This window comes from Holdemania filiformis (genome assembly GCF_003459085.1).
GTDB classification, from domain to species: domain Bacteria; phylum Bacillota_I; class Bacilli_A; order Erysipelotrichales; family Erysipelotrichaceae; genus Holdemania; species Holdemania filiformis.
This window is the reverse complement of record NZ_QRUP01000019.1, coordinates 1-57,671: the sequence shown is the minus strand read 5'-3', so window position 1 is coordinate 57,671 and position 57,671 is coordinate 1. Positions and strand designations below refer to the sequence as shown.

At 38.4% G+C, this 57,671-nt stretch carries 41 protein-coding genes (1 of these 41 running past the window's edge); 33 read left to right on the top strand and 8 right to left on the bottom strand.

Features of this window, described 5'->3' with window-relative positions; translation table 11 throughout:
• Positions 1 to 1,574, top strand: partial view of a peptidoglycan-binding domain-containing protein gene (locus DWY25_RS13685; RefSeq protein ID WP_220412956.1) — the 3' portion only. Its footprint begins 346 nt before the window's first position; 1,574 of the gene's 1,920 nt are visible here — the last part of the coding sequence; the start codon falls outside the window, past its left edge; its stop codon occupies positions 1,572 to 1,574.
• A gap of 198 nt (positions 1,575 to 1,772) precedes the next feature.
• On the opposite strand, the gene DWY25_RS13680 is transcribed toward DWY25_RS13685, so the two are convergent.
• Positions 1,773 to 2,045 (bottom strand): acylphosphatase, encoded by a 273-nt coding sequence (locus tag DWY25_RS13680; RefSeq protein ID WP_039864864.1) that lies wholly within the window; start codon positions 2,043 to 2,045, stop codon positions 1,773 to 1,775.
• A gap of 475 nt (positions 2,046 to 2,520) precedes the next feature.
• On the opposite strand from DWY25_RS13680, the gene DWY25_RS13675 reads away from it, so the two are divergent.
• The 8 genes from DWY25_RS13675 (at position 2,521) to DWY25_RS13640 (ending at position 15,050) form a co-directional block, all read left to right on the top strand.
• Positions 2,521 to 5,133 carry a calcium-translocating P-type ATPase, PMCA-type gene (locus DWY25_RS13675; protein WP_117895702.1) on the top strand — a complete coding sequence of 871 codons (2,613 nt, stop codon included), beginning with the start codon at positions 2,521 to 2,523 and terminating at the stop codon, positions 5,131 to 5,133.
• Between the two features lie 538 nt (positions 5,134 to 5,671).
• A complete protein-coding gene (locus DWY25_RS13670) occupies positions 5,672 to 6,700 on the top strand; it encodes an SbcC/MukB-like Walker B domain-containing protein (protein ID WP_220412955.1) in 1,029 nt (342 codons plus the stop codon).
• Entirely contained in the window at positions 6,697 to 7,947 is a 1,251-nt protein-coding gene (locus DWY25_RS13665) for a TIGR02679 domain-containing protein (RefSeq protein ID WP_117895700.1), read from the top strand. The genes DWY25_RS13670 and DWY25_RS13665 overlap by 4 nt, the downstream gene beginning before the upstream one ends.
• Before the next feature lie 220 nt (positions 7,948 to 8,167).
• The gene (gene serC / locus DWY25_RS13660; RefSeq protein ID WP_117895699.1) at positions 8,168 to 9,250 is read left to right on the top strand and encodes a 3-phosphoserine/phosphohydroxythreonine transaminase; all 1,083 of its coding nucleotides are present in this window, start codon (positions 8,168 to 8,170) and stop codon (positions 9,248 to 9,250) included.
• The gene (locus DWY25_RS13655; RefSeq protein ID WP_117895698.1) at positions 9,244 to 10,407 is read left to right on the top strand and encodes a phosphoglycerate dehydrogenase; all 1,164 of its coding nucleotides are present in this window, start codon (positions 9,244 to 9,246) and stop codon (positions 10,405 to 10,407) included. The genes serC and DWY25_RS13655 overlap by 7 nt, the downstream gene beginning before the upstream one ends.
• A 426-nt stretch (positions 10,408 to 10,833) precedes the next feature.
• Positions 10,834 to 11,868 carry a phenylalanine--tRNA ligase subunit alpha gene (gene pheS / locus DWY25_RS13650; RefSeq protein WP_117895697.1) on the top strand — a complete coding sequence of 345 codons (1,035 nt, stop codon included), beginning with the start codon at positions 10,834 to 10,836 and terminating at the stop codon, positions 11,866 to 11,868.
• A 23-nt stretch (positions 11,869 to 11,891) separates the two neighbouring features.
• Complete coding sequence (pheT, locus tag DWY25_RS13645; RefSeq protein ID WP_117895696.1) at positions 11,892 to 14,285, top strand: phenylalanine--tRNA ligase subunit beta; 2,394 nt, start codon at positions 11,892 to 11,894, stop codon at positions 14,283 to 14,285.
• Positions 14,286 to 14,507: 222 nt separating this feature from the next.
• Positions 14,508 to 15,050 carry a hypothetical protein gene (locus DWY25_RS13640; RefSeq protein ID WP_006059759.1) on the top strand — a complete coding sequence of 181 codons (543 nt, stop codon included), beginning with the start codon at positions 14,508 to 14,510 and terminating at the stop codon, positions 15,048 to 15,050.
• Positions 15,051 to 15,241: 191 nt separating this feature from the next.
• On the opposite strand, the gene DWY25_RS13635 is transcribed toward DWY25_RS13640, so the two are convergent.
• Positions 15,242 to 17,428, bottom strand: coding sequence for a glycoside hydrolase family 9 protein (locus DWY25_RS13635; protein ID WP_117895695.1), 2,187 nt, complete (start codon positions 17,426 to 17,428; stop codon positions 15,242 to 15,244).
• Positions 17,429 to 17,670: 242 nt separating this feature from the next.
• Between DWY25_RS13635 and DWY25_RS13630 the strand changes: the two genes are divergently transcribed.
• From DWY25_RS13630 to DWY25_RS13600, 7 genes are all read left to right on the top strand, one after another.
• Positions 17,671 to 18,717: a polysaccharide biosynthesis protein gene (locus DWY25_RS13630; RefSeq protein WP_117895694.1), complete on the top strand. Its 1,047-nt coding sequence runs from the start codon at positions 17,671 to 17,673 to the stop codon at positions 18,715 to 18,717.
• A gap of 222 nt (positions 18,718 to 18,939) precedes the next feature.
• Positions 18,940 to 20,343, top strand: coding sequence for a glycosyltransferase family protein (locus tag DWY25_RS13625; protein WP_117895693.1), 1,404 nt, complete (start codon positions 18,940 to 18,942; stop codon positions 20,341 to 20,343).
• 1,266 nt (positions 20,344 to 21,609) lie between these two features.
• Entirely contained in the window at positions 21,610 to 22,614 is a 1,005-nt protein-coding gene (locus DWY25_RS13620) for a glycosyltransferase family 2 protein (protein WP_117895692.1), read from the top strand.
• Entirely contained in the window at positions 22,611 to 24,056 is a 1,446-nt protein-coding gene (locus tag DWY25_RS13615) for a lipopolysaccharide biosynthesis protein (protein WP_117895691.1), read from the top strand. The genes DWY25_RS13620 and DWY25_RS13615 overlap by 4 nt, the downstream gene beginning before the upstream one ends.
• A gap of 263 nt (positions 24,057 to 24,319) precedes the next feature.
• On the top strand, positions 24,320 to 24,985 hold the full coding sequence (locus tag DWY25_RS13610) for a glycosyltransferase family 2 protein (RefSeq protein ID WP_117895690.1): 666 nt from the start codon (positions 24,320 to 24,322) through the stop codon (positions 24,983 to 24,985).
• A 17-nt stretch (positions 24,986 to 25,002) separates the two neighbouring features.
• Positions 25,003 to 25,347 carry a DUF2304 domain-containing protein gene (locus DWY25_RS13605; protein WP_117895689.1) on the top strand — a complete coding sequence of 115 codons (345 nt, stop codon included), beginning with the start codon at positions 25,003 to 25,005 and terminating at the stop codon, positions 25,345 to 25,347.
• A complete protein-coding gene (locus DWY25_RS13600) occupies positions 25,334 to 26,593 on the top strand; it encodes a glycosyltransferase family protein (RefSeq protein WP_117895688.1) in 1,260 nt (419 codons plus the stop codon). The genes DWY25_RS13605 and DWY25_RS13600 overlap by 14 nt, the downstream gene beginning before the upstream one ends.
• Before the next feature lie 3 nt (positions 26,594 to 26,596).
• Here DWY25_RS13600 and DWY25_RS13595 read toward each other — a convergent pair whose 3' ends face one another.
• Genes DWY25_RS13595 through DWY25_RS13585 form a run of 3 tightly spaced genes read right to left on the bottom strand, consistent with a single transcriptional unit; the run spans position 26,597 to position 31,458 of the window.
• A complete protein-coding gene (locus DWY25_RS13595; RefSeq protein ID WP_117895687.1) occupies positions 26,597 to 28,033 on the bottom strand; it encodes a hypothetical protein in 1,437 nt (478 codons plus the stop codon).
• An 18-nt stretch (positions 28,034 to 28,051) separates the two neighbouring features.
• Complete coding sequence (locus DWY25_RS13590) at positions 28,052 to 29,437, bottom strand: MBOAT family O-acyltransferase (protein ID WP_117895686.1); 1,386 nt, start codon at positions 29,435 to 29,437, stop codon at positions 28,052 to 28,054.
• A gap of 17 nt (positions 29,438 to 29,454) precedes the next feature.
• Complete coding sequence (locus tag DWY25_RS13585) at positions 29,455 to 31,458, bottom strand: hypothetical protein (protein ID WP_117895685.1); 2,004 nt, start codon at positions 31,456 to 31,458, stop codon at positions 29,455 to 29,457.
• Between the two features lie 172 nt (positions 31,459 to 31,630).
• Here DWY25_RS13585 and DWY25_RS13580 point away from each other — a divergent pair, with 172 nt between their 5' ends.
• The 7 genes from DWY25_RS13580 (at position 31,631) to DWY25_RS13550 (ending at position 40,471) form a co-directional block, all read left to right on the top strand.
• Positions 31,631 to 33,562: a phospholipid carrier-dependent glycosyltransferase gene (locus tag DWY25_RS13580; protein ID WP_117895684.1), complete on the top strand. Its 1,932-nt coding sequence runs from the start codon at positions 31,631 to 31,633 to the stop codon at positions 33,560 to 33,562.
• Positions 33,563 to 33,576: 14 nt separating this feature from the next.
• The gene (locus DWY25_RS13575; protein ID WP_117895683.1) at positions 33,577 to 35,295 is read left to right on the top strand and encodes a hypothetical protein; all 1,719 of its coding nucleotides are present in this window, start codon (positions 33,577 to 33,579) and stop codon (positions 35,293 to 35,295) included.
• A gap of 33 nt (positions 35,296 to 35,328) precedes the next feature.
• On the top strand, positions 35,329 to 35,781 hold the full coding sequence (locus DWY25_RS13570; protein ID WP_006059738.1) for a DUF2383 domain-containing protein: 453 nt from the start codon (positions 35,329 to 35,331) through the stop codon (positions 35,779 to 35,781).
• Between the two features lie 137 nt (positions 35,782 to 35,918).
• Positions 35,919 to 36,329, top strand: coding sequence for a GtrA family protein (locus DWY25_RS13565; protein WP_006059737.1), 411 nt, complete (start codon positions 35,919 to 35,921; stop codon positions 36,327 to 36,329).
• An 89-nt stretch (positions 36,330 to 36,418) separates the two neighbouring features.
• Positions 36,419 to 38,491, top strand: a complete 2,073-nt coding sequence (locus DWY25_RS13560; protein WP_117895682.1) for a DUF6077 domain-containing protein — start codon at positions 36,419 to 36,421, stop codon at positions 38,489 to 38,491.
• Positions 38,492 to 38,531: 40 nt separating this feature from the next.
• Positions 38,532 to 39,473, top strand: coding sequence for a glycosyltransferase family 2 protein (locus DWY25_RS13555; protein ID WP_117895681.1), 942 nt, complete (start codon positions 38,532 to 38,534; stop codon positions 39,471 to 39,473).
• Positions 39,474 to 39,475: 2 nt separating this feature from the next.
• Complete coding sequence (locus DWY25_RS13550; protein WP_117895680.1) at positions 39,476 to 40,471, top strand: glycerophosphodiester phosphodiesterase family protein; 996 nt, start codon at positions 39,476 to 39,478, stop codon at positions 40,469 to 40,471.
• A gap of 172 nt (positions 40,472 to 40,643) precedes the next feature.
• Here the strand turns inward: DWY25_RS13550 and DWY25_RS13545 are convergent, their stop codons facing one another.
• From DWY25_RS13545 to DWY25_RS13540, 3 genes are all read right to left on the bottom strand, one after another.
• Positions 40,644 to 42,515, bottom strand: a complete 1,872-nt coding sequence (locus DWY25_RS13545) for an LTA synthase family protein (RefSeq protein WP_117895679.1) — start codon at positions 42,513 to 42,515, stop codon at positions 40,644 to 40,646.
• Positions 42,516 to 42,923: 408 nt separating this feature from the next.
• Entirely contained in the window at positions 42,924 to 43,211 is a 288-nt protein-coding gene (locus DWY25_RS17975; RefSeq protein WP_244925984.1) for a hypothetical protein, read from the bottom strand.
• Positions 43,132 to 44,151 carry an IS110 family transposase gene (locus DWY25_RS13540; RefSeq protein ID WP_244925983.1) on the bottom strand — a complete coding sequence of 340 codons (1,020 nt, stop codon included), beginning with the start codon at positions 44,149 to 44,151 and terminating at the stop codon, positions 43,132 to 43,134. The genes DWY25_RS17975 and DWY25_RS13540 overlap by 80 nt, the downstream gene beginning before the upstream one ends.
• A 389-nt stretch (positions 44,152 to 44,540) precedes the next feature.
• Between DWY25_RS13540 and DWY25_RS13535 the strand changes: the two genes are divergently transcribed.
• The 10 genes from DWY25_RS13535 to rfbH all read left to right on the top strand — a co-directional run bounded on the left by DWY25_RS13535 (position 44,541) and on the right by rfbH (position 57,631).
• On the top strand, positions 44,541 to 46,841 hold the full coding sequence (locus tag DWY25_RS13535; protein ID WP_117895678.1) for a YfhO family protein: 2,301 nt from the start codon (positions 44,541 to 44,543) through the stop codon (positions 46,839 to 46,841).
• Positions 46,842 to 46,887: 46 nt separating this feature from the next.
• Positions 46,888 to 47,823, top strand: coding sequence for a glycosyltransferase family 2 protein (locus DWY25_RS13530; RefSeq protein WP_117895677.1), 936 nt, complete (start codon positions 46,888 to 46,890; stop codon positions 47,821 to 47,823).
• Positions 47,823 to 48,233, top strand: a complete 411-nt coding sequence (locus tag DWY25_RS13525; RefSeq protein WP_117895676.1) for a sugar 3,4-ketoisomerase — start codon at positions 47,823 to 47,825, stop codon at positions 48,231 to 48,233. The genes DWY25_RS13530 and DWY25_RS13525 overlap by 1 nt, the downstream gene beginning before the upstream one ends.
• On the top strand, positions 48,230 to 49,324 hold the full coding sequence (locus DWY25_RS13520; protein WP_117895675.1) for a DegT/DnrJ/EryC1/StrS family aminotransferase: 1,095 nt from the start codon (positions 48,230 to 48,232) through the stop codon (positions 49,322 to 49,324). The genes DWY25_RS13525 and DWY25_RS13520 overlap by 4 nt, the downstream gene beginning before the upstream one ends.
• A 33-nt stretch (positions 49,325 to 49,357) precedes the next feature.
• Positions 49,358 to 51,094 (top strand): glycosyltransferase family protein, encoded by a 1,737-nt coding sequence (locus DWY25_RS13515; protein ID WP_117895674.1) that lies wholly within the window; start codon positions 49,358 to 49,360, stop codon positions 51,092 to 51,094.
• Positions 51,088 to 53,166, top strand: a complete 2,079-nt coding sequence (locus DWY25_RS13510) for a hypothetical protein (RefSeq protein WP_117895673.1) — start codon at positions 51,088 to 51,090, stop codon at positions 53,164 to 53,166. The genes DWY25_RS13515 and DWY25_RS13510 overlap by 7 nt, the downstream gene beginning before the upstream one ends.
• A 133-nt stretch (positions 53,167 to 53,299) precedes the next feature.
• Complete coding sequence (locus DWY25_RS13505) at positions 53,300 to 54,475, top strand: acyltransferase family protein (RefSeq protein WP_117895672.1); 1,176 nt, start codon at positions 53,300 to 53,302, stop codon at positions 54,473 to 54,475.
• Entirely contained in the window at positions 54,472 to 55,245 is a 774-nt protein-coding gene (gene rfbF, locus DWY25_RS13500; protein ID WP_117895671.1) for a glucose-1-phosphate cytidylyltransferase, read from the top strand. Before DWY25_RS13505 ends, rfbF begins: the two co-directional genes overlap by 4 nt.
• Positions 55,227 to 56,291 (top strand): CDP-glucose 4,6-dehydratase, encoded by a 1,065-nt coding sequence (gene rfbG, locus DWY25_RS13495; RefSeq protein ID WP_117895670.1) that lies wholly within the window; start codon positions 55,227 to 55,229, stop codon positions 56,289 to 56,291. The genes rfbF and rfbG overlap by 19 nt, the downstream gene beginning before the upstream one ends.
• Before the next feature lie 2 nt (positions 56,292 to 56,293).
• Positions 56,294 to 57,631, top strand: a complete 1,338-nt coding sequence (rfbH, locus tag DWY25_RS13490) for a lipopolysaccharide biosynthesis protein RfbH (RefSeq protein ID WP_117895669.1) — start codon at positions 56,294 to 56,296, stop codon at positions 57,629 to 57,631.
• Positions 57,632 to 57,671 lie beyond the last annotated feature (40 nt).

Here is a 57,671-nt window from a genome sequence, read left to right as displayed (position 1 = left end):
TCATCGAAATTCCCGAACATGCCCTGACCCGCTCCATGGCTCGTTCCTGCGGCTGTTCGCGCGGCGGCTGCTGCGGTTTTAACGAGAGCGTCGGCGCAGGCGACGCCGAGGAATCGATCGCGCCGTACATTCTGGATTATCCGATTATTCCCAAATATGTGACCGTGCATCTGGGCCGGCCGACTGCCAGCGCCCAAAATGTGACGGTGACCTTCAAGGACTACATTAAGAATGTAGCGTCCAGCGAAATTTATCCGACCTGGCCGGAACAGAGTCTGCGTGCGAATATTTACTGTCAGATCTCGCTGTGCTTGAATCGTGTTTATACTGAATGGTACCGCAGCCGCGGTTATTCGTTCGATATCACCAACAGCACGGCGTTCGATCAGTATTTCGTATACGGCCGGGATATTTTCACCAGCATCAGCAAGGTCGTCGACGATATTTTCAACGAATATATCCGCAAGGTGAACACGGTGAATCCATATTACGCGGAATATTGCGACGGCCGGCAGGTATGGTGCAAAGGCTTAAAGCAATGGGGCACTGTCGATCAGGCAAACAAGGGCCTCAACGCTTTTGAAATTCTGCAATATTATTATGGAAATGATATTGAATTGATCGATACCAATCGAATCGAGGGGGTCAGCGGTTCCTTCCCGGGACTGAATCTGCAGCGCGGCGTGCGCAGCGACAGCGTGGCGATCATCCAGAATCAGCTGAACCGGATTGCCGTAAACTATCCGAATATTCCGCCAACCTATCCGATCGACGGTATTTTCGGAGAAGGTACGGAGAACGCGGTCAAGGCGTTCCAGCGGCAGTTTTCCTTAACCGCGGACGGCATTGTCGGTAAAGGAACCTGGTATAAGATTTCCTATATTTACGTCGCGGTGAAAAAGCTGGCCGAGCTCAGCTCCGAAGGCGTCGAGGACCGGCTGCCGGGCGTCTATCCGGGCCGCGCGCTGCGTCAGGGCGACCGCAACGTCTATGTGCAGGAAATCCAGTTTTACCTGCAGAAGATCGCGTTGTTTACCTCGCGTGTGCCGACGGTGAAAATCGACAGCAGCTTCGGCGCTTCGACCCGCAATGCGGTTGTGGCCTTCCAGAAGCTAGCCGGTCTGACGGCCGATGGGATCGTAGGGCGGCAGACCTGGGATATCCTGGTGCGGGCCTATCGGGAAACCCAGTCGATCGTTCCGCCGATTTCCCAGAAGATCCCGGCTTATCCGGGAACGTCGCTGCGCTTAGGCAGCCGCGGCGAGAATGTCAGCATCATGCAGATGGCGCTGAACGTCATCAACCAGGGCTGGGGCAATTCCAATCAGCTGGTCGTCGACGGGATCTTCGGTGCGGCGACGGAAGCGGCAGTACGTGCTTTCCAGACCCGTGTGGGCCTGACGGCCGACGGGATCATCGGGCGGAACACCTGGGGCGCAATTTCCGAGCAGTACAGCGTTGCGACCAACAACGCGGTAGCCTTGTCGGAACAGAACTTCGAGCTGTACCGGTTCTTATATGAGAACTATACAAGCTTGATGTATGCGATCGACAATCATCAGGCTAATCTGTAAAGTATCAATCAACGAAGCAAAAAAGTCCGCGAATTACGGACTTTTTTCATCATTTAGTCAGAGCGTCAGACGCTGATGAATTTCAGAAATCAAAAAGCAGAAAGCGAAGTTTTCCAGAGTATAACAGCCCGATGAATTAAAAGAGAATGAAAGGCAGGAAACAATAAAAACGACAATGTTGTCCTGCGGAAGACCGCGTTAATATTTAACGGAAAACCGCTTTTCCCTTAATTGAACAGAGATCGGCTTGGAACTGAGGTTCTCGACCTGGATAAACCGGTCGCCCTTGCGGATCCGGCTCAGCAGTTGATGCAAAGCCGCGGTTTCGCCCTGCAGCTCCATTTCCACCATCCCGTTTTCCATGTTGCGGATCCAGCCCGTAATTTGTAATGAATTAGCCAGCGACTGGACAAACCATCGAAAGCCCACACCTTGAACCTGTCCCTGAACTACGGCATAAATTCTTTCCATGATTTTTTCACCCTTTCCGCTTTGATGAATACGTTTCATCCTCGTTTGACCCTATTGTACCGCGAAGAGGGAAAGCCTGTCCAGTGAAGAACGGTGTTAAAAATGATTTTCAGCAGATGATAAATTCCATCTTTTCGGTTACAATAAAAACAAGGGATTGAGAGATAGAATCAAACAAGTGAAATCCCCCGGTTCGAGAATAGCGGATGAAATTAGAAGGAATCTGCTACACTTGAGTCCAATTGTCTAAAACTGGAAGTGGAAATCTTGACAGTTCTTCAACTGAATGATATATTACGCTTGCCATTGGATCAATGGGGAGTAGCTGCGCAGCGATGCGTGCTGTATTCGTCATCACGATCTGTTCTTACAGATCCGGATGCAGCAATCAGAAATGATGGGCAAGACCGTTATCTTCAGGTTTTGAAGGTAGGCTTGCCTTTTTTTGTGAAGGCAGCGAAGGAGGAAGATGTAGATGAAAACCAGTCAAACCGCGCAGGAAGTTATTGAAGAACTCGGCACGGATCTGAGCGCCGGGCTCACTGAGCAACAAGTAAAGGAACGGACAGAACGTTATGGGTATAACGAACTGCAGGAAGTCAAGAAGGATTCCCTGCTGAAGCGTTTCTTACTGCAGTTTACCGATCCGCTGATCATCGTTTTAATTTTGGCGGCGCTGATATCCATTATCGTGGATCCGGGTGAGTGGATCGACAGCCTGATCATCGTGATCGTCGTGCTGTTCAACGCGATTTTGGGCGTCGTGCAGGAAAACAACGCGGAGAAATCGCTGGAAGCGCTGAAGAAGATGAGCGCGCCGCAGGCGAAGGTTATCCGCGGGGGACAGAAAAAAGTGATTCCGTCCCGGGAGCTGACCGTCGGGGACGTTGTGCTGCTGGAAGCGGGCGATTTTATTCCCAGTGACGGCCGGATTGCAGAATCCTTTAATTTGCAGATCGACGAATCGGCGCTGACCGGCGAATCGGTGCCGGTCAATAAGACCAGCGAAGCGCTGGGGCAGGACGATGTGCCGTTAGGCGACCGCAAGAATATGGCGTTCTCCAGCACAGTAGTTACGTATGGCCGGGGAACGATGGTCGTGACAGCGATCGGCATGGAAAACGAAGTCGGCAAGATCGCCGGCATGTTGATGAACAGCGGCAAGGAAACCACGCCGCTGCAGAACAAGCTGGCGCAGATTTCCAAAACGATCGGCATGCTTTGCTTAGTGATCTGCGCCGTCGTCTTTGGTATGGAAATGTTCAGCGGTATGGGAATTCTGGAAGCGTTCAAGACCGCGGTCGCGCTGGCCGTGGCGGCGATTCCGGAGGGACTGGCCACCGTCGTGACGATCGTTTTGGCGCTGGGCGTCAACAAGATGGTCAAATGCAACGCGATTGTCCGGAAACTGCCGGCGGTTGAAACGCTGGGTTCGGCGAGCATCGTCTGCTCGGATAAAACCGGCACGCTGACGCAGAACAAGATGACAGTCGTGAAGACCTATCTGCCGGAAGCGGGCATTCAGGATTTTAAAGCGGAAACTGCCGGGACTGACGTAAAAGAATTAATGCGCTGGTTCACGCTGTGCTCGGACGGTGAAGTGATTCCGGAAGCGGGAAAACTGAAAATGATCGGCGATCCGACGGAAACCGCGCTGGTGGAAGCCAGCTATAAAATGGGCGAAACCAAGCCGGAGCTGGCGAAGACGTATGTCCGCAGCGAGGAGCTGGCCTTTGATTCTTCCCGGAAGATGATGACCGTGTTCTATCAGACGGACGACGGCATTCTGTCGATCACCAAAGGCGGACCGGATATCGTGTTAGGCCGGTGTGAAAATTTCACGGGCAAAGCGGCGGCCGAGGAAGCCAACGAGACGATGGCAAAAGACGCGCTGCGGGTACTGGCGGTCGCGGTGCGGCGCTGGGATGCGATTCCGGAGAATCTGGACAGTGAGAATGTTGAGAATCATCTGACGTTTGTCGGCTTGTGCGGCATGATCGACCCGCCGCGCGACGAAGTCCGCGATGCGATTGCGCAGGCGAAGCATGGCGGCATCCGGACGATCATGATCACCGGCGACCATGTTGTCACGGCGACGGCGATCGCGAAGAATTTAGGAATTCTCGAGCCGGGTCAGAAAGCGATTTCCGGCCCTGAACTGAGCGCGATGAGCGATGAAGAACTGGAAGCTCAGATCGAACAGATTTCCGTGTATGCCCGGGTAGCCCCGGAGCATAAGGTGCGGATTGTCAAGGCATGGCAGGATAAAGGGCATGTCGTTGCGATGACCGGCGACGGCGTCAACGATTCGCCGGCGTTAAAAGCGGCGGATATCGGCTGTGCGATGGGCATTACCGGTACGGATGTCGCCAAGGGCGCGGCGGACATGGTGCTGACCGACGACAACTTCGCGACGATCATCCACGCCGTGCGTCAGGGCCGCGGAATTTACGATAATATCCGGAAGGACGTTCAATTCCTGTTGTCGAGCAACATCGGCGAAGTGCTGACAATCTTCGGTGCTTCCTGTATTTCTCTGATTCCGGGATGGAATCTGGGCGTTCCGCTGATGCCGGTGCATCTGTTATGGATCAACTTGATCACCGATTCCCTGCCGGCCTTTGCGATCGGCATGGAAGAACCGGAACCGGATATCATGAACCGCAAGCCGCGCAGCAAGGATGAAAGCTTCTTCGCGCACGGCCTGGGCTGGACGATTGCCTGGCAGGGCGTGATGATCGGCACCTTGACCTTGATTTCCTATATTTTAGGCAACCGGGACGCGCATGAGATCGGCATGACGATGGCGTTTGTGACGCTGGCGTTGTCGCAGCTGTTCCATTCGTTTAACGTCAAGAGCGAACACAGTATCTTCTCCAAGCAGATCTTCTCCAACAAGTATTTGTGGGGCGCCTTTGCGGTCGGCGTCGGTTTGCAGCTGTTAGTGATGTATGTGCCGTTCTTGGCGAGTGCCTTCTCAATGGCGGCGTTGGATCCAAGTCATTTGATGATTGCGGTCGGTCTGGCGTTTGTGCCGGTGATCGTCGTCGAGATCACAAAGCTGGCGCACCGGATGTCCCAGCGGTAATCGGGGCTCAGAAACAGGCGTGTTTCCATAGCCTGTCCGAAATAAAAATAAGATCAGAGAAAAGCAAACCAATGAGGCGGGCTTCTTCTCTGATTTTTTTTCGCGGAAATGAATTGAATTTAGCAGGGGGCTATCCATAACAACAGAACAAAGGATTAACACCATGACAGAGAAAATCCTTTGTTCCGATTTGGAAACAAAGCGATATTCTTGCGGAAAGCGGCTTAAATTAATCGTTTATTCGAATTGTTTATAAATAAGAAAGGAAAAGATCGGCAGGGAAAGCTTTAGAGGAAGAATTTAATTTCCTCACCGATCTTTTACATTTAATCTTGGGAAAGAATAGGTAAAATAAAGGAGAAAAAAAAGATTAGAAATGAGGGATTGCATGCAGATCTCGGAAGTACTGACTAAAAAAATAATGGAGACTAGTTATCTGACGGCGATCTATGCGGATTGATATCGGGTGATTCTGCGCTATTTTTATGAGGAATATGAAAAAATCCATTATTGGCTGAATAAAGAAGATGTCTTTGACATGATGCTGAAAATCGGCTTGTTTTCGGATTCTACATTAAATCAATGTCAGCTGGATCTGCAGGCGCAGTTTCAGAATCATCGGCTTGTGCTGCAGGATTATTTGCCAAGCTATCGGTCGGTTCTGCCGGAGGAACTGGCCGATATCCCTGGTCGGTTAGAGCTGTTAGCACGAATTCAGGGCCGGCGGGCCGGTTTTCAGGCGCTGGTCAATTATATCGGCGGCGCGATTGCCGAGCTCCAGCAGCTGATTCAGGAACAAGAACGGACACTGTTTGAGGATATCATGATCAATTCCATTACCAAGACGATCCGGCGGCATATCCGGACCAGCTGCGAATGGGTTCAGCGGATGAATACGGCGATGAGTGCAATGAATACCAGCTCAGCGCTGCGGCTGTCGCTGCAGTGGAAAGGCCGGAAAGCTGAAAATGATCAGGAACTGGACAGCCGCGAGCTGATTACCTTACTGGAAACCGACGCGCAGATCATGAAGCCGCAGGATCAGCAGAGACTGGCCGGACATTTCCGCAACCGGCTGGCCATGGCCCGCAAAGAAGCGGAAAAAGAAGAAAATCAACAAAGCTTCCATCAGATCATGCAGGAAGTGATGGATTACCGGCGTTGGTTTGAATTCACTATTTTGTATCAAAGCGGCGATGAGAAGAAAAAGGAATTGACTAATTCGGCTTTCTACTCCTTCAGCGGCGGAGAAAAGGCGATCGCGATGTATGTTCCGCTCTTTTCCGCGGTTTCCGCGAAGTATTCAATGGCCCGCCCGGACGCGCCGCAGATTATCGCTTTGGATGAAGCGTTTGCCGGTGTGGATGAAAATAACATCGACGGGTTATTTAAGTTAATTGAAAACTTCCGCTTCGATTACATCATGAATTCTCAGGTGTTGTGGGGTGATTATCCATCGGTGAAACATTTGCGGATCGCGGAGCTCTATCGCCCGGACGGTGTGCATTATGTCACGGTCATGGACTACCAGTGGAATGGCAGTGTGAAAAGTTGGATTCCGGAATGAAGGCGGAACAGGAATTTGCCGCATATCTGAAAAGCAAGGCGGCCTTCATACCTTTGCTGGAAGCATTGAAAACACGGTGGAACCACAGCGGAACCTGGCGCGGCAAGCTGGTTCTGCACGAATGTGATCCATCTTTGCAGGAAGCCTTAGCGGAGCTTTTGGGCGGTTCTTTTTGGGGACAGTCCACGATCACGCTCACTTATGGCCAATGGAAAAAGGCGTTAAGCCGGACCCGGTTTGACGGTTGTGATCTGCAGGAAGTGCTGAGTCTTGTCTTTGATGAACCGCTGGAGGGACAAAATATTCAGAAACAGAAACGCAGAGTGCAGGAACAAGCGCATTTCGATGAGATGACACGGCAGCTGGCCGGAACACCGGCAGGCCGGTGGCTGGAAGAAATCCGGCAGGCTCGCGGGAGTCTTTACACCCGCTGCTGCGCTGAATCGGAAGCGGTATTGCGGCAGTGGGCGGAGGCGATGAATCAGCTGCCGATGCGCACTCAGGAAGTTTCACTGATTGCGGTTTACGCCGCGCGCGTGCTGCATGATCCGCATGCGCTGGATACCGGTCCTGTCCGGCGGCTGTTAATCCAGTCGCTGCGCTGGGAGCTGTCGGACGATTCGCCGGATGAGGAAAAAGTCCGGGAGGAAAGCGAGCTTTTAGAACAAGCGGGTCTGCTGCGGGATCAAGTCTCCAACCGCTGCTTAGTCTATAATCTGAACGGAATTGGAAATCGCGGCGAAGTGCATCCGGGATGGCAGGGGTTTGCCGAACAAGCTGAACCGTTCAGCGTGACGCTGAGCAATGTCTTGAATGTAGAGCGGATCGAAAGTGCAGCCCAGTTTGTGATCATTGAAAACCCTTCGATTTTTGAACGGCTGAGCACTGAACTCAGGCATCAGAAACGGTCTGACATCAGTCTGATGTGCAGTGAAGGGCAACCGAATCAATGCGTCTGGCAGCTGTTAAGGCGAATGGATAAAACGAACATGCAGATGTGGTGCTGCGGCGATTTCGATCCGGAAGGATTGCAGATGGCGCAGCGGATGCTGCGGCGTTGCCCGGGTCTGAAACTATGGCATTATGAGGTTCAGGATTACGTCAAGGCGCTGAGTAATAAATCGTTCAACGCTCGCCGGCGCCGGATTTTGGAAAGCTCGGCTGCGGGGAACTGGCGGCGATCCAACGCCGGATGCTGCAGGATCAGCGGTGCGGCTACCAGGAAAAACTACTGGAGGACTATTTAAAATTTGATTTTCAATGAAGACAGGGCAGATCCATCAAAGGATCAAGGGCGCTGTCTTTTCCTTGTTTCTGAACTCAGTTTTTCATATTCTAATGAATAATTACGTATTTACATTTTGTTACATGAAAATATGCAAAATAAATGTAATTGTATTGAAAATTTGATTGTGAGCATACACCAGTAGTGCTAGAATGGGGATATTAGAAAAGAGGATGACGACGATGACACGAGTTTTCAATTTCAGCGCTGGTCCCAGCCAGCTGCCAACCGAGGTTTTACAGAAATGTGCTGCCGAACTGATGGAGTACGGAATTTCCGGACAATCCGTCATGGAGATGAGTCATCGATCCTCATCCTTCCTTGAAATTATTGAAACGACGGAGCGGCGGCTGCGTTCGTTGCTGCAGATTCCGGAGTCTTATCAAGTGCTGTTTCTGCAGGGCGGGGCTTCGCTGCAGTTTACGATGGTGCCAATGAATTTGTTGAAGCCGGGCGGGAAAGCGGGCGTGATTCATACCGGAGCCTGGACGAAAAAAGCGATTGCGGAATGCCGCAAGATCGGCGGCTGTGAGATCTTAGCCAGCAGCGAGGCGGAACACTTCACGGAAATTCTGAAGGGCGTGACGACTCCGCAGGATCTGGATTATGTGCATATTTGTGAAAACAATACGATCTACGGGACAAAATATAAGGAACTGCCGGAGTGCGGGAACGTGCCGCTGGTCGCGGATTGTTCCAGCTGCATTTTAAGCGAACCGATGGAAATTTCCCGTTATGGTCTGATCTTTGCGGGAGCGCAGAAGAACATGGGAATCGCGGGTCTGACGGTTGTGATCGTGCGGGAAGATCTGATTCAGGAGCGTCCGGAGATTCCATCGATGCTGAGCTATGCCGTGCAGGCAAAAAACAAGTCGATGTTCAATACACCGCCGACCTTTGCGATTTATCTGCTGGGACTGGTGCTGGAGTGGGTCGAAAACCGCTATCATGATTTAGCGGCGCTGAAGACGCACAATCAACAGAAAGCGGCGCTGCTTTATAATCAGATCGATCAATCCCGGCTGTTTACCAATCCGGTCCGTCCGGAAGATCGTTCGATCATGAACGTGCCGTTTGTCACCGGCGACGCTGCGTTGGATGCGAAATTCATCGCCGCGGCGGAGGCGGAAGGACTGGTCAATTTAAAAGGCCATCGCTCGGTCGGCGGCATGCGCGCTTCAATTTACAACGCGATGCCGTTGGAAGGGGTTCAAAAGCTGGTCGATCTGATGCGGCGCTTTGAGGAGGAGAACCGGATATGTTAAACATACGTTGTCTGAATAAAATTGCGGAGGCGGGATTGGCGCAGTTTCCGCAAGCCTCCTATCAGTTTACAGAACAAGCCGGTGCGGAAGACGCGATTTTAGTGCGCAGCGCGGATTTAAAAGAAATGGATTTCGGAGCCGGTCTGAAAGCGATCGCCCGGGCCGGAGCGGGAACGAACAACATTCCGACTGCGCGGTGCAGCGAGGCGGGAATCGTCGTGTTCAATACGCCGGGCGCGAATGCCAATGCCGTTAAAGAGCTGGTCTTGGCGGGGTTGTTGATGTCCAGCCGGCCGGTCGTTCCAGCAATTGCCTGGATCGAATCGTTAGGCAGCGCGGCGGATTTAGCGCAGCGGGTTGAGCAAGAGAAAAGCCGGTTTGTCGGAACGGAACTGAAGGGGAAAACGCTGGGCGTGATCGGTTTGGGCGCGATCGGGATTCTGGTCGCCAATCTGGCGGTGGAGCTGGATATGCAGGTCGTTGGCTATGATCCTTATATTTCAGTAGACGCGGCCTGGAAGCTTTCCCGTCAGGTGCGGCATGCGGAAAGTCTGGAAGCGGTGCTGAAGACGGCAGACTATGTGACGATTCATGTGCCGCTGACGCCGCAGACAAAGAATTTAATCGCTGCCAGCCAGTTAAAATTGATGAAGACCGGAGCGGTGCTGCTCAACTTTGCGCGCGGCGGTCTGGTTCAGGAAGACGCCGTGCTGGCGGCGCTGGCAGCCAGGCAGATCCGCGGTTACGTTACGGATTTCCCAAGTCCGGCTTTGGCTGGAAAGAGGGGTGTAACTTTAATTCCGCATTTAGGCGCTTCAACGGAGGAAGCGGAGGAAAACTGCGCGGTGATGGCGGCACAGGAATTGATCGATTATCTGGAGAACGGAAACATCCGGAATGCTGTGAATCTGCCTGACGTCGTCATGGAGCGCAGCGGCCAGGCCCGGCTCTGCTGCTTCCACCGGAATGTGCCGAATATGCTGGCCCACATCTCCGGCATGATCTCGAAGCAGGGGATCAATATTGAAAATCTGCTCAACCGCTCGCAAGGAGAGTTTGCCTATACGTTAGTGGATGTGGATACTCCGGCGGTCGAGGAAATCGCCGCCACGCTGCGTCAGCAGCCTGAGATCTTGCGCGTGCGGGTTATAGTTTAAAATTGCTTGGGAAGGAACAGGTCATCTTCTGCGAGGGTGTCCCTCGGTAGATTTTCACTCCTTTTCCATGAAAAAATCATTCAATTTGAATCAAAGCTTGCAAAAAAATTTTCAGATGGCTATAATAACTACTAGAAAGCGGTTTAACTAAAGGATTAGTAACAGAAGAACCTGGGAAAAGAGAGGGACGGTGACCCGCTGAGAGCCGTTCTGCCCGGCAGGTTTCTGCGAATTCACCTTTATAGTGGGAGTAATGATCCCCGTCTTCCTCACGTTACAGGGAAAATTAAGGTGTATCTTTGCGCCGGCGGACGCGTTGGTGTCGGCAGGCAGGGCGAGGATAAATCAGGATGGTACCGCGAGCCGTCGTTCCTGAATCAGGAACGACGTTTTTTATTTTTGTAAAGGAACAAAGGAGAACCGATTATGGAAAAAGTTCAGCAAGTCCAGGCTCAGGCGCTGGAAGAAATCAAAGCCTGCGAAGATTTGCAGCAGCTGCAGCAGATCCGGATAACGACGCTGGGGAAGAAAGGCCCAATTCAGTCGCTGATGACGATGATGAAGGACCTTTCCCCGGAAGAAAAACCGGCTTTCGGTCAGGAAGTCAACGAATGCAAGAAAGCCGTCGCCGCCGCGATTGAGGCAAAAATGGCAGTGCTTGAAAAAGCGGCGATGAACCGCAAGCTCGAAGAAGAAAAAATCGACATCACGCTGCCGGGCGTGCCGTTTCGCACCGGGACGCTGCATCCGCTGACACTGATCAGCCAGGAAATCGAAGATCTGTTCATCGGCATGGGCTACACCGTTGCCGAAGGTCCGGAAGTCGAACTCGACTTCTACAACTTCGAACGCGCCAACATTCCGGCTGATCACCCGGCCCGCGATATGCAGGATACGTTCTACATCAATCCGAAGGAGCTGTTGCGTACACACACCACGGCGATTCAGATGCGTGAGCTGGAAAAGGCCCAGGGCCAGCTGCCGATCAAGGTCATCTGCCCGGGTAAAGTCTATCGCCGCGATAATGACGACGCGACCCATTCCCATCAGTTCATGCAGGCGGAAGGCCTGGTCGTCGGCGAGAATATCACGCTGACCGACCTGAAGGGCACGCTGCAGTTCATGGCCGACCGGATGTTCGGCGAGGGCCGTCAGATCCGTTTCCGTCCGTCATATTTCCAGTTCACCGAACCAAGCGTCGAGGTTGACGTCAGCTGCCATATCTGCGGCGGTAAGGGCTGCCCGGTCTGCAAAGGTACCGGCTGGATCGAAGTGCTCGGCGCCGGGATGGTGCATCCGAACGTGCTGGAGATGGCGGGCTTTGACTCGACGAAATGCTCCGGCTTCGCCTTCGGCGTCGGCATCGAGCGTGTCGCAATGCTGAAATACGGCGTTGACGATATCCGTAATTTCTATATTAACGATACCCGGTTTCTCAAAATGTTCGATCGTTTTGACTAATCGCTGAAGGAGGAAAAAAGAAGATGAGAATGAGTATGAACTGGCTGAAGGAGTACGTCAATCTGGACGGCGTCACCCCGGAAGTCTTAGCTGAGAAATTAACGATTGCCGGACTGGAAGTCGAAGGCATCGAAAAGATGGCCGAAGGCACGAATCTGGTCATCGGTCAGGTTCTGACCTGTGAGAACCACCCCGACAGCGATCATCTGCACGTCACGACGGTCAATGTCGGCGATGAAGTGCTGAATATCGTCTGCGGCGCGCCGAATGTCCGGGCGGGACAGAAAGTCATCGTATCCAAGGTCGGGGCCGTGCTGGCCGGCGGCTTTGAAATTAAACCTGCCAAGGTGCGCGGCATGGAATCCAACGGCATGATCTGCAGCCTGTCGGAGCTGGGCGTGGATAAAAAAGCCCAGACGGAAGAACAGCTGAACGGCATTTACGTTTTTGACGACGAGGCGCCGGTGGGTGAAACCCGGGTTCTGGAATACCTGGGATTGGACGATACGATCCTGGATATTGGTTTGACGCCAAACCGGGCAGACTGCAACGCGATGTGGAATCTGGCGAAGGAAGTCGGCGCGGTGCTGCACCGCAAGGTGACCTGGCCAGACTGCAAGTCCGCCAGTCAGATCGGTACGCCGAATACCTTCAAAGTTGCCAGCAAGACGGAAAAATGTCCGACATTCCTGGGCAAGGTTGTCAATCACGTGAAGGTGGGCCCTTCGCCGAAATGGCTGTCCAACTATCTGCATGCCTACGGCATCAAATCGATCAACAACGTGGTCGATATCTCCAACTTCGTCATGGTCGAAACCGGACAGCCGCTGCACTACTATGATTTAAGCAAGCTGCCGCATCACGAAATCACCGTTGTGGACGACGTTGAAATGACGATGCAGGCGCTGGATGGACAAGACTATGAAATTAAAAAGGGCGATCTGTTGATCACGACCGGCGGCGAACCGACGGGAATCGCCGGGATCATGGGCGGCGAGGAAAGCAAGATCGACGAATCGACGACCAGTATTTTCATTGAAGCCGCTGGTTTCAACGCCGTATCGATCCGCAACACTTCGCGCCGGCTGGGTTTGAGCACGGAAGCCGCAATGCACTTCACCAAAGGCGTGGAGCCGATGGCGCCGATCAAAGCGGTTGATCGTTCTGTTCAGCTGTTAAAAGAACTGGCCGAAGCCGATGGCTTTGAAGAAAACGTTCTGGTGGGAACGATTGAGGATCCGGTGAAAACCGTAAGTGAAACGCTGACTCACTGTAATACGTTGTTAGGCACAGAATTCACGATGGATCAGGTGCTGGGCGTTTTGAAGGATCTGGATCTCAATCCGGTTCAGGACGGCGACTGTTTTACCTGCACGATCCCGTCTTACCGCACGGATTTAAACATCCGCGAAGACATCGATGAAGAAATTATCCGCCTGTTAGGCTATGAAGATCTGAAAACCACGCTGCCGACAATGGAAGCGACGGCGGGGCAGCTGACGGACCGGCAGACGATGCGCCGCAATCTGCGCAGCTCACTGAACGGATTAGGTCTTTCCGAAGTCATCACTTATACGCTGGTGTCGCAGAAAGCGGTCGACAACGCGCTGATGCCGCTGGGCGAGGCGGTCGCACTGGCTGCGCCGATGAGCGAGGAACGCAAATATGTCCGCACCTCGCTGATTATGAGCCTGCTGGAATGTCTGGCTTACAATCAGAATCATAAGAATGAAAACGTGAATCTGTTTGAAATCTCCAACGTTTATGCGGTCAATACCCAGCAGGAACGCCTAGCGATCGTGATGTCGGATTCGTTGCAGAGTTCCAAGTTGAACCGGATCGACATCCGCAGCGATTTCTTCGCGGCCAAGGGCGTCTTGACAGAAACGCTGCGCAAACTGGGCTTTGCGGCGGAACGGTTAAGCTTTAAGGAAAATGATCAGGATGTGGAACATTTCCATCCTTACCGCAGTGCCTGCGTGATGCTGGGGAATCAGCTGCTGGGCGTCCTGGGCGAAATCCATCCGGTCCTGGCGAAGGAGCTGGGGATCGGCAAGGCGGTCTATGGGGAATTTAACCTGGAGCTGTTGCTGGCCAGCAAGGCCAGCAAGGTCAAATTCACCGCGATCAATCGGTTCCCGGCCGTTCACCGCGATATCGCTTTAGTTGTAAACGAAGAAGTGAAGGCGGAGCAGCTGATGAAGGCGATCAAGGCGGCAGGCAAGCGCATGGTCAAGCAGGTCGAGGTTTTCGACGTCTATCAGGGTGAACATGTTGAAAGCGGCAAGAAATCGGTAGCCCTGTCGATCACCTATCAATCGGAAGATCACACACTGACTGATCAGGAAATTCAGGATGTGCATCAGACGGTTCTGACTCGTCTGGAAAAGGACTGTCAGGCGGTGCTGCGCGGTTAATCCGCAATTGAATTCTCAGACAAGGCCCGGTGAAAACCGGGTCTTTATTCTGCAACAAGAAGCAGAATTGGCAGACGGGAAATCCCTGATGAAGGCTAAGTTAATCATTTCCTTGATTTTTCGATATATTTTTTTCAAACGCTGAAATCCCCTCTTGTCTTTGATTCAAAAGTGCGGTAATATGAAGAAGTTCACGTTTTTGGTGAAAGAGAGGGAAGTTGTGTGATTGAATTTAACAATGAAGAGATGCAAGGTGAAAGACGTGAGACCTATGTTATCCAGGCTGATCGCTTCGGTGAGGACAGTGCGTTAAACGGTGTCCGGGAGAAGCTTCGGCCCTTATTAAAAAGAGGATTTGCTGGATTCGCAGAAAAGCGGATGGCGCAGTGCGGGACGCTGAATCCTTATTTGTACCGGGCTTCTTTGGCCAGGGCAACCGCGATTCTGGGCGGTCATCTGGTGTGGAATCAAGGCGAAGACTGGCTCGTCAGCGAAGAAAGCGAGATTTTGTTGAAAGAAACTTCACTGGAGGGTACGGCCTGGCTGGTTGCTTTGGTATATTATATGACGATGTTCGAGACCGGAGCGAAGTTAATCATTGAGGCTCCGGAACAGGGCTTGAATCGCAATCAGCAGAAGATGCTGAGTGAAATGATGGTGCTGTATGAAGCCGTGGACGGCATTGTCGCGATCACGAAATCGGATTCGCCGTATTTTCAGATCAATCAGGTGGAAACCTTGCCGCAGGCAGATCATCGGGATTGACTCACACAGGATGTAAAGACAAGAACGTGGCTCAGTGATGAGCCTAATAAAAAAGATCAGAGTCCAGGGATGGCTGGATATTCTGATCTTTTTTTCGTTATCGTCCGGGATTGGACAAGTTCGCCTTGGTTCGTGTTCAGCTAAGCTGGACCGTGAACGAGAGGGAAGAAAGTCATTTTTGGAAAGGCTGGTTAGTTGGCGTTTTCTACGGCGCTGATCAGAGCCACCAGCGGGGAATTCCAATAAATCGCTACTTCGTTGGTTGAATAGCTTTCCGCATCGTCGACATAACACTTTGCGGGAGCGGTATCGCCGTTGAACATCGATTGGGTCACCGGATCCTCGAGCGCGGAATCCGGACCGCCTACCAGCGCGCCGGGCAGCAGAGCGTTTGCCGCTGAGGCAGGACGGTGATGGAGGTGCTGAGGTGAATGGATTCCGGAATTGGTTACAAAGGAGAGATTCAGGCTGTTGCGCCCCAACAGATAATGAAGATGATCTGCCGCGCTGTTGACATAGTTGACGTTGGCGCGGATATCGTTGGCCAGGGCCAGAATTAAACCGTTGTTGGCGATATCGGCATTGCTGCCCCAGGCGTATGCGGAATACAGGGAAACAAAATAGCCGTCGTTGGACGTGGCGTTGAGGACCTGTTCGGCATCGGTGATCAATTTGGACAGCAGTTGTTGATAGAATGCGGAATCGGCGTTTTGAACGTCGGAAAGTTTTAACATCAGGTAGGTGCCGTAAGATCCCATCGTTTTCCACTGCACGCCGGTCAGCTGATCGGCGCTGGCCTGGAATATCGTTTTTACGGAATCGAGATATTTTTGTTCGCCGGTCGCGGCGTAGAGAGCGGCCGAGGCGAGATAGCGCTCATCGGTATCGTTGTCGTCGCTGTATTGGCCGGCGGAAAAGCCTTCCGGATTGGTGTAGACAGAGAGGGTGGCTGACTGCAGATAGTCCCAAGACAGCTTCGCGGCGTCCAGGCATCGCCGGGCGAACTCAGGATCGATATCTTGATAAATAGAATAGGCCAAGGCCATCGCGCCGACAAAATCGCCGGTTGAGGTTGTCATTTCCTGCATGATATAGAGCGGAGCCTGGTCTTGATCCGGCATGATGAAATCCGGGAATTGTGCAGTGACGACTTTGTCATAAACGCCGCCCCAGCCGTTCTGCATCTTTAACAGCCATTCTAACTCGACGCGGGCTTCATCAAGAATATCCGCGACGCCGTTGCCGCTTTCCGGAATGCCGATCGCGTCGGTGAACAAATGCGGGTTCATTTGGTAGGCGAGCATCAGATCGATGACCGTTTTTGTCCCCGTCGGCACATAGCGGCCGTAATCGCCGGCGTCATGCCAGCCGCCGCTGACATCCAGCTGCTGATCAGTGCCGTAGATCGTAGCGATCTGGGTGTGGCATTGTTCATGGGCGAAGGCCCCGGCCCAGTCGGCGGTTAACGTCTGACCGCAGCGCTGCAATGAGAGCATTTTGACGGTCTGATCCAGCAGGTTGTGGTACAGGTCTTCCTGAATTTCAAATTCGTAGGAGGTTCCGTTAAGTTGGGATTGAAGGCGGTAGCGGCCAGGGGTTGTGAAATCACTGAAATCGCCGTAGAAGGTTGTTTCCTTCGTGCTTTCGTTGTACAGCTTCCGCAGAATCGGGGCGGTGTAGACGACGGTGTTGGTGTTGGCGTCGATCACCTGGAAGCAGTCGCCCTGATCGAACGGGAAAACCACTTTTTTCTGAGCGTTGGGCAGGTAGCCGGTCTGGTTGATTTTGATATTCGGCTCTGTCGGGCCGTCAGAGGCTTCCTGAAGGATTAAATTGGAGATGGTGACTTCGTGGTAGTCGTAGGTAGTTTCGGGCGTTGGCGCGCCTGTATTGAAGGCGAGACGGCCGTTCCAGGAGGTGTTGCCCTGAATTTTGATGTCGAATTCATAATGCGTGCCGTTTTCGGTGGCGGTCAGCATCTGCGTGAATTCAATTGCGCTGTCGTCGACGTTCATGATGAACACCTCGACCGGGCGTTCGATCGTAGCGCTGAGATCAAAGCTGAGGTGGTAGGTGACGCCGTGAATTAGCGGCAGGCCTTCGTGATAGGTCTGGACGCCGAAAATCTCGGTGCCGGGGGAGTTCATAATAATTTTAATGTTGGAAAAGGTGCTTTCGAGAATGCCGTAGCCGTCGGTGGACGTTAAGGCCCAGGTTGTTTCAAATTCCGGCTGGGCGATGGGGGCTTGTGTGACGGGTAAATCCACGACGCTGATGACCGGATTGGAGCTCGGTTCGGGCGTCGGTTTATTTTCAGCCTTGGAGCAGGCTGTCGTTAAGCATAGCAAGGCCAGCATGGAAATCAGAATTTTTTTCATTGAATCCCTCCTTCGATGAATAGTACTATGATACAACAAATAAAAAAAGAAAGGGATGGAAAATTCTGAACGACTGAAAATTGTAAGAAACTGAGTTATTTATGATCGTATATCATTAAGTTTTTCAAGAAAGATTATGGTGTCATTATATTAAGATATGGGTAATATATTAATCTATTTTCAGCTTGCCAAAATTACATTCAACGAGATATAATTTCAAAAGGTAAAAGGAGAATTAATTTATGACTGTATTTAAAGATAAGGTTTTAATGATCACAGGTGGCACTGGATCATTTGGTAACACAGTGTTGAAGCATTTTCTTGATTCTGATATTGGCGAAATACGTATCTTCTCAAGAGATGAAAAAAAACAAGATGATATGCGACACGATTTACAATCAAAGTTTCCAGAATATGCTGGAAAAGTCAGTTTTTATATTGGTGATGTGAGAAATTTTCAAAGTGTTAAAGATGCAATACATGGAGTTGATTTCATCTTTCATGCGGCAGCTTTGAAACAAGTTCCTTCTTGTGAGTTTTATCCTATGGAAGCTGTCCGTACCAATATCATTGGTACAGATAATGTTTTGCATGCTGCTATTGAAGAAAAAGTAAAGAGAGTGGTGTGTCTTTCTACTGATAAAGCAGCTTATCCCATTAATGCCATGGGTATTTCTAAAGCAATGATGGAACATATTATTTTTGCTAACGCTAGAGTGGCTTCACAAAGGGGTGATACAGTTATTTGCTGTACAAGATATGGAAATGTTATGTGTTCAAGAGGAAGCGTTATTCCTTTGTTTATCGATCAAATAAAAGCAGGAAATCCTATCACGATCACTAACCCTCAAATGACAAGGTTTTTGATGAATTTAGACGAAGCTGTAGAACTTGTAAAGTTTGCCTTTGAGCATGCTAATCCTGGTGATTTATTTATCCAAAAAGCGGATGCTTCAACTATTGGTGATCTAGCCAAAGCCATACAACTATTGTTTGGTGATACCGGGACCAATATTATAGGAACTAGGCATGGTGAGAAGTTATATGAGACACTTATGACTCGAGAAGAACGATTGAGAAGTGAGGATATGGGAAAATATTTTAGGGTAGCAGCTGATAGTAGAGATTTAAATTACGATAAATTTATTATAGCTGGAGAAGTCCATTCAATGGCAGACGAGGCCTATACTTCTCATAATACCAATCGCTTAAGTGTAGAAGAAACAAGGAAAAAAGTTTTAACCACTGATTTTGTTAGGGATACGCTAAAAATATGGGGAAAACAATAAACACCTTTATTTAAAATGTAAAAAATCTGTAGTGAATATAAGAAAGATCAATAGTAATATATTTTAATGCTATAAATATTTATTAATAAACTTATTTTAATAATTAACTAGTATCAAAAAATGTGTTGCATAAAATTACACGGGTGTTTTGTATTGTCATAAGGAGGTGTGATTATATCCTGCTTGAGAAAATTTTAAATAAAAGAGTTGGAGGTAAACACAGTGTCAGAAATAAAAAAGAAATATTTTCCTAAAATACTAATAATAAGTCACAATGCTTTAAGTAAAACACAAAATAATGGGAAGACAATAGAAACACTTTTTAAGGAGTGGCCAAAAGAAAAAATTTTCCATTTGTTTTTAGATAGAGATAATGATGATAGTGCGTTTTGTAGTAGAAGTTTTTGCGTAAATGATTATGATGCTTTAGATAATTTCTTTCGTTTAAAGAAGAAAAGATATGCATGTGAATTGAGAATAGAAGATAATTTTATTCAACCAGATAAAGATTATTATAAAATAATTCAAAAGTTGATTAATCATAATTATAAAAATGACAGTAAAAAAAGCGGAAAAACTATAGAAAACTTAAAGCAGAAAGTGATTCAAAGAAAACCGTTTTTCTCATGGCTGAGGCAATCTCTCTGGAATGGAAAGAAATGGTTCATGAATGATATTTTGTTGTGGGTCAAAGATATTAAGCCGGATTTGATATTTTTTCAAGGTAGTGGCTTTCATTATTCATACGATATAGTTGAGCAAATTCTTGATGATACTGATTTACCGATTATATTACAACTAACGGATGATTATACGCAACCTCCTTATAAATATTCCTTAATTGATCATTATATTACAAATAGATACATAAAGATTTTCCGAAGAGTAATAAAAAGAGCAAGTGGGATCGTAGTAATTAGTGAGAAAATGAAAGAAGAATATTTAAGAAAATTCGGCGGTCAAAATTATTTCATAATGTCAAACGCACTCGATCGGAATTTTCAAGACAAAGAACTAAACGTAAATGGAGAAATAAATATTTTATATGCTGGGAATCTGGGGTTGGGTAGGTATGAGGAACTGATTAAATTTGAACAATTATTGTCAGGTTTGATTAGAAAAAAAGGTTATAAAATTGTTCTGAAAGTTTGTAGTTCTACAATACTTTCTGAGGGAAAATTGGATTATTTTCATGATAGTAAAATAATTGAATGGAAAGGTTTTTTAAGTTCAAAAGAAGTGGAGCAATTAATAGAAGATTGTGATTTTTTATTGCATGTTGAGTCAACAGATGAAATAAATAAGCGTATCACACGATTAAGTATTTCAACTAAGATCGGAGAATATCTAGGGGCAAGAAGATGTATAATAGCGTTAGGGCCTCAAGATATAGCTTCAATAGAATATATTCGAAATAAAAAACTCGGATTAGTGTTGTCAACTAATGATACTGAAAAAAGTATTTGTTTATTGGATCAGGTTATAATAGATATGTGTTTTAGAAATGTATTCATAAAAAATGCAACGGTTGAATTTAATACTAGATATAATCAAGAGTATATTTCTAATTCAATTTATGAAATTGTAAGTCAAATTACTGAAAAAAAAGAGGAATCATCCAACTAACAAATTGAAGAGACTGTAAAAAGTGAGATTTGTTATTAACTAAAATTGAATATATTATGTAATATTCATATGTCTAAGGATAAAGTGTAATATAGAGAATGTGTTTTTTTAACTGAGCAAGATAAACTATTAATTAGGTAAAAATAGTTTCAGAAAATTTTCTGCTTTTGCTACTAACTATTTTATGGCGAGTATGTTTGATGTGAAGAAAATCGGTCTAGTAATTAGGATTAGTACTTGATATAAGTAAGTTTAGCTATTCTATATTATTCTAGTGAAGTATTTTTGCTTCGTATTAAGTGGGACTTTAAGAGGGCAACTACGACTATATTATTTAATAATTGAAATAAGAAAGATTTATTTAGAAAATTTCAAAAAATGGAATAGATGAAGTTCGTGTAGACTTTTCGATTTTAAGTACACTAATTATGAACTATTACAACTTATATATAATGAAGCACATCATAGCTTGGAAGTCTTTTATCGAATAAAAATTAAAAAGAAATTGCATAATGAACAATTTGGACAGTCGGAATGCCGAAAAAATCAAATTGATTAAAAAGACATTATTTGTTAAGCTAAGTGACTGTTGAAGCCATCTAGAATAAATGTATTTATCTTCCTTCAATTTACAATGAGTGGTAGGATAGTTTTAATTAATTCATAAAATATGAATTAGTTTGAAGTTATAAAATAATAATTCTTCTTTTATTTTTGGATGATAAGATATTGCTGCCTTGGTTATGTTGATAATCGTAATATAGTGCATGGAAACACACACTGAAAGGTGAATAGTTGCTGAAACAGTTTCCTCATTGTCATTCCAGTCTTTTCATGGGACGACCGTGATACTGGTTTATCTTATTAAAATCGAATGGCGCAATGCGAGTTGAGTGATTGTTTTTTTAACAAACTTATACACTGTATAGTTTATAGTTCCTAGGATTAATACATTGCACCATTATTGCTATACTTATACGGCTTGAACAACTAGTGATTCAAATTATGATAGGGTATCTTGATTTCCAATCATCCTCAATATAAGGAAGAGTAGTGTGTTGTTGATTTTATGATAACAAATCTATTATAATCTTTGATCATGTAATTATTTGATTGTGTCACGAGACGCTGTTATAATGAATTCGATCACAAATGAATAGAGAATTTTATTATTATTGTACTTAACTTGGCTGGCATATTAACTGAAGGTTAGTGGATGTTTCTAAATTTAATAACTTATAAAAAGAAGAATAGCAGGTGAAAAAGATGTATAAAAAAAACGAGAAGTTATTGACAATCATTATCCCATGTTTTAATGCAGAAAAGTATTTTGAGCGATGTGCATTAAGCCTTGAGAAAGTTAATTCAGATAACGTCTTGATTCTATTTATAAATGATGGGTCAACAGATACTACGCAAGAATTAATTAAGTGTTGGATAAAAAAACATACTAATGGATATTTGATAAATAAGGAGAATGGTGGATATAGCTCAGCAATTAATACCGGCCTAGATAATTGCAATAGTGAATATGTAATGTTTTTAGGTGTTGATGATGAGCTTGATAGTGAAGGAATTAATAATATTTGTATTCATCTTAAAAAAAATAAACCTGACATTTTAGCTTTTTCTACAAAAAAAATTTATGATGATTCAAATAAAAATATGATGAAATTTGAAATTGATTCAATTACAAATTTTAAAAATCCGGGAATATATATATATGATATTTATACATTATATAAGAAATTGGGGAAAGATGCATTAATTCTATTTGTGAGAGACACATCTAGATGTTTTAAAATGGATACTATAGGTAAAACTAGATATTTTGGGAAAACGGGAATTTCTGCTGATGGTTGCTTTTCAAGCATAGTTGCATGTAAATCTAAATCCTTTGAATTTATGAATGATGTTTGTTATTTTTGGCATTTACATGAAGATTCATTATCAGGAAGAAAAAAAACTATAGAAAAAATAGAAGAAGAATTATGTGTATGGACTGAGTTTTTTACATGGATTACGACATCTTCACAGACAAAAAATATTCCGGATCCAATTATTGATTATTTGTTTATTTATAAAGAACTTATAGATGTTTTATATAGGGAAGGTAGAACAGAATTCGCAACGAAACATGAAATACACTTAAAAAAATTTATGATAAAAATTCTAAACAACCATACGATATCGGCAAAATCGCGTGTAAAAATAAAGTACCCTGGGATATATAAAGTATATATGAATGCAAGGGGGATAATAATTGGATGAAAAAGAAATTGATCAACAAACTGAAAAATATGAGTGAAGGTGCAAAATCAGCTTTAGCTTATACTATAGCTACATTATTTTCGGGAGCTCTTAGTATAATCACGGCTCCGATTTTCGCAAGAATTATGACAACATCGCAGATAGGAATAGTCAATTTGTTTAATAGTTGGTATACATTGATCAGTGCTTTTGCAACATTATCATTGACTTCTGGAGGATATGTTGTAGCTCTAAATACATTTTCAGATAATAGAGATGAATATCAATCTTCGGTATTATCATTAACATCGTTAATTGCGTTGCTTTTAGCAGTTTTATATTTAATTTCTCCTGGATTTTGGTCAAACTTGACAGGCTTATCGCAACCACTTTTAATATTAATGCTGTTTGGCTTTTTATTTGCACCAGCAACAGATTTTTGGTTTGCTCGGCAGAAATTTGAATATAAGTATAAAAAACCAGTAGCTATAATTATGATCTCAGCAATAATATCATCTATTATTTCGGTAATAGTTGTATTAATTATGAATAAAAGTAGTGCGAATTCAGTTGTGAATGGGAGATTGTATGCTAATTATTTAATTATTTTTGGTATTGCAGCCATTCTATGGTTTAGTACTTTCATTAAGGGAAAAGTCTTTTTTAATGCAAGATATTGGCGATTTTCACTGAGCTTAAGTATTCCGCTTGTAGGTTATTCTATCGCAGCGCAGCTTCTCAGTGTGTCCGATCGAGTTATGATAAGTAAAATGGTTGATGATAGTGCAGTAGGAATATACGGTACATTATATACTATTAGTTCGCTTTCTTTAATAGTTTGGCAAGCAATTCATGCATCATATGTTCCGTTTTTATTCAATAGTATTGGGAAGAAAGGAACAAAAGTCAAAAAAATTACTAATTCACTTGTTGTTATATATGCTTTTATCGCACTTGTACTTACTTTTTTTGCACCAGAAATAGTACATATTCTTGCAACAGCAGAGTATTACGAAGCAATATATATAATGCCGCCTATCGCAGCTGGCATATTTTTGACTTGTATTACGAATATATATTCTGATATACCTGTTTATTTTCGGAAAACTAAGTATGTTATGTATCCGGCAGCTATTGCTGCAGTATTAAACATTTTTTTAAATTATATATTTATCCCTGTATACGGTTATATGGTTGCGGCATATACAACCCTGTTCTCATACATTATTTGGGCTGTACTTCAATCTTATTGGTGTAAAAAAGTATGCGAAATGAGCGATATCAAATCAAATACATTATTTGATAATAAATATCTTTCTATTATATCATTTATTACAATCATGTTTTGTTTAACCGGTATACTATTATATAGAAACACTATATTACGATATTTGGTAATAATAATTACGAGTGTAATTGGCATTGTATTTGTATATAAACAAAAGGGAACAAAAAAATTATGAAGACATTATTATTTATATTATCATAATGATTGTATTTAAAATTAATTGGTAAATTTATAATAAAATTGATATTTAGATATTTATTAATCTAATATTTGCACTTTTTTGTAGCCATTTTTCTATTTGTATGATATAACAACTTTGTTGATCAATTGCAAAACTATTAGAATATAGCTTATCAAGAATTAATAATTGTTTATAAGCTGTGAATTATTTTGTAATTATTTCCTTGCAAGCATTTTTAAATACAGAAAGGATAAAATATGCGAACTCTAATCATTATCCCGGCTTATAATGAAGCTGAGAATGTTCCTGAATTGATAAAAAATATACAAAAATTAAATTATGATTATTTAGTAATTAATGATTGTAGTCAAGATGAATCAGCAAAAATTTATAATTGTTTAAAGATCAATCACTTGGACTTAAGCATAAACTTAGGTTTAGCTGCAGTTACTCAAGTTGGGTTTAAGTACGCGATAGAGTATGATTACGATAGTGTTATTGTTGTTGATGGTGATGGTCAACATCCTCCAAAATATATCCAGACTTTATTAGATAAATTAAATGAAGGGTATGATTATGTTTTGGGATCAAGATTTAAAGATATAGGTAAACCTTGGTCATTACGGATGTTAGGTAGCAGAATTCTATCTTTTATCATTTATTTAAAAACAGGACGAATGATTACTGATCCAACGAGCGGAATGCGTGCAATGGGGAAAGAAGTTATACGTGAATTTTCTGAAAATTTGAATTTTATCGCTGAACCAGACGCTTTAACTTACATACTAAGACGAAGATATAAAGTAGAAGAAGTCCAAGTAAATATGGATAATCGAGAAAATGGTGAAAGTTATTTCTCAAATCCGCTGCGTTCTATAAAATTTATGTTCAATTCGATTATTAGCATCTTGTTTCTTCAATAGCAAGGAAGGGGGATATTATGAATCTAGGATTGCAATTATCTTTACTATCAGGTGCGGGAATTACATTAATTTTTATAATTTTTGTCTCTAATCATATCAAAATGAATATTAGATATACTGTTGTCTGGATTACTTGGGCAGGGATTATCTTGATACTCAGCATATTTCCGATATTAATTGATAAAATCGCTAAAGTTCTTAGTATTTCTACACCAGTAAATGCGATATTTTTAGTTTTCATATTTTTGTCTTATCTCATGAATTATTATCTTTTTTTTAAAGTTTCTCAGCAAAATGAACAAATAAAATCATTAACATATGAACTTGCGAAATTAAGGAAAGAAAATGATGAAAAAGAATAAAATGTTAGTCATTCCGGGTGGCTTTGTTCCCTATAATGATACGGTTACTTTAATTTGCTATAAGCATTTGCGCAACTTAGATTGTATGATGGATGTAGTTGCATTAAAAGGAAAAGAAGATCAAAGTTTGACGAAAGAATTGGAAAAAGATTTAAATTGGAAAAAATTCAATATCGAATATATTTGCAATTATGAGCAGGCTGTTGCGACCGCAGAAAAGAAAAATATTTTAGAAGGCATTTATAATATTTTAAGATATTGTTTTTTTTGTGTAAAAAAATTAAAACAATATTCGTATGATTTTGTATATTCTTCCTCGATTCCTGCTTTTACACATTTAGCGGCCTATTTTGTAAAAAAGAAAAGAAAACAGATTAAATGGATTGCATCCTTTTCAGACCCATTATATAAATCGCCGTATAAATACGATCATGAAAGTTTTAAAGAGTACTCGTTAATCAATAAAATAGGGTTTTTAGTTTACATACTCATTTATATGAATGGTCTTTATGAAAAACTAGCTATCAATAATGCAGATCAATTAATTTTCATATGTGAAGAACAGCGAGACTTCATGCTTTCGCATTATAAAAATACTGAGGAATTAAAAAAGAAATCTATTATAATTCCTTTAAATTATATAAAAGGTTGGAATATTTATGATGATTTGATTAAAGCTTCAAAATTGAGTGAACCAAAGTATAAAGGTAAATTAAAATTTGCACATTTTGGAAGAATATATGGACTTAGAAAAATTGATAAATTTTTAGTTGCGTTGAGCCAATTAAATAAAGAAATACCAGATTTTAAAGATAGGATAGAGCTTTGTTTTTATGGTGAATTGATAGATAGATATAAAAAACAAATTGAAAATCTGGAATTGTCATCAATAGTCAAAGTTTATGATAAAATACCCTATGCTGATGCTATGAATGAAATGATTGCGTCAGATGGACTATTATTGTTTGATACGATCTTAGAAACTGAGTCGCTGCAGCCGTATCTTCCATCTAAAAGCTTAGAGTATATACTTTTAAAGAAACCGTTGTTTATTTTGGCAGAACATAATAGCCCAACTTATAGAATTTTTACTAGCTTAAATTATACATGTACAACATATGATGTCGCATCAATTAAAAAGAATTTTGAAGCTTTGTTAAAACGCAATCATCAAGATTTAACGTATGACATAACCAAATTTGAGAATGAAAACTGTGTTAAAGAACTTGTTGATTATGTAGCATAAGGTTTATCTATTTTCCAACCAAAAAACCATAGAATAATCAATATACAATGAATCAAGTACTCTTCCTTGTGTATCAATTATAACAATTTTAAGTCCTGGATCTTCTGAGGTTTCTTGTTTCCCGTTTATGATGATATTATTATTTTCAAATTTTATCCTTGCATTCTTTAAAGTATAATCTTTTACTAACTTGTTACCCTCTTCATAAAATAATACTTGATCATTTTGGGTTATCATAATAAAATCTTTATCTTTATCATTGATAAAATCAAATTGAATACCAGCGTTGTTTAACATTTGATTTTCGTATTCTCCAATAAAAGAACGTCCATCGGTTCCATTATAGCTAATTGCAAATGTAAAACCTGATTCTTGAATATAATCAAAGTAATTGTAAATATCATCAACGCTCTGTAATAACTTCTCCATCGTATCATTGTAGAGTTGATCTAAAGCTGTTTCATACGATTCAATTTTTTTCGGCTTTGAAGTGCTTAAGTGATAATCTTGTTCTAAGACTTCAATCAACTTATTCATGAGTTTAGTAGAACCGCGGATATTAGTGTGCCAAATATCGCCGTCCTGATCAAAATGAAAGTTCATTTCTTCATAGAGATCGTTAAAATCGATGAATTGAATTTCTTTGCTTAGCGCATATTGCTTTACATATTGAAGCATATTGTATTCGTGCTGGGTGACATAGTAAGGAGTTTTGACTAATAAGAGCGGTAAATGCTTTTTCCTGCATAGATCAATAATTTTATCAAGATATTGCAGATTGGTCTCATCGGGTTTTACTATTTCTGTTTGATAATAGGTATCTCGTTCTATTTTTTTATCAGATTCAGGATAGCCCATAGTCCAACCGAAAAAAGGGTTGAAGTGCTTTTCGAAAGGGAATTTAAAATCATCCAGTGTCATTTCATTCCATCGCGAATGATAGAGTCTTAAATCTAACAAATAATCCAATTTCAGTGATTTATCGCTTATTTCTTTCAGAGATTGAACTCGATAGATTTCATTTCGCAAACCTTCCGAGTTCTTTTTATAAATTCCGTCTGTCTGGCAGGCCTTAGAGCTCTCCAGAAGACCGAAGACATCGAGGACAATAACTTGAGGTGTTTGTGTCTTTATCGCTTGTTTGAGGTAGTAATAGGTCTGTGAAAAGGGTTGACACTCGCCTGCGAAAACATAACTGTAAGCTCCTGTTTTTTTCCAGAGAATTGCTGGATTGAAGGCATAGTAAGAATGGCTGGAGCCAAGGAAAAGGACATCTAACGAATCTTTTTCGAGCGCGTAGAAACCTTCTGTTTTGTTCGTCATATCATCCGGTGCCTCATAGTATTTTGGACGCAAAACAATTGAAAAGTAAGTCATCAGCAGACAAGCTGTGATCACTAATAATATACATTTAAATATAAACTGAATTGTTTTCTTCATTGTCATTACCTTCTTTAATTAAAACTGAATGTAAATAAATTGATTCGCATCATACCCTGTTCCATACACGCCAAGAATAAGGAAACTGGAGAATAAGAGAATATAAATTAAGAAACGAAATACAAAATTTCTTTTTCTGAACCATTTGATCATATCGAAATGATTTCGCAGGAGATCTAAAATTACAATAATCAAGATGAAGAACAAAGCGATGGAGAGTTCTTTTGGAGAAATTTTAAATAAATCTAAGTTGAGCTTAAAGGATGGGAAAAATAACGCTTTCTGCAATATTGCCAGTGCTTGTTTAACATCTGTTATTTTAAAGAATACCCATGAGATAGTAATTAAAACAAAGTTAAGTATAATCTTTAAAAACCGGATTATTGAATTCGAAGCTTTCTTCGATAGATGTATGATTTGTTCAAATATTTGTAAAAAGCCATGAAAGAGTCCCCAAAGAACAAACGACCAAGAGGCGCCATGCCATAAACCGCTAATCAGGAAGACAACAATCAAATTCCTGTATTTCTTTATGGTCCCTTTGCGATTCCCACCTAAGGGAATATAAATATAATCCCGCAGCCATGAACTAAGGGAAATATGCCAGCGCCGCCAGAATTCAGAGATGCTCTCGGCAAGATAAGGTGTTTTGAAGTTTTCTTCAATCTTAAATCCAAAACATTTCGAGATACCAATTGCCATATTGGAGTAGGCATCAAAGTCTAAATATATTTGAAAAGAATATAAGATCATGGCAATCCATAGTAAACCTCCTGAGGCTTCTTGCCATTGGAAGTAGATGGAATCGACTAATATTAATAAATTATCAGCGATCACTACTTTTTCAAAACAGCCCAAGGCTGTACGGATCAACCCTGATTCAATCCGGGATGTTTTCCAGGGACGCTGCCTTTTTAACTGTATAAAAAAGGATTTTGGTCGGTTAATCGGCCCCGCTGTAAAAACTGGAAAAAAGGAAAGATAAAGCCAGCAATTTAGATAACTGGTTTCTGCGTCCATCCTTTTTTTAGCAACTTCAATACAATAGCTGATTGCTTTAAAGGTATAAAAGGAGATGCCAACAGGCGCTAGCCAGGAAAAATGGAAGAATGGAAATATAAGTTTATAATATTTAAAAATAACTAACCCCGTTGCTAACACAACAATAGCAATTAATAATTCGGAGTTTTGCTTTTTTCTTTTTGTTTTACTTAGGCGCAGTCCAAGAATATAGACAACAAGACTTACTACAAATAAATAGACAACGCCCAATAGCCCGAATGAACTGACATAAAATAAATTAATCAGAGTGAGCCAATAGTTTTGAATCCGTTTAGGTATTATATAGTAAATAACTAAACTGATTATTAAGAAAGCTGCGAAATTTAATGAGGTAGGCTGCATGGTTGTTCTCCTTATCTTTAATGGAATAATCTATAGAATTGCGAGTACAACTGAGGATTAGTGAGCGCAATATTGTCTGAGTCCGGAAGAAAGAATAAAGATAAATTATATAAAATACCAATCAGGCATAGAAATAAAACTGTATATATGAATATTTTTCTTACTTCTTTATCTTTCATTTGAATATAAAGAGAAAAGAGAATAAGCGTGGTTCCTATAAAGATAAAAATTGCAAAATCGGAAATGTAACGTTGTAATAACCCTGCACATTGAATATCAATAAACATAATAAGAATACCGAGGATTGGAAAAGTAAGATAGCTAATTAAAGTTTTAGGTTTTTTTATTCGTTTTAAATTTGGTAATAAAAATGAAAAATAGAGAATAGGGTTGCAAGATAAGAGCCCTCCTGTCATTGATTCTCGAGTAAGTTCCCCTATATAATTTGTATTAAATTCAACGTACTGAAGATACGGAAAGACAGATTGTATATTCGGAAACTGAAATAAATAAGTGAAAAACCCTATAAAGAATCGATCAAAAACAAAACCTCTCCGAGTCATATCGTTGGTCGTTAAATTATAGCTTGATCCAAAATCAAAAGGAGAATCAAAGCGTGTCCAGTTATAGAACATTAATCCTGCAGCGATGATGACATAGGGGAGTAAGGCAACCATAAGGTATTTTTGGTTTTGTTTTTCTCTTAGATTCTTTAATTCGGGTAGGAAGAAGAGGAATGCTAAGAAAGAACCGAGAATCAGTTGCGGTCTGCAGGTGGCAACGAAGGCCATACAACAAGATCCTATAAACAAAATTTTACAATTAAGCGAATGATCAGTTTGCCTGGATTTCAGCCACAAAAATAGTCCCCAGATCGTAAGTGCCAATCCCATCATAATGGGTACTGAATAAATATCAGGACGTCTGGCTATGAAAAAAGCTCCGCTGCCCAATATCGTGGCTGAACTTAATAATAGACTTAAACCGAGTGGTATTTTTCTTTGATTATAACGAATAACAATTTCTTCAAAAAACAAGAAAACTCCAAGAATGAAGAAAATTTCAGAGATCATAATTGGAATGGGATTAGGAAGATGAGTTCCTGTAATTAAAAAATAGGGAAGATAGAAGACTAGTTCCGGACCAATCCCAAAATATACGAAATATTTACCTTTATAATAAGCAAAATCCCAGAAATAATAGACATCTTCCTGGATTCGGAGCGAACTATCATAGGGATTTGATAGTTGTTTTAATTCTTCTGAAGGATCAACGAGTAAAGATGTCTGTCCCTTAGCCAAAGCTTCAGCTAAATAATGATATTCTTGAGGATGAGGATAGGCTGTATCTTTCCAGAAGAAGGGATTAGAGAAAAGCACAAGAACAAATAACAGGATATGGCATGAAGCAGTTACAATAATCATAGTCTTCCGTTTTGTTGAATTTCCTTTAAAAGAGAGAGTAAAGAAGCTGCGATGCTGATATAATTGATAAATAAGGATGAAGAGGATGAACAACGTTAAAATTCTTAATGTTTGTATTTTCAAGGGAACTCGAACATTTATTTCAGAAGCGATTATAGTAAATTTGGCGTTATCTGGATTATGGAAAGAAATACGTAGACTTTTTACATCACCATAGGGGTGTATTCTAATGATGTGAGTTTCTTCCAGAGATTCAATATAAGTTTGATTCCCTTTATAACTCATTTGGGAATGACCTTCATCGCTATAATTGATTTTTAAAACGAGCGTAGTCGGGCAGCCATTTCCTTCACAGTGCAGATTGATTTTTATATTCTGGACATTTTGATTTAAATAATTATATTGTATTGTTTGTAAATTTTGATCTGGGAATACTAATTTATCGGACATAGAATTTCCGTCGATAGAAATTTGATAGCCAGGTTTACTTTGAGGAAATGTAAGTGATTCCCAAGTGCGCCAGTTAAAAATGAAAACTTCAATGGTCATGACAACAAGTAAAAAAATGAAATAAGGATAGAATTTCTTTTTCTTCATTTTCCTCTCCCCTGTAAAAATAAATCCCCAATATAGTTCTTAAAAAAATAATACACAATTTATTCAAGAAATTCTATAGTTAGTGTAAAGTTGTAAAAGAAATGTAAGTATGAAGTGAGTAGAAAGCCTAGCTTGATTCTGATATACTATTAGCTAAAAGGAGTCCTGAATCATGTTAAAAGAATTAAGTTTAACGCTTTTTCATAATCAAGAATTAATTAGTTTACTTCTAATTGAAGGTGTTATCCTGATTGTTTCTTTTATGATATATAAGAGTTTAAAGAAAAAAAATGAAATAATAAAGACACAGTCAAAAGAAACATCCGCTGGAAAGACAGTCTGGAATGCTTTCGACAGTTTAATATGCGGGACAATAACGTTAATGTTCCTGGTTGTTGCATTCTGGCAATTGGGGGACACTGAACTGCCGCACACGCGTTGGCAGCCAACTCAGCCGAATGAATCTTTTGTTTTACAGATTGAGGATGGAAGCAGTGCCTTTGATCGAATTTATCTGCTCTCTGGTGAGGGGGATAATAATGCGTTAGAAAGCGGTTATCAAATTGGTTTAAGAAATGTCTTAATCGAAGGATCTAATGATTTAGTAGATTGGGATAATATTTCGCAAATTGATAACAGCAGTTATCTCCAGTGGAAAATTATTGAAGGACAATGGAATTATCACTATCTTCGTATCACGGCTGGAGAAAAGAATAATGTTATTAATGAAATCGGATTGAAGCGAGCGGGATTTAATGATTTTTTACCATTGACTGTTTATTCGAGTAATCCTGAAGACGCTTACGATCCGCAGTTGGTTATTGACGAGCAGTCTAAGCTGAAGATCGATCCGTTGTATCTGAATGAAACTTATTTTGACGAGATCTATCATGTCCGCAACGCTCAGGAAATTGCCGAAGGTCAGGTTATGTATGCTTTCGTCCATCCGCTTTTGGGAACTCAAGTGATTGCATTTTTTATCAAATTATTAGGTAGTAATCCTTTTGCGTGGCGAGTTGGCGGAGTTCTCTTTAGCGCCGCGATGATCCCTCTGTTGTATGATCTTTGCCGCAGATTATTTAATAAGACTTTTTACGCAGCTCTGGGAGCTGTTTTTCTGGCCTGTGATTTTATGCATTTAACAACAGCGAGAATCGCTACGTTGGAACCTTTTTCTGTTTTCTTTATTTTACTGATGACTTATTTCATGATTCGTTATTGCTTGATGAACTTTTATGTGGATGATTTTAAGAAATCATTAGGTTTATTAGCCGTAGCTGGAATCAGCATGGGAATTGGCGTTTCCGTAAAATGGACAGGTGTTTATGCCGGGATGGGATTGGCCGTATTATTTTTCAGCAGCTTAATCAGGCGTTATGTTGAATACAGACAGGCGAAACAATCGAAAGAACCAACCGCATTAGAAAAACATAAAATTGAAGTTTTCCCTAAATACTGTTGGATTACCCTTCTTTGGTGCTGCCTGTGGTTTGTTTTGATCCCTTTGATCATCTACGCCTTATCTTATTTGCCATGTGTGATCAATCGCGGCGAGGGATGGAGTCTGGCCGGAGTTTTCAAGCAGACTATGGGGATGTATAACTATCATGCGAATCTTGACGCAACCCATCCTTTTCAATCGGTATGGTGGCAATGGATACTGGATGCCCGTCCAATTTGGTATTACCATCATATCAGTGAGAATCTTGTTTACACTATCTCAGCTTTTGGCAATCCTCTGATTTGGTGGTCTGGGTTTTTTGCGATTCTTTTCTGTGCCTATGAATTTATCAGAAATAAAACAAAAACAGCGGGAATGATTTTACTCTGTTATTTTGCTCAGCTCATTCCTTGGATGTTAGTCACTCGCTGTGTTTTTATTTATCACTATTATCCTTCAGTTCCATTTTTAATCGTCGCGCTTGTTTACGGATTGAAATGCTTGATTGACAAGGATGCTCGTTACGAAAAGCGGATCAAAATTTTTGCCCTTGCCTGTATTTTGCTTTTTGTTTTATTTTTACCTGCGACAGCTGGCTTTGGCACAACTCAAGCTTATATTGATGGATTTATGCGATGGTTTCCAAGCTGGTACTTTGGATAAAAGGAGGGCAAAAGATGAAGCGAAAGCAACAACTGTTTTTTGTTCTATTCTGTCTTGTTATTGCCTTGTTATCTTTAGCTCCTTATTGGACTCATGGAGTTAATCTGGAGCATGACACATGTTTTCACTTAAGCAGGATTGAAGGTTTGGCGCAAAGCTTTAAAGACGGAATTTTTATGCCGCGAATTTACCCCTATAAGAATAACAATTTTGGATATGCCAGTCCGTTGTTCTACTGTGATTTTTTCTTAATCATACCCGCCTTACTCTATAATGCGGGCTTAAGCTTGGCGCGCAGCTATCAATTCTTGCTTTTGCTTTGCAGCTTTTTTTCGGCTTGGTATATGGGAAAGCTAACAATGAAGCTTAGCCGGCAGCAGCCGGCAATGTATTTGGCTGCATTTCTTTATGTTTTTTCACTCTATCGATTCACTGATATTTATGTTCGCGGAGCTCTAGGGGAAGTGCTGGCCTTTGTCTTTATGCCTGTGGCTTTAATTGGAATCTATGAAGTCCTTTGGGGTGATGAAAAAAAATGGTCTTGGCTAATGACGGGCTATTCAGGATTACTTCTTTCCCACACGCTATCCTTTTATCTGATGGTTCTAATTTTGATTGTTTTTATCCTTATTCGCTGGCATGTGTTAAATCAGCAGAGACAGAGGGGAACAGCGATCATCAAAGCAGCTTTATGGGCAATCGGCTTATGTTCCTTTTATCTGTGGCCAATGCTGGAACAAATGACAAGTCAAGAGCTATATTTACATTATTATGCAGGAAGTTCTGATTTGGCGTCAACCGCATTAAATGCCTGGCAATATACTGAAATGACGATGAATTTTTCCGTTTCTAACATTAATTATGATCCAGGACAGGCAATGACGACCAATCTAGGCGTTTTGATACCTATTTTACCGTTGCTCGGCGTATTTCTCTTTAATCAAGAAAAAACAAAAGAAAGTAATTTTCTTTATCTGATTTGCGGCTTGGGTTATCTTTGTTACTTCTTATGCAGCCGATTATTTCCCTGGGAATACTTTGCGTGGATGCGAATTATTCAGTTTCCGTGGCGATTGATGAGTCTTGCGGATTTATTTCTATGTCCTGCTGCAGCGATTATCTCTGTAAGATTTTTTAGGAGATCGGGCATCATAGTTGTTCCGTTTTTAATTGTTTGTGGCATAATGGTGGGGCTTATACGGATTATGCCCGTTGCTGAAAGACCAATTATTTTTGGGACAGACATGCCGTATGAAGCTTTGATAGATGGAACTTTATTAGATCCATACTATGGCGATTCTTTTTATGTCCGACCTGAAATCGCCGGCGCAGATTATTTGCCAGTAGCTCAAACCGATTATCGTACAGCATCCCGTTGTGTGACTGTTGAAAATAAAGAAATTGCCTGCGGCATTGAAAAACAAGGAAACAAAACAAGTTTTGAAATTACCAAGATGGGAACCAATACATGGATGCAAATACCGGTAACTTATTACAAGGGGTATACTGCTGCGGCGGTGGATACGAATGGTAAACAATTCAAACTCCCTATAATAATGAATAAAGACAGTGGATTGGTTGAAGTGAATAATAAGAATGTTACGTCGGGAATAATTACTATAACTTATTCAGGAACCTGGATCCAAAAAGCATCTGCGCTGCTTACTTTCTTAACTTGTTGTTTATGGATCTACAGTCAACTTATCTATAGAAAAAAGGATAGATCGATATAAAAATGGGGAATACTATTTTTAGAGGTGAATGAAATGAATTCTATGGATAACGAAATTGTTAAAGATTTAAATGAATTATTAAGAGGGTGTCATATGGGTGCATCGACGTTTAAGGAGTATTTAGTCGAAGCGCAATCAGAAAAGTTAAGAGAAACATTAAAGCATTCGTTAGATATTTTTCAGAAACATGAAACTGAATTGACAAGCAGAATTAATTCCTATGGTGAGGATGCGGCGGATTCTACTGGGATCATGGCTGTCTTATCTGAAATGACTGAGAAGATTAAAACGATGATGGCAGATAGTGACGAAGAAATTTTGAATCAATCGATAAAAGCGATGGACATGGGATTAAAGGCTTGTCATGATTTTATTGATAAACATAAACAGGTACCTGAAGAATTGTTATTTGTCATTCATGATCTTGAAGCGGATTACAAAAAGGTTTACCGGGATTTGACTGAATTAAAGTTGAATAATTATTAAGGCTTGATTGCTTAACGCATTCAAGTTTTTTATTCAGAAGGAATCGTTAATTTTATAGGCTGTTTGAAGAAGAAAATGAAGCTTTACGAATCAAAATATGATAAACTAGATAAGGTTAAAGAGTTAAGGAGTTTAATATGTTAGAAAAAATAAAAGAAAAATTTTTAAATAAAAGCTTTTTATCGTTTGCTTTTATCGGTGCGTTTAATACGATTTTATCTCAGATATTATATATGATTTTTGTTAGTTTCAGTATCGCAGTATCGACTTCAAGTTTACTTGGTGATGTTGTTCCTATGTTTTTTTCTTATTTTTTAAACATGCATTTTACTTACCATGAAAAACCGAATTGGAAAAGCTTTATTTCATTTCCAATCAGTTATCTTCCGGGAATTATCATTAATATGGTAATGACTGTGATCTTCGTTAATTGGATCGGCGTGGATAAACTTTTTGCCAAAGCTTTCGCCTTGCCGCTGACAATTCCGATTAATTACTTGACAATGTCCTTAATCGTAAAATTAACATCGAATAAAGATAAAAATTAAGGTGAGTAAGGCCGGTTCCAGTGTTTTCTGGGCCGGCTTTTATAGAAAGTCAGTTTGATCTATGATATGATTTACAAGGTGATTAGGTTATGATTAAAATATTATTAGCTGTAGGTGTTGTTTTATTTTGCAGCGCTGGTTATGGATTGTTCGCTGAAAAATTATTGAAATTAAAGCCGACAGGCTTTACCGCCCCTTTGGGCTTTGTTATGTTATTATGTACGCTGCAGCTATGCTACTATCCTGTACAGTACTTTAATGGATCTGTATCTTGGATTTATGCTAGCAGTTATCTAATATTCGGCTGTTTACTACTATATTCGTTATTTCATATTAAGGAATTATTTAAACGTTACTGGCAATGGAATACCCTTTGGATTATAGCTTCATTTCTTGCTTTCATCGCTGTATTTTACCAGTTATTTATCGATATTGGCTTCTCAGATTCGCCAATGTATTTGAATTACATTGCTCAGAACATTGATAATCAACATTTAAATTTATTTAATTTGTATTCTGGAAAGGTGGGCACTGAGTGGGATGCGCTGTATTTATTCCAAGGTTATTATCATTTCGGCACTTTTTTATGCCATGTTATTAATGTTCCGTCAGTTTTATTAGGAATTGGCGGTAAAATTGATAATATTGTAATCTCTACGTGGGGATTAGGCATGATCTATTCGTTGATTTCTTCCATGTTAATAGTCAATTTTGCTGAAGGGTTAAAGATCAAACAAAAAAGTGTTAAGTATGTGCTTATTGCATTTACATTATTTTTCAGTAATTTCTACTATTGGCGTGTTGCCTTTGCGTTTTATGGGAATACATACCGTACTCTGCTAGCGGCTTATTTAATCTATACAGCGTATTGTTGGCTGCGTGATAAAGAAGATTCGTTAAAGTATGTCATGATGTTCATCGTCGGTGCGGGTTTAGCTTGTTCTTCATCCTACTTGTTTATTTCCTTTGCGATTTTATTTAGTTTGGCTGCTTATCTTTTTGTTAGTAAAAAAGAGAATGCCTTTGTTAATATGTCAATCATCGTTTTACCTATGGCGATCTATGCGGTTGCGATGTTTAGTCGGAATAAGGAAATTCCCTGGATCGCGCCTGCGCTAGCTCTAATTTTTATAGCTTATTATAGTCTGCGATTCACAAAGTGGATGAAGAAAACTATTGATATAATTGAAAAATTCTTTTTCAGACATGGTAAATTTATTTTCTTTATTCTTATTCCTGTTCTTATGATGATGTTTGCGGCTTATGTTAATTTCTTTAAACCTGATTATTTATATGATTATGCCTATTATTTTAATAATCATCAAGATTATGACATGGTTAAAGACTATTATTTCATTTATTCCCATATTTTCGATAATATTCTTAACATTATACGATGGATCGGCGTTATCTTGATTCTTTGGAAAGCTCAATCAGAAGAACAAAACTATATAAAATCTTTATTTGTTATGATGTTGATTTTATTTTTAAACCCATTCGCGACGACCGCGGTGGCCTACTTGATTGCCTCTAATGTATTTTATCGTACTGTAGAAGTTTTGTTTAATCCATTTACTGAGATGTTGATTCTGTTAGCTGTAATTCAATGGCTTGATCATCGAGAATGGATAAAACGGATGTTATTAGTTATTCTTTGCGTCGAGATTGTTGTCGGTCATGTTGCTTCTTATTTGGATTCTGATTGGGGATTATACACCTTTCATGTGAATGGAGGGAAAACAGTGAATCCGATTTATAAAATCAGTGATGAGGAAATTGAGGCAATACATGTTCTTGAGGGATTAATTGAGCGTGACCAAAATCAATTTAACGATGAGCATCAACCGACAATTATTTCTCATGCGGAAGGGGTAAGAACTTTTCTTCCTAATGTATATCAGATATTTACTGCACGGGATTATTATTATATTTGGAATCGAGTCGATTGGATTTTCTATGATTTAGCTCGCAGACATTATGATTGGGAAGCTCCAGCAACAGAAGATTATGCTCGTTCCTGTGGTTATTTGGATTATTATGACGTTGATTATCTTATTATTCAGTATTGGGAAAATCCAGAATTTGACGAGGCAACAGATGCTTGTGCGATAACAGAAATAACCACATCGAAGTTTAAGATTAAAAGTCTAGAGAAAAATTAGGTGAATTTGTAATATAATTATAGAAAATAAGGTGATAATTATGGAAAAAATTGCTGTCTTAATCCCATGCTATAATGAAGAATTGACAGTTGAAAAAGTCGTGACAGATTTCAAAAGAGAACTTCCTGCTGCAGATATTTATGTTTATGACAATAACTCTAAGGATAAAACTGCGGATTTGGCATCAGCTGCAGGGGCGATAGTTAGAAAAGAAACTGCACAGGGGAAGGGCAATGTAGTACGCACAATGTTTAAAAATATTGATGCAGATGTTTATATTCTCGTTGATGGAGACGATACGTATCCTGCAGACGAGGTACACAAATTGATTCAACCTGTTCTAGAAGGTAATGCAGATATGGTTATCGGGGATCGACTTTCTAATGGTACATACTTTGAAGAGAATAAAAGAGGATTTCATGGTTTCGGGAATAACCTAGTTAAAAATTTAATTAACTTCTTATTCAAAAGTAATATTAATGATATTATGACGGGATATCGCGTTTATAGCCGTAGATTTGTAAAAAATATGCCAGTTATGAGTTCGGGATTTCAAATTGAAACCGAAATGACGATATTTTCTCTTGTATATCGAATGAAACTTGTCGAAATTCCGATTACATATCGTGACAGACCGGCAGGAAGTGAATCCAAACTTAATACATTTTCGGATGGTTTTAAAGTCTTGGTAAAATTATTTGATCTCTTTAAAAATTATCGGCCTATGTTGTTTTTTAGTTGTTTTTCAATTTTATTTATTATTCTAGGCCTGGTTGCTGGAATTCCGGTTATTACAGAATTCATTAAGACTGCTTTTATAACTAAAATTCCAAGCGCTGTACTCGCTACTTCTTTGTTTATTATAGCTTTTCTGCTTTTTATGGTTGGAATCATCTTAGATGCTATAAAAAATCAGATGTGTATCTTATTTGAATGTCAGTTGAACCAATTTGAATATCAAGAAAGATGTAAAGTGGGGTAAATATGAAAAAGTTATTAGTTCTTGCAATCAGTATATTAGTGCTCACAGCGTTTGGCAGCTTTGCATTTATTTTATTTAACAACATATATAAAGATGAAGGGAATTTTGATGATCGTAGAGATAATGCTCCTGTTGTTAATGTTGATGAAACAGAGCAAGTGTTAAAAATCACTTCTGATGTTGGAGAATTAGTTGAAGATTGGAATCATACATATCGAGTTATGGCGCATGCTTTAGGTGGAATTGATAATTATGATTACACGAATTCTTTAGAAGCATTTTATCAGAATTATAATGAAGGTACACGATTATTTGAAATAGATCTTGACACAACATCTGATGGGGGTATATGTTTAATTCATACTTGGGAAGATTTTCGTAATAAATTAACGGATATTGGCGGAGATTGGCCGATGTCTACGGAAGAGTTTAAGAAAGCGAAGATTCATGGAAAATACAAGACGGTAATGTTTAAAGATCTTCTTGAGCTCATGAACGAAATTCCGGATTTTTATATTATCATAGATTCTAAGACCTTTGATATCGAAGGCTCAGAAGTCATGTATAATAAAATGATAGAGGAAGTAGATTCTGTTAACCCAGAATTAATAAATAGAATTATACCACAAGCCTATACTCCAGATATGTATGTTTTCTTAGATGAGAATTATGACTTTAACAAAATCATATTCACTCTTTACCATTATTATGTTGATTCTGATGGACAAAAAATTTATCAATTTGTTAAGGAACATAAAGTGCCGGTAGTTGTTATGCATATGGATAATGAATGGGCTACAAAAGTAATTACTGATATTTATGCTTATGCTGAAATGCAGGATTATGAAGATCAGTTTACAATCTATATTCATACAGTTAACCAGATAGATAAAGCTTTGAAAATTATTAATGATAATCATTTTTTTGGTGTTTATTCAGATTTTATTACAGAAGAGGCGCTGCAACAGACTATCCTTCATGAAAAAGATTTGAATTAGAATAAAATGAGCTATCTTAAGAAATCGATATGATTCTTAAGATAGCTCTATTTTTTGATGAAGGATATTTTATATGACCATTGTGAGTTTTATTAACTCAAGCATTGCAGATTCTGATAATAATGATGTTGAGTTTACAGCAAGGGTAATGGAAGTTCACATGTTAAATTTGTTAATTCTTTTCAGCGAAATAATCAGATGTTAGAATATTCTGACTAATTTGGATTTCTTCGAAAACTTTGTTATTTATTTCTTCTATTTCATCATCAGTTATAGAAGGATCTAATTTAATGACTGTTCCTTTCGTTGCATTATAATAGGCTCGATCATTAAGCCAAGAGCGATCTTCAAAGATAACAAGTCCATCTTTATCTGATAATGCATCACGGCCAGTGATGAGATGACCGTTTAAGTTTATATCAAACAAATTACATAAAGTTGGCATAATATCATATGTTGAGGTCACTGTTTCGATAGTTGTAGTATTCTCTAAACTTGGAGTCCAAATGATGAATGGAACTTTATAAATTTCATAGTCATTTTTAAGGTCAGTGAATAATTCTTTTGTCGCGGATTTTGTTAACCCATAAGGATAATGGTCTCCATAGACAGCGATAACAGTGTTTTCAAGTTGACCGGTTTTTGTAAGATCTTCAATTAAAATTTCCAATCCACTATCAAGCGTTTTCTGTGCTGCTAGATAACAAAGGGCTTCTGTAGAATACTCTTCACCAGCTTCACCATGGAGAACGATAGTTTGCCAAAGATCATATTCCAATTCATAACGTTCACGAACATAAGGTACATGCCCAGAAACACTAATAAAGAAATCAAAGAATGGTTCAGTAGCATTTTCATTTGTCGCTTCCAGAGCCTTTGTGAAAAGTTCACGATCATGAATCCAGTTATAAGCCTCTACAAATTCTGGACGCTTTTCTAAATTAAGATCAACCCAATCATAGAGGTAGGTAAATCCGTAGGTGTAATGCAAAGTTTCACGATTATAAAACTCCTTTTTGAAGGAATGGAATGAGTTAGCTGAATATCCTATTTCGCGAAATAATTGAGGAAGCGCGCTTGGGAAAGTATTTTCATAAAAATCATATGCAAGCGGACCATTGTCAATAGAAGGAATTTGTGAAGTAAGACTGATGAATTCACTATCCGCTGTAGCAGATTGATATACTGGTGCATAATGGTTATCAAAATTAATTCCTTGTGTTTTCATCATGTATAAGGTAGGAGTCAGTTCTTCATCAATAACAATTGTGGATAACGATTCACATAAGATAAGAATTAAATTTTTACCTTTAAATATCCCTGTATAATCATTAGGTTCTGAAACATATCCATGTTCTTCTATATAAAGATCAATCATTGTTTTTTGTTCGTCAGTATTTTCTATTTTATGATTTAGAGTTAGCTGTGCATCTTTAATGGTGTATGAATACAAGCCGAGTCGATCAACGGCTCTGACTTTATTGTAAAGTGTATGGTAAAGATACGAGTCACTTTCACTTTTCTTAATATTCTCCGGATAATTTGAGAATGTTAAGAACAGGCAGGCAAGGCTTAATATACATAAAAAGCTTGTAATGCATATTCTTAGAATGTAATTATATTTATATTGTTTACCTTTAAATAGATTGATAAGAATAAAAGGGATCAGAGGTAGAAAATATCCAAAGAGATCTAATGTTAGTTTTCCAGTGGCTTCATTTTTTACTTGGAAAAATTCTTTTAGAATACTAGCTTTCGAAAAAGAAAAGAAAGTAGAGAAATAATTATAATGAAGATTCTGACAAAAGCAAAGTAATGCCATCATACTCATCAAAACTATTCCATAAGTTAATCTCGTTTTTTGCCCCATGAGAAACATAAAGGAACTTAATAAAATAGCAGTAAAAATATTTACAAAAATTACTTTAGCGTTAGCTGAGGACATACCCAATTGATTACGAAAGAAATAATCAAAAAATAAGACAGAGAAGAAAAAGATTAAAATATCAGCGTTGCTTAAAAAATGCTTTTTTATTTTTTTCATTATTATCACCTGATAATTATTATAAGCAAAATTAAGAACAAATAAAAGTATGAATAAGTTTTTCGAATATTATTTTATAATTACAAACGATTATAATTAAACTAAAAGGACATGACTGAGTCATATTATGTCGAGAAATCTAATTGACTTGATATTTTTTTAATATTGTGTTTCACATAAACATTGTATTATGCTAGAGTATTTAAAGTAAGAGTTCATTGCAAATAAGAAATTAGAATAAGAAAAGCCTACTAACAAAAGGTCAAGCTATTTTTAAAGCAATTTATGAAAAAAATAGAAATCAGCTAAAAAGGCATAACAAAAACAAGATCAAGGTTGCGTTTTCATTGGCATGCAACGATTCGCAGTTGTATTTGACCGTTCAGGGAGGGATTCTCTTGATTTGAATTATTCGCTTGTTTCTTTGTCCGCCTTCAGGGCATGCAGAGATTCATGTGTCTTACCATAGTAAATCCGCAGGAACTTATTGGCTCCCGCTGTCGCATACACAAGGCAAGGTTTGCCTTCACTGCGCTTCTTATCCATAAACTGGTAGACCTTATCCTCTTCCGGGTGAAGTTTGATGAGGACTTCCATAATCTTGAATTGTGTATGCCTAAGCCGCGGGTTGCCTGTCTTGGAAGCACTGTTGCTCCCTTGATTCAGGGTTCCGGATTGATTGACACCCGAATCCACGCCCGCAAAGGCGGTCAGAAGCCTCACGATGTTTAAAACGAATCGGATCTCCAATCTCAGCCATAAGCTGAGGACCCAGAGAAGGGCCGACCCCTTTCATCGCCATGACGACAGGATACTCCGGGAGTTGGCTGGCAATCTCGTTCATCGCTGCGCGAAGTGTTTCGACATGGGTGATGACTTCTTTGAGATTGCCAATGGTCATCTTCACCAAAGCCTTGTATTGCGCGTTTTTTGGAAAAACCGCGATAAGATCCTGGGCTGAAGCGTAGAATGATTCACACTTGCTTTGTTGGAAGTGATAGCCCTGCTTTTCACAAAAATGTCTGTACTTTTCGCTAAAGGCATGGAGTGAAAGAGAACGAACGCAGTCCACATGCCGGAAAAGCTCGGCGTAATCCACCCATTTCTCGCTGCCATCCGGTCTGACAGGACTGTTGAAGAGCTGATTGACACCCGGATAGGTCATATCTAACAAAGCAATAAGATTGGACTTGACCGAGACTTTCTGGGACGTAAAAAACTCGAACTGAGAATTGTAAAGCTGAAGCTGGGTACGTAATTCATCCATATTCGTATACTCCCTCAGAGAATCCCAGTTCAGGATGCCGTACCTGCAGATTTTCTTCGCATCGGCAGGGTCGTTCTGCACCTTGCGAAGAGAGTTATCGCCGAATTGCTTAATCAACTTAGGATTGACAACACTGACAAAGATTCTTTCCTTAGAAAGCTGTTCGACGATAGGAAGAGGGTAACGGCCTGTGCTTTCGACAACAGCACGGACATCTCCATCCATGGCCGCGAAGGACTTCGCCAGCTTCTGAATATCAGACTGACTTTGAGAGACCGTGAAAGGCTTTCTGACAAGACCCAAGTCTGAATTGAAGATGGCAATATCGTTCTTGGCTTTGGCGGCGTCGATACCAATAAGATAGCGCATAGAAACACCTCCTGAAAAGTGAATGGGCAACGGGATCAGTTTCCTCATTGTCGATTCAATCTCCTGGGGGTTAAACGAACGCGATGGAAAGGATATCGACTCTACCTACTTAAATCGAACGGCTGCAATGAGTGGCTGACGGACTGGCTTTTCAACGAACGTATACACGCAGTATAGTTCTAGGAGAAAAACGTCACACCATTACCACTCCATTATACAGCTTAAACAATGAGAGGATCAAATCATGACTGGTTGCCATGATTTCTGGTCCCTATATTATATTAGGAGAAGTTTTATTGCAAACACCATGAAAAAAATATTTAAGAATTTTTATCATAGTTAGTTACTGAATTATAAGATATAATGGATCAGTATCATTGGAGGTTTTTATGCTAAAAAAATATAAGTACCCGCTTTTACTTGCAGGAGCAGTAACTCTAATCTGTGGATGTATGTTTTTACCTAATTTGCTAGCGCACATACCGGTAACATACGGTACAGACTTAAAACCTGAACAGTTTTTCTTTAATATGGAATTTACCAATTTAATGAATCAATTCTTTAAAAAAGGAACCTTTCCTTTTTATTCGTGGAGCATGTTTTTAGGTACTAATTTCTTTGCTTCGCAAACCTTTTATATTATGGGCGATCCTTTTACTTGGGCAAGTTTGCTATTTCAAAATCTTAATTTCTTTGATAGAACTTTGTTATTAGAAATTGGAAAATTCTTCATCAGTGCATTTTCAATGTTTTATTTGTTAAGAACGATGAAAATCTCAGAGAAAGTTAGCTTCTTCGGAGGCTTATGTTATGCGTTTAGTGGATGGGCTATATTCTTTAGCGGACAATTAATGTTTCATTCTTTTTATTGTCTCGTGCCACTTTATTTCTGTGGTATAGAAAAATATCTTATTACTGGGAAGAAAATGCAGTTTCTTCTGATTACTGCTATTTTACTAAGTTCACATTGGTATTTCTTTTATACATTATCATTTTTAACACCGTTCTTTTATATTTATCGTTATAGTCAGATAAAGTTTGATTTTAGTAAATTTATACCAGATACTTTGAAGTTAATTGGAATTTATTTAATTGGAGTAATGATGGCTGGAATCGTATTAGTTCCAACAATTAGTTATATGAGTGAAAATAATCGAATTGGATTAAATATTTCGTTATTATTCCAAGATCCGCAGGTCTATTTACACTTTCTTGCTTCTATGTTTGTTCCAAATTATCAATACATTTATGGCGTAAACGTATTCGAAACAAACTGGCATGTAACACGTGAAATTTGTATATGGGCAGGAAGTTTAACTGCATTGCTTGTTTGTCAGGTATTTTGTATAACTGATAAATCATATCAAAGGAAAACTTTGTTATTTTATCTATGTCTAATTATTCTAGCAGTCTTTCCGATTGGAGATGCAGCGTTACACGGTTTTAGTGAACCTTCGTTCAGATGGACTTTTTTGTTAACTTTATTTAATATAATTACAGCTTGTTATCTCTTTGATCATTTAGAAATTATAAATATCAAAAAAATATATCCAATAGCTAGTCTTGTAGCTGCTTTTTGCATCGTTATTGTTCCTTTATCTGCAATAATAGAAGGCAAATTTGACATTGTTTTTAATGAATATGGTTCGCAAATTATTTTGTTTTCTGGGTGTGCTATATTAATTTTTGTTTTTGCGTTTTTGCTAAAGCGCAGAGCAATTAATGCGTTGCTTATTTTGTCTGTTTTGGAATTCGCATTATCAGGAGGGATTCATTATATTCGTAAAATGGATACTTCAGAAAGAGGAAGTTATGCTTTTGCGAATGAGGTAACCCATGTATTGCAAGATGAAGATCAAGGATTAAATAATTATTTAGATTATTTAGATCCAGAAAATTATACTGAATATTATAGAATTTACGTACCACATGACTCGTTATATTGGAATTATAGTCATAATATGTCCGTAGCCTATCAATTAAATGGATTGATGATTTATGACTCGACTTATTCACCAGCAATCAACAAACTTGCGGAACTTGCTCCAGAAATAAGGGAGTTTAACTCAGGAATGATTTTTAATATTAAGAATGGTGACTTAATGAAGTTTTTGAATGTTAAATATGCGTTAGTGTTAAATTCTAAAGAACTTCCTTTCGGAGTTAATTGGGAATTAATTCAAGATGACTATCGAGGAAGTATTTCAATATATGAAAACAAAGACTTCAGACCGTTGGGAACTACTTATAATTCTGCATTAACTTATGAAGAATTTATGCAAACTAATCAAAGCCTCTATGAATTGAATAACATAGTAATATGTAATAATGAAAATCTTGAAGAAATAAAGGCACTTGTTAAACGTGATGCGAGATCCGAATTAAATAACATTCAATATGGAGGAAATCAGCTTACGGGCGACATTAAATCTGATAATGGAGGATTTATGGTCATAACATTACCTTATGATGAAGGATGGAAAATTTTAGTTAATGAGAATGAAGTGAAAAAATATGAAGTTAATGGCGGCTTTATAGGAATACCAATTAATCAGGGGGAAAATCATATTGAGATGTATTTTGTACCAAAAGGATTTAAGTTTGGTTTGATAATGAGTGTTATTGGGAGTCTTATGGCTACGGTTTTATTCATTTTTAGCATAAAAGAAAGAAAAAAGTCCAGTATATAGAGGACTTTTTTGCTATAATAAATTAGTATCACATGAGGAGTTAAATATGTCAAAAGTATCTATAGTTATTCCGTGCTATTTCAATGAACTGAATATAGCTGAGACTTATAAAGTATTAGTTCGTGATGTTTTTGAAAAAAGAAAAGATATTGAATTTGAAATTGTGTTTGTTGATGATGGATCAAGAGATAAAACATTAGATGAGTTAAAGAAAGTTCAATCATATGATAATCATGTGAAAATTGTTAAACTTTCTCGTAATTTTGGAGAATTCCGTGCGATAGTTGCTGGCATGAGTCAAGCTACTGGCGATGCGATTGCTGTGATGAGTGCAGATTTACAAGATCCTCCTTATTTAATTACAGAAATGATTCAATATTGGCAACAAGGTGAGAAAGTAGTAATTGCAGCCAGAAACAAACGCGATGAGCCTTGGATAAAGAACTTCTTCGCTAATACTTATTATCGTATTGTAAGAAAGTTGGTTATTGCCGATTATCCAAAGCAAGGCTTTGATTTCTTTTTGATGGATAAGAGTGTAGCGGAGATTTTGGTTAATATGCAGGAAAAGAACTCTTCGATTTACGTTCAATTGATTTGGACTGGGTTTAACCCGAAAGTTATAGAGTACACAAGACAAGCAAGAGAAAAAGGAAAATCAATGTGGTCCTATAAAAAAAGAATTGATCTTTTTATCGATACTTTCATTGTTTTCTCGCATACTCCAATTCGATGGATTAGTGGATTAGGTTTTCTAATGAGCATAAGTGGCTTTATTTCAGCTTTGCTTCTAGTCTATGATAAATTGGTTCATGGTTCAGATGTTGCTGGATGGACATCTTTAATGGTTGTTGTGTTGGTGCTGGCTGGAGTACAAATGATTATGCTTGGAATTATCGGTGAGTATATGTGGAGAAATCTTGATGAATCTAGAAAACGTCCTTTATACATCATAGATGAAATAATTGAGGATAAAAAGTAATGAAGAATGTTTATTTGCAAGCTTTTAAGGCCCATGGCAGTGCGAATGATGGTTATCTTAGCGCAATAGAAAGAAATACAGGACTTCCGTTTGATATCCGAAGAGTTTATACTGTGATTAATACTCAAGAGGGAAATGTTAGAGGTTATCACGCACATAAAAGTTTATTTCAGATATTTTTTGCTTTAAGCGGCAAAATTGTTGTCCATTGCGAGGATATAAATGGTAATCAAGAGAGCTTTGAACTTAATGATCCTCATGTAGGGCTTGTGTGTGGCCCTCAAATCTGGCATACGTTAACTTATCATGATAATGCAATATTGATGGTCTTAGCCAGCGAGGGCTATGATGAATCTGATTATATAAGAGATTATGATACATTTAAGAGGTTGAAAGAAGGAAATTTATGAAAATAGAAAATAATCAATTACTTCCGCAATATTTGAAATTTAAAAACGAATATTTAAAAAAGGTCGAGGAGGTTTTAGATAGCGGATGGTATGTGCTCGGTAATGAAGTGAAATGTTTTGAAGAAGAATTTGCTGAATATAATCAATCTAAATATTGTGTAGGTGTGGCCAGTGGACTTGATGCTTTAATTTTGGCTTTTGAAGCGCTTCATTTAAATCCTGGAGATGAAGTCATTGCGCCAGCAAATACATATATAGCTTCAATTATGGGATTTACCAGAAATGGCTTAGTGCCTAAATTTGTTGAACCTGACCAATATTATAATTTGGATCCTTTGAAGATTGAAGCCGCTATAGGACCTAAGACAAAAGCAATTTGTGTTGTTCATTTGTACGGACAGATAGCAAATATGCCAGAAATAATGAAGATTGCAAGAAAATACAATCTTAAAGTTGTTGAGGATTGCGCACAATCTCATGGTGCTTCTATTAATGGGAAGAAATGTGGCACCTGGGGTGATGTAGGTTGTTTTAGCTTCTATCCAACCAAAAATCTCGGCGGTTTCGGCGATGGGGGCGCCATTATTACAGATAATAAAGACATTGCTGAAGAAGTTAGAATGATGAGAAATTATGGTTCAAAAAAAACATATTATTTTGAAAAAGTAGGTTATAATTCTCGACTGGATGAACTTCAAGCTGGGCTATTGCGGGTTAAATTAAAACATTTAGATGAACTTACTGCTGAAAGAAGAAAAGATGCTTTAAGATATTTAACCGAAATCAAAAATCCTAAAATTAAATTACCTGAGATGCAGTTTGGTGAGTTAGGTCATGTATTTCATTTGTTTGTTGTATACATAGAAGATCGTGATAATTTTATGAAATATTGTAATCAAAAAGGAATTGAACTTAAAATACATTATCCTCAACCACCGCATTTGAGTACTGCCTATGAATATTTAGGGTATCATGTAAATGATTTTCCAATTACAGAAAAAATGGCTGATCATATAGTCTCTTTACCACTTTATAATGGTATGGAAACTGAAAAATTGGAATATGTAATTAATGTATTCAACCAATATTAATTTAAAAATACGAAGGGAAATCAACGGAAAATAATGAATAAAATTACAAAAAAAAGATATGTTTTATGGGGAATGGGAATCTTATTCTGTCTTGTTTTCTGTTATCCTCTGTTCTCTAATACGTTAGTACGGGGGCATGATACTTATTTCCATTTGGCACGGATTGAAGCGTTAAAAGAAGCTTATATACATGGCGATTTTTTTCCGCGATTATATTATGAACAAAATTTTAATTTTGGTTATGGAACCCCTTTGTTCTACTCGGATATTTTTTTGATTATTCCAGCTTTAATCCGGCTTTGCGGAGTTCCGATCGTAATCACGTATAAGGTTTTCCTATTTATGTGTACAGGAATGACTTTCGTTAGCATGTATTATACTGTGAAAAAAATAAGTAAGAATACATCTTCTGCATTTTTATCGGCAGTTATCTATTTATTTACGGCCTATAGAATTACTGATGTATATGTTAGGGGAGCAATTGGAGAAGTTTTAGCGATGATTTTCATCCCCGTGATCCTCCTTGAAATTTATAAAGTCCTCTATACAGATCAATATAATTATAAATATTTAGGTTTGTTTTTTGCATTGCTTTTATTAAGTCATAATATATCTTTTGTTTTAATGTGCGGCGTCTTTGGTATATTTATCTTATGTAATTTGACTAGGCTATTAAAAGAAAGAAGTCGAATATTTTGTATAGTTAAAGCAATTTTCATTGCAATTGGGTGTCTTGCTTTCTTTTTGTTCCCTATGTTGGAACAACTTAGTACTGGAAAATACGCAGTAAACGAATTTGTTAGTGATTCTAATTTAAGTAATTATACACTATTTCTAGAACAATTATTCACGATGAAAATAAATTTCGGATTAGCAGGTCACGAATTTGGTCAAGATTATTGGATGACTACTAATACAGGGATAATTGCTATGATTTTACCGGCTTTACAATTTTTTCGATATAAAGAAGATAAAGCTAACCGAGCATTCTATTTTTTATGTACTATTATCGGCTATTTTTGTTTAATCTTGTGTTTAGATTTCTTTCCTTGGAGCTTATTTAATTCATTCCTTAGTTTTATGCAATTTCCTTGGCGTTTAATTATAGTTTCTTCTGCATTACTTTCGTTGATGTCTGGTATTTGCGTTATTGAATATTTTAGGAAAATAGATGAAAGAAGAGTTTCTTTAATAGTATTAATTTTAGTTTTATTTATAGGAATATATCAACTTTCTTTTGTTATAAAGCAACCATCAATCATATTTAATGATACTCCTTATTCTTTAATTTCAGATGATGATTACAGTGGAGAACACGGAATAGTAACCTATTACAATCAGGCCGAACTTGCCGCTGCAGATTATTTGCCTATTAAAGATAATGTCGATTATCGAAACTATGGTGATTATATTATAACAAATAATGATGTTGAATTACTTGATTTCGTTAGAAGCTATAATTATATGAGTTTTTCAATTAGTAGTAGTGAGGAAAATTCTCTGTATATTTTGCCATTAATTTATTATAAAGGATATACTATCGAATGTTATGATGAAAATGGTAATTTTGTCGAATCACTTGTTCCTTATCCAGATCATGAAACTTTTTTGGTTTCCTTTAATACCAGGGAAAAAAATATAAAAATGCAATATGTTATTTATTATAAAGGAACAAAAATACAAATTATTTCTTATTGCATCTCTTTAATTTCTTTGTTATTACTTTTATTCGATAAAAATTTGAAAGGTGGATTAAAAAAATTATGGTAGAGATATCAATAGTAATATCATTAATACTGATTTTTGATAGTTATCTGTTAGGGAAATGTATTAGTAAGTATTTTAATTGGAACGCAGATTATTTTCCTATAATTACAATCGGTTTTTTTGTTATTTTAGGTATTTTCGAATTTTTTGTCTTTGCCTTTGTCAAATTTCAATTCTCTGTATATTATATTCTTTTTGTTCAATATATTTTGCTAATTATTCCAATATTTGTTGCAATTAAAGTGAAAGTCAATCTAATTCCTACACAAAAAGAACTTAAGATGATATTAGGAGGTGCATTATTTACTATAATTTTTGCTTTTCTAATGGGAAATCAAACATTAGGAGAAGCTGCTTTCGATTCTAATTTCTATTTATCTATGGTAATTGAAAACAGCACATCACCTACATTGGGAACAATTAATGGTTATACTGGAAATATAGAAAATATATCGACGCTTCATGGCTATCAAGGTTTTTATTATTTTCATTCTTTGCTTTTAAAAAATATAAGGAATATTTTGTCTTTAAATAATACTTCGTTAACTCCTGTTTATTTATGGACTTCAGCTTTAACATATTTTTATATGCTGAGTGATATTCTTTTTCATTCAATAAATTTATTTTTAGAGAAAAAAAGTTTGCATACTAAAATTGTTGCTTTATTTTTTGTGCTTGTTTTTTTCACTAATTATTTCAACATATCATTCCCATTTTATGGAAATACATGGAAAACATTAAATATTGCGTGTAATATGCTCATATTGTATGAGTTTATTAAACTGAATAATAAAAAATCATTATTTTTACTTACTTTTTTGAATTCTTCACTTATTGGATTTAGTTCATCAGGTTTCTTTATTGCATGTTTTATTGAAATTAGTTTCTTTTTCTATTTAATATGGAAAAAGGAACAAAATTATACTATTTATTTAGAATACTGGATATCTTGTTTATCTTTACTTATTTTTGCATTACTTTATTTTTCAGGAAATTATACTAAAATTTCAATTTTAATCTTAGCAATTTATTGCCTAGCAGGATATACTGTTTATTTAACAAAACGATTTGATGCTATATTTTGGAAAAAATTGTTACAATTTTTTAAGTTTATTTTCTTAATTTCTGTTCTTTTGCTGGTGATTGTTAGTTATTTTGTGCGAAATTCTATGTTTTCTGGTTCAGATAGTCAATTCAATGGGTACTCATTCTTTTTTCGCTTAAATAGTTTGGGAGATATGACTTTGAATTATTTTATACCAGTGAATAAAATAGAATTCGTGCGGAATTGTGTTTTTTGGTTTATTATTTTTATTAATTGTTTTCAGGGAAAATATGAAAAAGAGTATAAATTCTTTTTACTCTTAATTATAATTTTATTTGTAAATCCATTTGTTACTCCTTTTGTAGTTAAATACATGACTAGCATTGTTTATAGTCGATGCTTTGAAATCTTTATAAATCCGTTTTGCTTACTTATTTTTTACACAGGTTTAATTGAGTGGCTGGAAAAAAATAAAAATATTGAAATATTATTCCTCTTAGCTTTAGAAATTGGTTCGATAGGAATCATTGTACATAATAATATAAGTTATTATTCAAAATTTTTTATACCTCAAAAAGGTTATAACCCTGTTTATAGAGTAACTAATGATCAGTGGGAGTTATATCAAAATCTAATTGAAGAATTACAAAGTTCTAAATTAGAACGTCCCCTTATTCTTAATCAGGATATAGCTGTTAAAGCGTATGTTAGTAATATTCGTGTTTTGATCGACGCGAATACTTCTCGTTCTGCGCCAGCATATTCTGATGAAAATATTGATGCACCAAGTGACTGGTTAAATATATTCTATGTACGAGATTATTATGGGCAACATATTTGGAAGCAAGACCCCGATTATTCTAAAATATGCGATGCTATAATTGATTCTAATTGTGATTATGTTATTATGGATAAAGAAGTGGTTGTGCTTAAAGGGGATCTTTACCTTCCTTTATGGTTTGATGCAAGGGGATGCAGTGAAGTAATTTATGATAATGATAGATATGTATTATTAAGAGTAAGAAAATGAAGCATTGTAAAATATAAATTCTTAAAAGTTTTATAAATTTATTGCGGAGATTGAGGAATAACTTTCCTTTACTAGTATTATCTATAAATACTTTAGGAAAATGTTATACATGAAAGAATTTGAGGGTTGAATTGTGAAAATAGGAAAACATTGGGTAAAAGATATTTCAAGCGAAAACTTTTTATCTAATAATATAGAAAACCGATATGACAAAAAAAAATATGTTTTTATTGATTGCTTGAAAGGTGTTGCTGTAATTATGATTTTTTTCAGACATTGTGTAGATTTTACAGTAATGTCAAATCTGCAATATAAAATGTTTTGTTTTCAACAATTTGGAGCACAGTTATTCATTGTGATTTCTGGATTTCTAGCTTATTATTCTCTCTGTAGAATAAAACCTAAAGAATTTTATATTAGGCGTTTATTTAATTTAATTCCATCATATTGGATAGCAATCATAATATACTCTCTTATAAATTATATTTTAGTAGCGTTAAATACAAATCTTGCAAAAATTCTATGGATTGATGAGAAATTAAATATAAAATCAATCGGCTTACATTTATTTCTATTAAATGGGTTTAGTATTATTCATAATAATGATTTGATTCCAGGAAGTTGGTATGTAGGGACGATCGTTATTCTATATGCTGTTTCTCCAATACTCTTTAAACTTCTTTGTAAACATAAGAAATATATCAAATTCATAATATTAATTTTTTTAATATCTTTAAGTGTTCAAATAGCTATATCTTATTTATTAATGAATTATAAGTTAATGTATGATAATGGATATTTATATTTATCACCAATTTCTCAAATTGTCCCTTATTTTACAGGAATGGTGGTCGCCGATTATATTAAAAAAAGAAAAGAGACTAATTCTATATTTAAGCAAAGAATTATAATTTCATTATTGTTGTTCGTAGCTTGTTTGATCCATTATATATTTTTTCCGATAGGTGTATTAAAAATGCCTATTATTGTAGTTATGTTGTCAGCGCTCTTTGGTAATGTAATTATTCTTTGTTATTTTTTAGAAAATAACGGATGCCATGTTAGAATAATATTTTTGGAGTGTTTAGGCAGAATAAGTTACGAATTTTATTTATTTCATTTTTTGATTTTATACTATCTTGAAAAATACTTGTTCCAAGAATTAAAATTTGTTTTTTCATTAAAATATTTTGTTATTCTTTTTTGCTTTTTTATTATTTCTTTTTTGTTGGCAAAACTAGTATCATCTTTTTCGCAATTTGTTAGAGCGTTTATTATACAATATAAAAGAAAGGAGATTTTAAGATGAAAGTCGTAATTTTAGCAGGTGGGTATGGAACACGGATCAGTGAAGAATCTCATTTAAAGCCAAAACCGATGATTGAAATTGGGGGAAAACCAATTATGTGGCATATTATGAAATATTATAGTCATTTTGGTTTTCATGATTTTGTGATTTGCTGTGGTTATAAAGGTTATGTAATTAAAGAATTCTTTGCTGACTACTTTCTCCATAATTCAGACATCACATTTGATTTACAGAACAATAAACTTGAAATCCATAATAACAGTTCAGAGCCTTGGAAAGTAACCTGTGTAGATACCGGTTTGAATACAATGACAGGCGGAAGAATTAAACGAATTCAAAAGTTTATTGGCAATGAGTCCTTTCTGATGACCTATGGAGATGGTGTTAGTGATGTAGATATCACTTCATTACTTGAATGCCATAGAAAAGCGAGAAAAACTGTGACTTTAACCGCAGTTCGCCCGGGGGGGAGATTCGGAGCACTTGAATTATCTGAATCCAATGAAATTCGATCTTTCAAGGAAAAAAATATTGATGATGGCGGATGGATTAATGGCGGGTTTATGGTAATAGAGCCACAGATTTTTGATTATCTTGATGGAGATTCTTGTGTTTTTGAAAGGGAACCCTTGGAAGCTTTAGCAAATCAAGGACAGTTACAAGCTTATAAACATTATGGATTTTGGCAATGCATGGATACGATGAATGATAAGAATAAATTAGAGAAACTTCTAGAAAAAGAGGAAGCGCCATGGAAAGTATGGGATTGATGAAATCATTTTACAAAGGGAAAAAAGTTTTAGTTACCGGACATACTGGTTTTAAGGGAAGCTGGCTATGCAGTATTCTTTTAGAATGTGGCGCAGAAATATGTGGTATTGGATTGCAGCCTAATACAGATCCCTCATTATTTAATTTATTAGATTTAGAAAATCGTATTCAGTCGCATATTTTAGATATTCGGGATCTTCAAAACGTTAAAAGGATTTTTGATGAATTTAAACCAGAAATTGTCTTTCACTTAGCAGCTCAGCCCTTGGTCATTGATTCCTATAAAAATCCAGTTTACACCTTCGATGTTAACGTTATTGGAACTGTTAATATTTTGGAATGTATTCGATTAAATCCTTGTGTAAAATCATTCGTTAATGTAACCACAGATAAAGTTTATGAGAATCAGGAACAAGAAAATTACGGTTACGTTGAAACTGATAGATTGAATGGCTATGATCCTTATTCTAATAGTAAATCTTGTTCAGAGCTGGTTACCGCGTCATACTGCAAATCGTTTTTTAGTGATCGAGATTTAGCTGTTTCAACATGCCGGGCAGGAAATGTTATCGGAGGCGGAGATTTCTCGGAGAATCGAATTGTTCCTGATTGTATAAAATACACTGTAAAAAATGTACCAATTATTGTTAGGAACCCAAATTCAGTCCGGCCATATCAACATGTTTTGGAAGCAGATATGTTCTATTTAATGTTGGCTATGAAACAATATAATAATAAAAGCTATGCAGGAAATTATAATATTGGGCCAGATGATAGCGATTGTGTAACAACCAGTCAGCTTTGTGAGCTGTTTTGTCATTTTTGGGAAGGTGCTAAATGGAAAGCAACGGACTATCAAGGGCCGCATGAAGCTAATTTTCTAAAATTAAATTGTGAAAAAGCAAAAAGTATTTTAAAATGGTATCCACGCTGGCATGTGGCTGAGGCTGTAAAGAAGACCATAGAATGGTCAAAAGTATTTGTAAATAACGGAGATCTTAAAGAAATTACAAGTCATCAAATTTTAGAATATATGGAGGAATGATTATGAATTCAATGTCAGAAGATAAGAAGCAAATATTAGAATTAGTAAAAGAGTACTACAATCATCATCATAAAGACACTGATGAGTATAGCGAAGGAGATCGAATTGCTTATGCAGGACGAGTTTATGATGAAGAAGAAATGATTAATCTGGTTGATAGTGCTTTAGATTTCTGGCTTACATCGGGCAGATACTGTGCACAATTCGAAAAAGATTTTTCAAAGTACTTAGGGGTTAAGTATTGTTTGTTAACGAATTCAGGTTCATCCTCAAATTTGATTGCATTTATGACGCTGACCTCTCCATTATTGAAAGAAAGACAAATCAAGCGTGGAGACGAGATAATCACGGTTGCAGCTGGTTTTCCTACGACGATCTCTCCTATCTTGCAGTATGGAGCTATTCCAGTCTTTGTAGATGTTACTATCCCAACCTATAATATTGATGTTAGTCAATTGGAAGCTGCTGTTAGCGAGAAAACAAAGGCTGTTATGATAGCACATACGTTAGGAAACCCGTTTGATTTAGAGAAAGTAAAAGCATTCTGTGATAAATATAATCTCTGGTTGATTGAGGACAATTGTGATGCATTAGGATCAACTTATTACCTTAATGGGGAAGAAAAACTAACAGGAACCATTGGCGATATTGGAACATCCAGCTTTTATCCGCCTCATCATATGACAATGGGCGAAGGGGGAGCTGTTTATACTAATAATGCTTTGCTTTATAAAATAGCTTTGTCGTTTAGAGATTGGGGTAGAGACTGTATCTGTCCAAGCGGACATGATAACTTCTGCGGGCATCGTTATGATGGGCAATACGGATTATTGCCAAAAGGCTATGATCATAAATATGTTTATTCACACTTTGGATATAATCTGAAAGCGACAGAGATGCAAGCTTCGATAGGGGTTGCCCAGCTAAAGAAACTTAATGAATTTACAAAACAACGCCGAGAGAATTTTGAGTATTTGAAAGATAACTTGAAAGATCTTGAATCTCATTTGATTCTTCCTGAAGCTACGGTAAACTCAAATCCTTCGTGGTTTGGCTTTCTTATAACAGTGAAAGAAGGCGTGGATAGAAACGAACTTGTTCAATTTATCGAATCAAATAATATTCAAACAAGAATGTTATTTGCAGGGAATATGATTAAACATCCATGTTTTGACCAGTTACGAGAACAACAATCGGGATATCGAGTTGTTGGTGATTTAAGAAATACGGATCACATTATGGAAAACACATTTTGGATTGGTGTTTCACCCAAAATGAATAAGCAAAAGTTGGATTTTATGAGCAAAATTATTCATAATTATTTTAATAAGAGGCTGTGACAGATAAGGGATAGGAAAAAATAAAAAAATGCGTAACTTC

Bases quoted from the DNA above. Each gene is read 5' to 3' on its own strand.
- DWY25_RS13680 (WP_039864864.1), bottom strand. From the start codon at position 2,045: ATGGAAAGAATTTATGCCGTAGTTCAGGGACAGGTTCAAGGTGTGGGC.
- DWY25_RS13675 (WP_117895702.1), top strand. From the start codon at position 2,521: ATGAAAACCAGTCAAACCGCGCAGGAAGTTATTGAAGAACTCGGCACG.
- DWY25_RS13670 (WP_220412955.1), top strand. From the start codon at position 5,672: ATGATGCTGAAAATCGGCTTGTTTTCGGATTCTACATTAAATCAATGT.
- DWY25_RS13665 (WP_117895700.1), top strand. From the start codon at position 6,697: ATGAAGGCGGAACAGGAATTTGCCGCATATCTGAAAAGCAAGGCGGCC.
- serC (WP_117895699.1), top strand. From the start codon at position 8,168: ATGACACGAGTTTTCAATTTCAGCGCTGGTCCCAGCCAGCTGCCAACC.
- DWY25_RS13655 (WP_117895698.1), top strand. From the start codon at position 9,244: ATGTTAAACATACGTTGTCTGAATAAAATTGCGGAGGCGGGATTGGCG.
- pheS (WP_117895697.1), top strand. From the start codon at position 10,834: ATGGAAAAAGTTCAGCAAGTCCAGGCTCAGGCGCTGGAAGAAATCAAA.
- pheT (WP_117895696.1), top strand. From the start codon at position 11,892: ATGAGAATGAGTATGAACTGGCTGAAGGAGTACGTCAATCTGGACGGC.
- DWY25_RS13635 (WP_117895695.1), bottom strand. From the start codon at position 17,428: ATGAAAAAAATTCTGATTTCCATGCTGGCCTTGCTATGCTTAACGACA.
- DWY25_RS13630 (WP_117895694.1), top strand. From the start codon at position 17,671: ATGACTGTATTTAAAGATAAGGTTTTAATGATCACAGGTGGCACTGGA.
- DWY25_RS13620 (WP_117895692.1), top strand. From the start codon at position 21,610: ATGTATAAAAAAAACGAGAAGTTATTGACAATCATTATCCCATGTTTT.
- DWY25_RS13615 (WP_117895691.1), top strand. From the start codon at position 22,611: ATGAAAAAGAAATTGATCAACAAACTGAAAAATATGAGTGAAGGTGCA.
- DWY25_RS13610 (WP_117895690.1), top strand. From the start codon at position 24,320: ATGCGAACTCTAATCATTATCCCGGCTTATAATGAAGCTGAGAATGTT.
- DWY25_RS13605 (WP_117895689.1), top strand. From the start codon at position 25,003: ATGAATCTAGGATTGCAATTATCTTTACTATCAGGTGCGGGAATTACA.
- DWY25_RS13600 (WP_117895688.1), top strand. From the start codon at position 25,334: ATGAAAAAGAATAAAATGTTAGTCATTCCGGGTGGCTTTGTTCCCTAT.
- DWY25_RS13595 (WP_117895687.1), bottom strand. From the start codon at position 28,033: ATGAAGAAAACAATTCAGTTTATATTTAAATGTATATTATTAGTGATC.
- DWY25_RS13590 (WP_117895686.1), bottom strand. From the start codon at position 29,437: ATGCAGCCTACCTCATTAAATTTCGCAGCTTTCTTAATAATCAGTTTA.
- DWY25_RS13585 (WP_117895685.1), bottom strand. From the start codon at position 31,458: ATGAAGAAAAAGAAATTCTATCCTTATTTCATTTTTTTACTTGTTGTC.
- DWY25_RS13580 (WP_117895684.1), top strand. From the start codon at position 31,631: ATGTTAAAAGAATTAAGTTTAACGCTTTTTCATAATCAAGAATTAATT.
- DWY25_RS13575 (WP_117895683.1), top strand. From the start codon at position 33,577: ATGAAGCGAAAGCAACAACTGTTTTTTGTTCTATTCTGTCTTGTTATT.
- DWY25_RS13570 (WP_006059738.1), top strand. From the start codon at position 35,329: ATGAATTCTATGGATAACGAAATTGTTAAAGATTTAAATGAATTATTA.
- DWY25_RS13565 (WP_006059737.1), top strand. From the start codon at position 35,919: ATGTTAGAAAAAATAAAAGAAAAATTTTTAAATAAAAGCTTTTTATCG.
- DWY25_RS13560 (WP_117895682.1), top strand. From the start codon at position 36,419: ATGATTAAAATATTATTAGCTGTAGGTGTTGTTTTATTTTGCAGCGCT.
- DWY25_RS13555 (WP_117895681.1), top strand. From the start codon at position 38,532: ATGGAAAAAATTGCTGTCTTAATCCCATGCTATAATGAAGAATTGACA.
- DWY25_RS13550 (WP_117895680.1), top strand. From the start codon at position 39,476: ATGAAAAAGTTATTAGTTCTTGCAATCAGTATATTAGTGCTCACAGCG.
- DWY25_RS13545 (WP_117895679.1), bottom strand. From the start codon at position 42,515: ATGAAAAAAATAAAAAAGCATTTTTTAAGCAACGCTGATATTTTAATC.
- DWY25_RS13540 (WP_244925983.1), bottom strand. From the start codon at position 44,151: ATGCGCTATCTTATTGGTATCGACGCCGCCAAAGCCAAGAACGATATT.
- DWY25_RS13535 (WP_117895678.1), top strand. From the start codon at position 44,541: ATGCTAAAAAAATATAAGTACCCGCTTTTACTTGCAGGAGCAGTAACT.
- DWY25_RS13530 (WP_117895677.1), top strand. From the start codon at position 46,888: ATGTCAAAAGTATCTATAGTTATTCCGTGCTATTTCAATGAACTGAAT.
- DWY25_RS13525 (WP_117895676.1), top strand. From the start codon at position 47,823: ATGAAGAATGTTTATTTGCAAGCTTTTAAGGCCCATGGCAGTGCGAAT.
- DWY25_RS13520 (WP_117895675.1), top strand. From the start codon at position 48,230: ATGAAAATAGAAAATAATCAATTACTTCCGCAATATTTGAAATTTAAA.
- DWY25_RS13515 (WP_117895674.1), top strand. From the start codon at position 49,358: ATGAATAAAATTACAAAAAAAAGATATGTTTTATGGGGAATGGGAATC.
- DWY25_RS13510 (WP_117895673.1), top strand. From the start codon at position 51,088: ATGGTAGAGATATCAATAGTAATATCATTAATACTGATTTTTGATAGT.
- rfbF (WP_117895671.1), top strand. From the start codon at position 54,472: ATGAAAGTCGTAATTTTAGCAGGTGGGTATGGAACACGGATCAGTGAA.
- rfbG (WP_117895670.1), top strand. From the start codon at position 55,227: ATGGAAAGTATGGGATTGATGAAATCATTTTACAAAGGGAAAAAAGTT.
- rfbH (WP_117895669.1), top strand. From the start codon at position 56,294: ATGAATTCAATGTCAGAAGATAAGAAGCAAATATTAGAATTAGTAAAA.